Origin of the sequence: Mucilaginibacter aquariorum (assembly GCF_024498135.1) — a bacterium.
Taxonomy (GTDB): domain Bacteria; phylum Bacteroidota; class Bacteroidia; order Sphingobacteriales; family Sphingobacteriaceae; genus Mucilaginibacter; species Mucilaginibacter aquariorum.
On the sequence record NZ_JANHOH010000008.1, the window covers coordinates 1 to 57,671 of the forward strand.

The window sequence follows — 57,671 nt, forward strand, 5'->3', positions numbered from 1 at the left end:
TGCTGAACAACCTGCAATTTAAAGGCAATACTGTAATCGCGCTGACTGCGCCTTGTGATACTGTTTTCCTGTTTTTTCATATTAAGTCAACTTAGCTGTCAACTTATTTCAGGACGGGACAATAAGTACTAAAAGGCCTCTTCTAAAAAAGAGGCCTTTTTTATTATGCGCTCATTTGTATATTTGCACCATGGAATTAAAAAGTTTGCCGGTTAATTATTTGCCCATCATATTCCAGATGCTGGTAGCTATGGGTTTTGTTGTTACAACCATGTTTGTAACCCACAAAATAGGCCCTAAGCGTGTTACAAAAGATAAGCTAACCCCCTTTGAATCGGGTATCGAAGTTATTGGGAACGCACGTACCCCAATGTCTATCAAATACTTCCTGGTAGCAATACTGTTTGTTTTGTTTGATGTGGAAGTTATATTTATGTATCCATGGGCAGTTAATTTTCGTGACCTGGGTAGAGAGGGGATGATAGAGATGTTCATATTTATGGGCACACTATTAGCCGGCTTTTTCTACATCATAAAAAAGGGCGCATTAAACTGGGATTGATCCCTCAAGCCTGCCGGCAGGTTTGGGCACTAATTAAATCTTTCAGCCGGAGGAGATTGAGAGGCTGAATTAGTTTAGATTGATTCTAAATATATTTCATAACCTTCATAGTGTATTTGTTACAGCGTATTTTATTGTAAATTTGTAAATCAGTTTAATAGCTGATTTAATATTATTTGATAGGAATTTAATGAGTGATATTCAAATAGTTGAAGCCCCCGCGGGTGTTGAAGGGTCGGGGTTTTTCGCCACCAAGCTTGATCAGGCAGTGGGTTTGGCGCGCTCGCACTCCTTATGGCCATTGCCGTTTGCTACATCATGCTGTGGTATCGAGTTTATGGCCACCATGGCCTCCCATTACGATTTAAGCAGGTTTGGAGCCGAGCGTTTGAGCTTTTCGCCGCGCCAGGCCGATCTTTTAATGGTAATGGGTACGATATCAAAAAAAATGGGCCCGGTTTTACGTCAGGTTTATTTACAAATGGCCGAACCTCGTTGGGTTATGGCTGTTGGTGCCTGTGCATCAAGTGGTGGTATATTTGACACCTACTCTGTTTTGCAGGGTATTGACGAAGTTATCCCGGTAGATGTTTATGTGCCTGGTTGCCCTCCACGCCCCGAAGCTATTATTGATGGTTTTATGGCTATCCAAAAGTTGGTACAAACAGAAACTTTGCGCAGGCGCGAAGAGCCTAAGTACCAGGAGCTGCTGGCTAAATACGGAATTCAATAATGGGTAAGATAGCAAACGAAGAGCTTTTACAAAAGCTAAACGATAAGTTCCCCGGTCAGGTTGCCCAAACAGGTGCCGATTTCGGCTTGCTTACTGTAGAAACCAATAAAGAAAGCATTAACGCTGTATTAAGTTTTTTAAAAGCTGATGCCACGCTGCAATTTATCTTTTTAACAGATCTTACTGCTGTACATTACCCCGAACTGGAAAAACCTATCGGTGTAGTTTATCACCTGCACAGCCTTACTACAAATACACGCATCCGTATAAAAGTTTTCCTTTCATTGGATGACCTGCATATCCCAACTGCTTCAACCATTTGGGATGGCGCTAATTGGATGGAACGCGAGACATACGATTTTTTTGGGGTGATATTTGACGGGCACCCCGACCTGAGAAGGATACTGAATGTTGATGACATGACTGTATTCCCGATGAGGAAGGAATTCCCACTGGAAGATCCAAACCGTATTGATAAAAAAGATTACTTTTTCGGGAGATAATATAAATGCAGAATCACCCAGTATATACCGATAACGACCCGCAAACCGAGTATTCTACACTCAACCTGGGCCCAACGCACCCCGCTACGCATGGTGTGTTCCAGAATGTGTTACAGATGGATGGCGAACGCATTGTTAGCGGTGTATCAACCATAGGCTATATACATCGTGCATTTGAAAAAATTGCCGAGCATCGCCCATACTACCAGATAACACCCCTGACCGATCGTTTAAACTATTGCTCATCGCCCATAAATAATATGGGATGGCATATGACGGTTGAAAAACTGTTGAATATACAAATGCCAAAACGTGTTGATTACATGCGTGTAATTATCATGGAACTGGCACGGATAACCGATCATATTGTTTGTAATTCAATTTTAGGTGTTGATACTGGCGCATTAACGGGTTTTACTTATATGATGCAATATCGCGAAGCGGTATATGAGATATATGAGGAGATCTGCGGATCGCGCCTAACCACAAATATTGGCCGGGTGGGCGGTTTCGAGCGTAATTTTAATACAATAGCGTTTGCTAAAACACGCAAGTTTTTAAAAGATTTTACTCACGGACTAAAAGAGTTTGAAAGCTTGTTTAACCGTAACCGCATATTTATAGATCGTACAAGAGGTGTTGCAGCCGTTACTGCCGAAGCAGCTTTAAGTTATAGCTGGAGCGGCCCTATACTGCGTGCGGCAGGTGTCGATTATGATGTGAGGGCAATGGAGCCGTACTCATCATACGAAGATTTTGACTTTGAAGTACCTGTTGGCGATAATGGCGATGTTTATGCCCGCTTTTTAGTACGTAACGAAGAAATGTGGCAAAGCATGCGCATTATAGAGCAGGCTTTAACTAAAATAGAAAAAGAACCGTCGGATATATTCCACGCGAATGTACCTGCGTTTTATCTGCCTCCAAAAGAGGAAGTATATAATAACATGGAAGCTTTGATCTATCACTTTAAAATTGTGATGGGCGAAGTGGAAACCCCTAATGCCGAAGTATACCACTCGGTTGAAGGTGCAAACGGTGAATTGGGCTTTTACCTGGTTAATGACGGTGGCCGCTCGCCATACCGTTTACATTTCCGTAGGCCAAGCTTTATCAATTACCAAATGTATGCGCCAATGAGCCAGGGTATGTTATTATCTGATGCTATTATTAACATGAGTAGTTTAAACGTTATAGCCGGAGAGTTAGATGCTTAGTGTACAGGATACCAATACGCCGGTAACATTTTCGCCGGAACTGATCAGCAAATTTGCTGATGTGGTGAGCCGTTACCCCGCGGGGAAACAAAAATCGGCCTTGCTGCCTATACTGCATTTGGTACAGGCCGAATTTGGCTGGACCAGCGTACCCGCAATGGATAAAGTTGCCGAATATCTTTCTATCCAACCGATAGAAGTTTATGAGGTAGCATCGTTTTACACCATGTATTTTTTAAAGCCGCAAGGCAAGTACATGTTAGAAGTTTGCCGTACCGGCCCCTGCGAAATTGTTGGTGCAACGCCAATAATGGAGCATATAGAAAAAACGCTTGGCGTTAAAGAGGGTGATGTTACCCCCGATGGCTTATTTAGCTGGAGAGGTGTAGAGTGCCTTGCTGCATGTGGCTTTGGCCCTGTGTTGCAAATTGGCCCCGAGTATACTTTTTACGAGAATTTAACCACCGAATCTGTTGATAAACTGATTGGTGACCTAAAAGCAAAAGGTAACAATTAATATGAAAGACAAGGCCAGGTTAATTAGTTGGGATATTGCATTAGTGACGGGCATTTTGCTTTTCATGTTTCTGCAACTGCCCGGGCATTATAACCTGATAGTTGGTATAACAACTGTTCTGATACTTTCAAACTGTATAAAAAATCATATTGCAGCTTACAAACTAAGCGGTAAAATATATTAGTAATGGCACGTAAATTACTTTTAGAACATATAAACGTACCCGGCATCAATACATTTGATGTTTACCGCTCAAAAGGCGGTTACGCTGCTGTTGAAAAAGCACTGAAAACTTTATCGCCCGATGATGTGGTGGAAGAAGTTAAAAAATCGGGCTTGCGCGGCCGTGGTGGTGCAGGTTTCCCTACCGGGATGAAGTGGAGCTTTTTGGCCAAGCCGGAAGGTGTTGAGCGTTACCTTGTTTGTAACGCTGACGAATCTGAACCCGGTACATTTAAAGATCGTTATTTAATGACCTATATCCCTCACTTATTAATAGAGGGGATGATAGTTGCCAGTTATGCGCTGGGCGCAAAAACTTCATACATATACGTACGTGGCGAAATGATGCCGCAGATCCGTATACTGGAAAAAGCGATTGCCGAAGCAAAGAACAAAGGCTTTTTAGGTAAAAATATTTTAGGCTCGGGTTACGACCTGGAGCTTTACGTACAACCGGGTGGTGGTGCTTACATTTGCGGCGAAGAAACCGCTTTGTTAGAATCACTGGAAGGTAAACGTGGTAATCCAAGAATAAAACCTCCGTTCCCGGCTATTGCTGGTTTGTATGGCTGCCCTACGGTAGTAAACAACGTAGAATCTATCGCTGCGGTAGTGCCTATCATTAACGAAGGTGGCGATGAATATGCAAAAGTTGGTATTGGCCGTAGTACCGGTACTAAACTGATATCGGCAGGTGGTAACCTACGCAAACCGGGTGTTTACGAAATCGACCTGGGCTTACCGGTTGAAGAATTTTTATACAGCGACGAATATTGCGGTGGTATTGCCAATGGCAAACGTTTGAAAGCGGTTGTTGCAGGTGGTTCATCAGTGCCAATTTTGCCTGCTAACCTGTTCCTGAAAACCATTAATAACGAGCCACGCTTAATGAGCTATGAATCATTAGCTGATGGTGGTTTTGTTAGCGGTACCATGATGGGCTCGGGTGGTTTTATAGCGTACGACGAAGACCAGTGTATCGTTAGAAACACCTGGAATTTTGCACGTTTCTATCATCATGAAAGCTGTGGCCAATGTTCGCCATGCCGTGAAGGTACCGGCTGGATGGAGAAAGTTTTACACCGCCTGGAATATGGCCACGGTAAAATGAGCGATATGGACCTGTTAGTTGATGTGTCTAAAAAAATTGAAGGTAATACCATTTGTCCGCTTGGTGACGCGGCAGCATGGCCGGTGGCCAGCGCGATACGCCACTTCAGGGACGAGTTTGAATGGCATGTAACGCATCCGCATGAAGCAACAACAAGGAACTTTGGAATAGCACATTACGCAGATCCGCTTCCTAAGTTGGAAGAAGCGGCGAGTTAAAAAGTCAAAATTAAAAAGCGTTGTCAGTCTGAGCTTGTCGAAGACTAATTCGCTAATGCTTCGACAAGCTCAGCATGACAAAGTATAAGAATAATAAGCGCCTGAAGGCGACAAAAAATAAAGGACGATAAGTCAATGAAAGTTACAATAGACGGATTTCCTATTGAAGTAGAAGCCGGGACAACCATACTAAACGCCGCAAGGATGATAGGTGGCGATATTGTCCCGCCTGCTATGTGCTATTACTCCAAGCTGGAAGGCACTGGTGGTAAATGCCGTACCTGTTTGGTGCAGGTAAGCAAAGGTTCTGAAAAAGATCCGCGCCCTATGCCAAAGCTGGTAGCAAGCTGCCGTACTACAGTAATGGATGGCATGGAAGTAAAAAACATTACTTCGCCGGAGGTTATTGAAGCACGTAAGGGTGTGGTAGAGATGTTATTAATAAACCACCCGTTAGATTGCCCGGTTTGTGACCAGGCAGGCGAGTGTCATTTACAAGATCTGGGTTACGAGCACGGTGCTGCCAAAACCCGCTACGAGTTTGACCGCCGCACATTCGAAAAGATTGACATAGGCGATAAAATTCAATTACACATGACGCGTTGCATACTTTGCTACCGTTGTGTATTTGTTGCCGACCAGATAACCGATCACCGCATCCATGGGATCTTAAACCGCGGCGATCATTCAGAAATATCTACCTATATACAAAAAGCAGTTGATAACGATTTCAGTGGAAACGTAATTGATGTTTGCCCGGTAGGCGCTTTAACCGATAAAACATTCCGCTTTAAAAACCGTGTTTGGTTCACCAAACCTGTTGAAGCACATCGCGATTGCGAAAACGAAAAATGTGGTGGTAAAGTTACCCTTTGGTACAAAGGCGAGGATGTTATCCGCGTAACTGCACGTAAAGATGAATACGGCGAGGCAGAAGAGTTTATCTGCAATACCTGCCGTTTTGATAAAAAGAAAACCAGTGACTGGGTGATAGAAGGTCCGCGTAAAGTGTCGAACAAATCTGTTATCAACTCAAACCACTACGATACGCTGCACCCGCTGCCCGTTGTTAAAACCAACCCGGTATTGATAGAAGCGAATAAAGAACAATTTGAAAGGGAGACTCGCCTGTAATGGAATTAGCAGACATTGCCATAAAATTTGGCCTCATCATTATTATATTCCTGATTAGCCTGGTAGTAGCCATGTACTCTACCTATGCCGAGCGTAAAATTGCGGCATTTTTTCAGGACAGGGTTGGCCCTAACCGTGCCGGTCCGTTTGGTATTTTACAGCCCCTGGCTGATGGTGCCAAAATGTTCATGAAGGAAGAGATCATCCCTACCAACGCAACACCATTCCTGTTCATCGTTGGCCCATCATTAGCTATCCTAACTGCCTGTATTGGTTCGGCAGTTATTCCATGGGGGCAAAATTTAGTAATTGGCGGCAGGACCATCCCCCTACAGGTTACAGATATTAACGTAGGTATCCTGTATATTTTTGGTGTAGTATCACTTGGTGTATATGGTGTAATGATAGGTGGCTGGGCATCAAACAATAAATACTCTTTATTGGGCGCTATCCGTGCGGCATCACAAAATATCAGTTACGAAATTTCAATGGGGCTTTCTATCATCGCCCTATTAATGGTTACCGGTACGTTAAGCCTGGGCGAAATTGCTCAGCAACAACACGGCTGGCATTGGAATGTGCTATATCAACCGGTAGGTTTCCTACTGTTTATGATCTGCGCCTTTGCCGAAACCAACCGTACACCGTTTGATTTACCTGAGTGCGAAACCGAATTGGTTGGTGGTTATCATACCGAGTATTCGTCAATGAAACTGGGTTTTTACCTGTTTGCCGAATACATTAACATGTTTATATCATCGGCAGTAATGGCTACCTTGTATTGGGGTGGTTATAACTACCCGGGGATGGACTGGGTTACCGCTCACACAGGCCCGGCTATCGGCCCGCTGATTGGTACGGCAGTGTTTTTTGCTAAGATATTCCTGTTCATCTTCTTCTTTATGTGGGTACGTTGGACAATCCCGCGTTTCCGTTACGATCAGCTGATGGACCTGGGTTGGAAGGTATTGATACCATTGGCCATAGCAAATATTGTTGTTACCGGTATTGTTATTACTTTTTTTAGTTAAGCGAGAGGAATTAAATGGAATCATTAAGTAATAAGAAAAAGCAAATAGTAGTAAAGCCGCTCAATTTTTGGGAACGTGCTTACCTGCCTGCTATTGTGCAAGGTTTATCAATTACGATGAGCCACTTTTTCAGAAAGCCGGTTACTATACAATACCCGGAACAAAAGCGCGAGTTTTCTGAGAATTACCGCGGCCTGCACTCGCTTAAACGCGATGAGAATGGTGCGGAGCGTTGTACTGCCTGTGGCTTGTGCGCATTATCGTGCCCTGCAGAAGCTATTACCATGACAGCTGCCGAACGCCAGAAAGGTGAGGAGCACTTGTATCGCGAAGAAAAATACGCGGCCGTTTACGAAATTAATATGCTGCGTTGTATTTTCTGCGGATTATGCGAAGAGGCTTGCCCTAAAGAAGCGATATACCTGGATGGTGATATCATTCCTTCGGATTACCTGAGGAAAGATTTTATTTACGGTAAAGACAAATTAGTAGAACCACCTTTAAATCAATAACAGAAGTTTTATACCTTTGCCCCGCAGCTTTTAGCAGGGCAAAAGTATATTGTAAATATAAACATGAGTACATTTTACTTCATCGCGTTTTTATCCATATTTTTTTCAATACTGGTTATTTCTGCAAAAAACCCGGTGCATAGCATACTGTACCTAATACTTACCTTTTTTACTTTCACCATTCACTATATATTAATGAATGCCCAGTTTTTGGCTATCGTAAACTTTATTGTTTACATGGGTGCCATATTGGTATTGTTTTTATATACGCTGATGCTGATAAACCTGAATAAGGAAAGTGAACCGGTTAAACCATTTATGGTGAAGATCGCCGCAGTATTTGGTGGTGGTATTCTAGCTGTAGCGCTGGTATCGTCCCTGAAATCGTTAGGTGTATCTGACCCGGTAGTATTAAAGAACCCCGAGCTTGGCCTGGTAAAAAACCTGGGTAAAGTATTATTCAACGAATTTTTGTTACCGTTTGAAGTATCCTCGGTATTGCTGTTATCGGCAATGGTGGGCGCTGTACTGCTGGCAACAAAAGATCCTAAAGAACCTAAAGCAACCATCTGATGGAAAGTTTAACCCAAACCATTCAAGCGGTGCCGCTTAACCATTACATTTTATTAAGCGCTATTATATTTTCAATAGGGGTAATGGGTGTTTTATTACGCCGTAACGCTATTGTGATATTTATGTCGGTTGAGCTGATGCTTAACTCGGTTAACCTGTTGCTTACCGCCTTCTCGGTTTACCGTGGCGATGCATCCGGGCAAGTTTTTGTATTTTTTATTATGGCATTAGCAGCGGCAGAAGTTGCAGTAGGGCTGGCCATTATAGTAATGATATACCGCAATACCAACTCTATCGATATCAACGTATTGAACAGGTTGAAGTGGTAAACTAACAAAATTGTCATTCTGAGCGGGAGCGAAGAATCTATCGGTGAGTAGATGCTTCACGATGTTCAGCATGACAAAAAAGAAATTTAACGTATATAAATGGACAATTTGATCTGGCTTATTCCTGTACTACCCTTAGCCGGTTTTGTTATAAACGGACTTGGGCGTAATACCCTGTCAAAAAACCTTATCGGCGCTATCGGCAGTTTGCTGGTACTGGTTGCATTTGGTTTAAGTGTTGCTACATTCTTCCAGATAAAAAACTCGGGCGTACCTGTTGAGGTTACGTTGTTTGACTGGATCAGCGTTGGCAGCTTTAAAATTCCTTTTTCCTTTTTGATAGATCAGCTAAGCTCCATAATGCTACTGATTATTACCGGTGTGGGCTTCCTTATTCATTTATACTCTATCGGTTATATGCATGACGATAAAGGCTTTGGTAAGTTCTTTTCTTACCTGAACCTGTTTGTTTTCTTTATGCTGCTGCTGGTAATGGGAAGCAACTATGTGGTAATGTTTATTGGCTGGGAAGGCGTAGGTTTATGCTCATACCTGCTTATCGGTTTCTGGTATACCAATCCAAACTATGCCGAAGCTGCCAAGAAAGCCTTTGTAATGAACCGTATTGGTGACCTTGGTTTTTTGCTGGGCATCTTCCTTTTAGTAAATACATTTGGTAGTGTTGCTTACGCGGATATCTTCCCTAAAGCACCAGCCGCTGTTGCAGCGGGCGCGCCAATAGTATTAATAACCATGCTGTTATTTATAGGCGCGGTTGGTAAATCGGCACAATTGCCGTTATTTACCTGGCTGCCAGATGCAATGGCCGGCCCAACACCGGTATCGGCATTAATACACGCCGCTACCATGGTTACCGCAGGTATCTATATGACTGCCCGCTCTAACATCCTGTTCACACTGGCTCCTGATACTATGGAGGTAGTTGCCATTGTTGGTTTAGCTACCGCGGCATTTGCAGCATTGATAGCTTTAACACAAACAGATATTAAAAAGGTACTGGCCTATTCAACCGTATCGCAATTGGGCTATATGTTTTTAGGTTTAGGCGTTGGCGCTTATACCGGTGCGTTCTTCCACGTGTTAACCCATGCATTCTTTAAGGCATTATTATTCCTGGGTGCAGGTTCTGTTATCCATGCCATGGGCGGTGCGCAGGATATGCGCAAAATGGGCGGACTGAAAGGTAAGATCAAAATTACTTTCATTACCATGCTTGTGGGTACCATCGCTATCGCGGGTATCCCTCCATTCTCTGGTTTCTTTTCAAAAGACGAAATTTTGGCCGCGGCCTTTGCACATAGTACAACATTTTATGTAGTGGGTGTTATCACCGCTATGCTTACCTCATTCTACATGTTCCGTATGATGTACCTGACCTTCTGGGGTAAATTCCGTGGAACACATGAGCAGGAGCATCACTTGCATGAGTCGCCCGCCAATATGACCATACCACTTATTGTGCTGGCTATACTATCGGCTATTGCAGGTATGATAGGTGTACCGGCAGTTATGGGGGGGCACCACGAATTAGGCGCTTACCTTGCACCTGTATTTGAGGCATCAAACAAAATATTGGGCGAACATGAACTAAGCCACAATACCGAATGGATCCTGATGGGAACATCGGTGTTTTTAGCGCTGATAGCAATGGGTTACGCTTACAGCAAATATGTACTTAAGGCTGGTGTGCCTGTATCTGATGAAGATGAGCGCCCGGCATTGTCAAACCTGTCCTATAACAAATTCTATATCGATGAATTGTATGACAAGGTTATCCGTAAGCCGTTGGATGCTATATCGGTGTTCTTCTACAAAGTAATTGAACTTTCGGGTATTGATGGATTTGTGAACGGCCTGGGTAAAGGTGCTTTAGAGACAAGTAAAGGCCTGCGCCTGTTGCAAACAGGTAACGTAGGTTTCTACATATTTATGATGGTGGTAGGTATTATCGCCATTTTGGTGTACAGTTTAATTAAAATATAAGCGCTTAGCGTTTACCATATAAAATGACGGTTAGCATTTTACTTTTTTTACCGATTGTTGCAGCACTTTTAGTACTGTTGTTTAAGAATGAGACAGTGAAACACGCGGCGCTGTTCTTCGCCCTTGTGGAACTTGGCATAGCCGCTTACTTTTTAGCAGGTTTCGTTCCAGATGCATCTGTACAATATGCCATTGACGCGCCATGGATTCCAAAAATGGGTATTTACTTTAGCGCGGGTATTGATGGTATCAGCATGATAATGGTATTATTGACCACTGTACTTGTACCGCTTATCATACTTACCACGTATAAACACGAGTATAAAAACGCTAAAGCATTTTATGCGCTGATATTGTTTATGCAGGCTGGTTTGTTAACTGTATTTACAGCGCTTGATGGTTTCCTATTCTACGTTGGATGGGAAGCGGCACTAATACCGATCTATTTTATCTGCGCGTTATGGGGCGGTGAAAACCGCATCCGCATCAATATTAAATTTTTCATTTACACTTTTGCCGGTTCGTTATTTATGCTGTTGGGTATTATTTATCTATACCTGCAAACACCAGCGAAAGTGTATGATCTTAGAGGGTTTTACGATCTTAGCTTAACGCTAACGCAGCAATCGTGGGTGTTTTGGGCGTTCTTTATAGCGTTTGCTATTAAAATGCCAATATTCCCTTTCCATACCTGGCAGCCGGATACTTATACCGAAGCGCCATCAGCCGGTACTATGATGTTATCGGGTATTATGTTAAAGATGGGTATCTACGGTGTTATCCGCTGGTTGATACCAAACGCGCCTGCGGGTTTCCTGCAATGGCAAAATCTGGTTATCATATTATCAGTAATTGGTATTGTTTATGCTTCACTGATTGCCTTTAATCAAAAGGATGGTAAGCGATTGGTTGCTTATTCATCTATCGCCCACGTTGGTTTGATAGCTGCCGGTATCTTCGCGTGGACAACACAAGGTGTACAAGGCGCCATGATACAAATGCTTAGTCACGGTATAAATGTGGTAGGTATGTTCTTTATCTGGGATATCATCAGCCGCCGTTTAAACACCCGCGATATTAGCCAGATGGGTGGCATTGCCAAAGTAGCCCCGAATTTTTCTATCGCGTTTTTAATTATCCTTTTAGGCACAGTAGCCCTGCCATTAACAAACGGTTTTGTGGGCGAGTTTCTATTACTGAAAGGCGTATTTAACTACAATATTTGGTTTGCCGCAGTTGCAGGGTTAACCATCATATTTGGCGCGGTATACATGCTGCGTATGTACAAGAATGTAATGCAGGGCGAAACCAATGAACTAACAGCTATTTTTACCGATATAAGCGGTTCAGAGAAGTTGGTGCTTGGAATTATCTGCGTGTTAATCATCGGTATAGGAGTGTATCCGCAGCCTATTCTGCATATATCAGAAGCGGCGGTTACCAATTTGGTTAACACAGTAAGTGCAAAGTTTAATAATGCTCAATTTTAATACAGATATAAATAAATGACCACACTAATAATCATATCTGTTTTACCCATCGTAATATTATACCTGGGTTTATATAAAGTTCAAAAGGCCTTATTGCCGGTAACCGTTGTTGGTTTACTGGCGGCTTTAGGCGCTGCTGTAATGCAATGGGATAATAACGCCGAGCCTATTTATCACGGCATGATGCTGTTCAATAATTTCTCGGTTGCGTTTTCTGTTGTAAGTATTGTTTCTACGATATTGATATTATTACTTTCTAAAGGATATTTTGAAAGGATAAGCAATCATATTGCAGAATATTATGCTATAATCCTGTTCTCGTTGGTGGGTATTATTGTAATGGTATCTTACCATAACTTAACTATGCTGTTCATCGGTATCGAGATCATGTCGGTTAGTTTATACATCCTGGCAGGGATCCGTAAAAGCGATTTCGCGTCAAACGAAGCAGCTTTAAAATACTTTTTAATGGGAGCATTTTCAACCGGCTTCCTGCTATTCGGTATCACATTGATATATGGTTCTTCCGGTTCATTTGATCTGGATGTGATCCGTGACTGGGTAGTAACTCATCCTCGTAATATCGACCCGTTATTTTACACCGGGATAATGCTTATTATTATTGGCCTTTGCTTTAAGGTTGGTGCTGCGCCCTTTCACTTCTGGACACCGGATGTATATGAAGGTGCACCTTCGTTGATCACTTTGTTTATGTCTACCGTGGTTAAGGTGGCAGGTTTCGCGGCATTCCTGCGTTTATTCTCTGCTTGTTTTTTAACTATTGCAGGGTTCTGGACACCGGTATTATTGGTTATTACCATCATCACTTTATTTATTGGCAACATAACTGCCCTGTATCAGCAAAGCTTTAAACGTATGATGGCTTTTTCGAGCATATCACATGCGGGTTATCTGTTGTTTGCCATAGTGGCTTTAGGCGCAGGTTCTGCTAATTCAATATTTGTATATGCTACGGCCTATTCAATCGCTTCTATTATCGCCTTTGGCGCCCTTATCCTGGTAAGGCAGCAAACCGGCAGCGATAACTTTGAAGGCTTTAACGGGCTGGCAAAAAAGAATCCTTTCCTGGCGTTGGTACTTACGGTAAGCATGCTATCATTAGCAGGCATACCGCTTACCGCTGGTTTTATTGGTAAATTCTTCATGTTTAGTGGTGCATTGGCACATTATAATTTCTGGCTGGTAATTATTGCGGTAGTAAACGCTATCATCAGCATATTTTATTATTTCAGGGTTATTATTGCTATGTACTTCCGTAGTGCCGAACGTGCCGAGGTTGAAGTGCCGGCTTATTACAAATTTGTTTTAGGCTTTTCTGCTGTCGTAACTATCGTAATTGGTATCTATCCTACGTTTATATCCAGTCTTATTTAATAAGGGCGTTAACTACAATTTGATTTAATATTTGTAGTTTTACGGATATAGTTAATGGAAAATATTTGGGAATACCTTCAAAATTTAACCGACGCGCAGTCTATTCTAAGTAGCGGTGGTTTTTATCTGTTGCTTATAGTGGTATTTGCCGAAACCGGGTTGTTTTTTGGGTTCTTTTTACCGGGCGATTATTTACTGTTTCTTGCAGGCCTATTAAGTGCCGCCGGCATTATCCAGGTTCCTATATATACCTTAGTACTTTCGTTGATAGCTGCAGGGGTTTTGGGTAACTATACAGGCTACTGGTTTGGCTACCGAACGGGGCCGGTATTGTTCAATAGGAACGATTCTTTCTTTTTTAAGAAACGCTATATAGCCGTAGCCGAAGAGTTTTACGCCAAATATGGTGGTATGGCTTTGATTTTAGGCAGATTTTTCCCCATAGTTAGAACATTTGCCCCTATATTTGCAGGTGTTGTACGGGTCGACCTTAAAAAGTTTACTATTTACAATATTGTAGGCAGCGTAGCTTGGGTAACAACCTTAACCTTAACCGGTTATTTTTTAGGCAGGCGCTTCCCCGAACTAAAGGATTATCTGCAGTACATAGTACTTGGTTTGATAATTATTACATCAATTCCGCTGATTATTGCCTTTGTGAGAAAACGGTATGCAAAATCAAAAGAACAATAAAATATAACATATAAATACATGAGTACACAACATCCCTGGCATCAGGTTTCACCGGGTGATAATATTCCTGAGATAGTAAACGCGATAATTGAGATACCTAAAGGATCTAAAGCGAAATATGAGATAGACAAAGAATCGGGCTTATTAAAGCTTGATCGTGTATTGTTCTCATCAGTAATGTATCCGGCCAATTATGGTTTCATTCCGCAAACTTATTGTGATGATAATGACCCATTGGACATTCTTGTACTTTGCTCGATAGACGTTTTCCCCATGTCTATCATCGAAGCTAAAGTAGTAGGTGTAATGCATATGGTTGATAATGGCGAGCAGGATGATAAGATCATCGCGGTAGCAAAAAACGACATGTCTGTTAATTATATAAACGACCTATCTGAATTGCCTCCACATGCTATGAAAGAAATTGTACGCTTTTTTAGCGATTATAAAGTGCTTGAGGGTAAGAATGTTACCATTGAGCATTTATTAGGCGTACGTTATGCGCATAAAGTTATCCAAGAAAGTTTAGAGTTGTATAAGTCTACTTTCCCTGTTTACAAATAAAATAATTAATGGACCCCGCACATTACGAAATTAGTGTTTTCTACATTTTCGCAACCATATTCCTGGTACTGCTAAACGGTTTTTTTGTGGCAGCAGAGTTTGCCATGGTTAGGGTTAGAGGGTCACAAATTGAACTAAGGGCCAAGTCGGGCAGCGGCGTAGCCAAAGTTGCACGAGGCATACTACATAATTTAGATGGTTACCTGGCCGCTACGCAGCTGGGTATTACCATTGCTTCCCTGGCGCTTGGTGTGGTAGGCGAAGGAGTGGTTACCAATATTGTATTAAGAGGTTTTTTATCTGTAGGTATTGAGCTTACTCCCGCTTTTGTTACCACCAGCCACATTCTATCATTTGTTGTTATTACCGTATTACATATTGTATTTGGTGAGTTGGCGCCAAAATCGCTGGCAATACAAAAGTCAGCAGGAACGGTTATGGCAGTATCTGTACCGCTGCGCTTTTTCTTTGTAGTTTTTAAACCCGCCATTTGGTTACTAAACGGGTTTGCTAATTTTATATTAAAGCTTTTTGGTATTACCACTTTAGAGGGCGGTGAAACACACCATAGCTCAGAAGAATTACAATACCTGTTAGAGCAGGGAAGGGAAACCGGCGCACTCGACTCGAACGAACATGAACTGATACAGAACGTGTTTGATTTTAACGAGCGTGTAGTGAAAAACATCATGGTACCACGTACTAAAATATCAGGTATTGAGGTTAGTACAGAGAAGGAAGAGCTGTTGGAACTGCTGATAACCGAAGGTTACTCGCGTATGCCGGTTTATGATGAGGTAATTGATAAGATAATAGGTATTGTTCACGCAAAAGATATTCTGCCTTTATTAGCCCGTAACGAGCCAATTGTGTTGAGGGATATTATCCGCAAGCCATATTTTATACCCGAGACCAAAAAGATCAATGATCTGATGGCCGAGTTGCAGCAAAAGCGCATACAGATAGCTATTGTATCTGACGAGTTTGGCGGTACTGCCGGTATGGTTACCCTGGAAGATATTGTTGAAGAGCTGGTTGGGGAGATACAGGATGAGTTTGACGAGGAGAAACCTATTGTTGAGAAACTTAACGACCGTGAATTTGTGGTGAATGCCCTTGCGCCGATATACGACGTGAACGAGCATCTGCCGCATGACCTGCCCGAGGATGGCGACTTTGATACCGTATCCGGGTGGTTGGGCCATATATTTGGTAAGATACCTGACGTAGGTGAGCAGAAAGAGAGTAACGGCTATAATATTACCGTACTAAAAAAATCTGACCAGAACATCGAATCTGTAAAACTGGAGCTACTGATAAACGAAGAGGATACTGTAGATTTGCATTAGTAATTAACTACCATGCAGCTTTTTTACACACCCGACATTGACCCTTCATTATCCCAATACTTTTTAAGCGAGGAAGAAAGCAAACATGCTGTACGTGTATTGCGCCTTGCCATAAGCGATGAGGTGACTCTAATAGACGGGAAAGGCGGACTGTATAAAGCCGAAATAAAAGATGCGCACCCAAAGCGCACCATCCTGCAAATAAACCAGGTTACCACAGAGTTTAATAAACGCAACCATTACCTGCACATTGCTATAGCACCCACAAAAAATTTAGATAGGGTAGAGTGGTTTTTAGAAAAAGCCACCGAAATTGGTATTGATGAGATCTCGCTTATTATCTGCCAGCGATCTGAACGAAAAGAAGCAAAGGCTGAGCGGCTGAACAAGATCATAACATCGGCCATAAAACAATCCATAAAGGCTTATCACCCGGTTTTAAACACCCCAGTTAATTTGAGCCAGTTTTTAAAACAACCTTTTGATGGGCAAAAGTTTATTGCACATTGTGATGATGGCGAAAAAGTTGAACTTGCACAATCTATTAAAAAACAAAACCGTTATTTGATACTGATAGGCCCCGAAGGCGACTTTACCCCTGCCGAAGTGGGTACTGCTTTGCAGAACGGGTATAAAGCCATAACTTTAGGTGAAAGCCGTTTACGTACCGAAACGGCCGCCCTTGAGGCCTGCTTCGAGGTGAATTTTTTAAACCGCTAAATGTGAGAAGATCTTTTTTTGTTACCGTAGCTATTGCTCTAATGTTTTGCATTAGTAGCTTTACTGCGCCGTCATACAAAATGGGCAGGCTTAAGTATAATGGCGGCGGCGACTGGTACGGCGACCGTACCGCCCTGGTTAACCTCATCAAATTTTGTAATGAAAATTTAAAAACAAATTTCCAGCCCGAAGAAGAGGTTGTTGAGGTAGGCAGCGACCAGATCTTCAATTACCCCTTTGTGTTTATGACCGGGCATGGCAATGTGATATTCAGCGATCAGGAAGCGCGTAACCTGCGTAAGTACTTAACCGGAGGCGGCTTTTTGCATATCGATGATAATTATGGATTTGATAAGTTCATTCGGCCGCAAATGAAAAAGGTTTTCCCCGAACTGGAATTTGTGGAACTGCCAACCAACTACGCCATCTATCATCAGAAATATAATTTTCCTACAGGTTTGCCCAAAATACACGAACATGACGGCAAACGGCCGCAGGGATTCGGCCTGATATACAAAGGGCGCCTGGTGTGTTTCTACACTTATGAGTGCGATTTAGGAAATGGCTGGGAGGATTATGGCACCTATGCCGGCGATAGCCAGGAAGCACGCCTGAAAGCCTTAAGAATGGGCGCCAATCTCATTCAATATATATTTACCAAATAGGCGTAAATATTCCGCTATTTCTTAAATTCGGAAATTCAGGTTCAGAAAATATTTTATGTACAAAATAAAGGTTAATAATAAGCACGATTTTGAAGTGGACAGAAAGGGCGATACCCTGCTGGTGAATAATAAAACTATCGATGCAGATATAAAACAGCTGAACGATCTGCTATACCATGTTATTAACGAAAACAGTTCATATAATGCCGAAGTAGTGAGCTTTGATCGTGAAGCAAAAACTGCCGAAATAAAAGTGAACAATAATATTTATACACTTACCGCCAAAGATCAGTTTGATGTGCTGCTTGACAAAATGGGATTAAGCAACTTAATGGCTGCTAAGGTAAGCGAGATAAAAGCCCCTATGCCCGGCATGGTGCTTAAAGTACTTGTTGAAGAAGGCGCCGAAGTTAAGAAGGGCGAAAACCTGTTTGTGCTGGAAGCCATGAAGATGGAAAATATCATTAAATCGCCGGCGGATGTAACTGTGAAAAATATTAAAATTAAACCAGGCGATAAAGTCGAAAAAGGACAAATACTGATGATGTTTTAGGTTAACTACCTATAAATCACAATAAAAGGCATAAGAAATTATGCCTTTTATTGTTTTGTAACAATTAAATTACGAACTTGATAGTCAAATCCACTAAATACATAGACTATGAAGAAAATTTTACTTTTATTTCTGTTGTTATTTACTGTTACCGCAGCCATTTGTCAAACAAGAGTGATAACCGGCAAGGTAACAGATCAGAAAGACGGATCACCTTTGCCTGGGGTAACGGTCTCTGTTATAGAATCGCCAACTGTTGGGGGCCAAACAGATATAAGCGGTAGTTTTCGCCTATCTGTACCCGCCAATGCAAAAACATTAACGTTTAGATTTATTGGCTATAAGGAGGCCAGGGCGCAAATTGAAGGCACAGTAATTAATGCCACACTTGTAAGCGATCCGAAACAGCTTACAGAGGTTGTTGTGGTTGGATACGGTACACAAAAACGTTCAAACATCACCGGATCTATCTCTTCAATATCATCTAAAGAGATAGAAGGCACACCTGTAACATCTATTCAACAAGCTATTCAGGGTAAGTCGGCAGGTGTGCTGGTGCAGGCCAATAACGGTAAATTAGGCCAGGGTATTAAAATAAACGTACGTGGTACAGCATCAATATCGGCAGGTACGCAACCTTTAATAGTATTGGATGGTATTGTACTTAACCAAACCAATATCTCGGGTGTTATTTCTGCTGCTTCTGACCCACTAGCTGATATCAATTTCAATGATATCGAATCGGTAGAGATACTTAAAGATGCGGCAGCATCTGCGATATATGGCGCAAGGGCGTCAAACGGTGTTATGCTGCTAACCTCTAAAAAAGGTAAAGCAGGCAAATCAAAAATTAATTTTATGGCACAATGGGGTAGTAGCAAACCGTCAAGGCGTCTTAAGTTTTTAAATTCGGATCAGTATATTCAGATACTTCGCCGTGCTGCTATTGGTGCCGGTAAATTAGATTTTGCCAACCAGGATCCGGATAATCCCGACTATGCCACTGTTGATGATGCAATTGCCGAAGAGCAGGATTTTGTGACCAGTAGACTTACACGTTACTCGGCAGGCAACACAAATTTTAATGCCGTTAATACTAATTGGGAAAGTTTGGCCTACCAAAAAGCACCACAGCAACAGTATGATTTGAACATTTCCGGTGGTAATGATAAAACTACTTATTATATAGGCGGCCAGTACCTTAACCAAAAGGGTATATTAAATGGTAATGGTTTTAAAAGATACTCAGGAAGAATAAATTTAAACACCAAGGTTTATACTAACCTTGATGTGGGTATGAACCTCAATTTTACCAGCGACCTGAACAACCGTTTATCATCAGATAACCAATTCTCGACGCCATTGCAAATTGTTGCGCTATCGCCGGTAACCCCAGTTATCGACCCGCGTACAGGACTCCTGAGTGGAACTTTGCCAGGAGAAGCTAGTAATTACCCTGTTTACTATAACCCGTTAATAAGTACTGCAAATTCTTATTACAATACAACTATATACCGTACCATTGGCAACATATACGCCAACTGGCAAATTATTAAAAACCTAAGTTTTAGAAGTGAGTTTGGGGTGGATCAAACTAATCAGAATGAAGATAGCTATTATGGCAGGCTAACTTTCCGTGACACCGGCACACCAAACGGATCAGGCCAGAACACAAATAACAGTATTATACATTATACGGTAAACAACTACTTTAATTATAAAAACACTTTTGCTACAGATCATTCTTTAGACGTAACATTAGGTACCAGTTATGAGTATAGCCATTTTGTGGGTAATGATGTGACAGGGCAGCAATTCCCTTCTGATGCTTATAAACAAATTGCATCGGCCGCGGTCATATCAGCGGGTTCATCATCACAAGACGAGTATAGCTTTGTGTCGTATTTTGCTAAGGCTAACTATGCATATAAAAGTAAATATCTGTTAAGTTTAAGCGCCAGGACAGATGCTTCATCAAGGTTTGGGGCAAACAACCGTTATGGCTTTTTCCCGGCTGCATCTGCCGGATGGATACTGAGTAACGAAGATTTCCTTAAGCAATCAAATGTGGTGAGCAACTTAAAACTTAAGGCAAGCTATGGGTTAACCGGTAACGCCGAGATAGCTAACTATGCAGCTTTGGGTTTATTTTCCGGCGACGCCGGGTACAACGGCGCTGCAGGCCAGCGATATTTTCAAATAGCCAACCCTAATCTTAAATGGGAAACCACTGCCCAGGTAGATGTGGGCGTTGAATTTGGACTATTTAACAATCGTTTCTCGGGCGAGTTTGATTACTATCGCAAAAACACCCGCGACCTGTTACTTAATGTAAATATACCGGGTACTTCAGGTATTTCCACGCAAACACAAAACCTTGGAAAGTTATATAACCAGGGTGTGGAACTGACTTTATCTGCCGATGTTTTTGTAGGGAAGTTTAAATGGACCACAAGCATTAATGCCGCTTACAATAAAAATATAGTAACATTTGTAAATGGCCAGATATTGGGTACAAATGATCTTAACCGTGTCATTGAAGGGCAGCCAATAGGTGTATTCTACGGTCGCGAGTATGCAGGCGTTGACCCGGCAAATGGGGACGCCCTTTACTACGTTAATAAAAAAGACGCCGACGGCAACCTTGACAGAAGCAAAACCAATGATTTTAACGTTGCCCAAAACGTAGTACTGGGTAACCCAACGCCAAAGTACATCGGCGGCTTTACTAACACATTCTCTTACTCAGGTTTTGACTTGTCGGTTACGCTGCAGGGCGCAGCCGGTAATAAGATATTCGCCGGGGGCGGCCAGTATATGAGCGCTAGTGCAAGCAATGGTTTTGACAACCAAACTGTAGACCAGATGAGCTATTGGGATAAACCTGGTGACATTACTAATGTACCCGAACCACGCTTATTTTATGGTAATGGTACCAACGCATCAAGCCGTTATTTATCCAGCGGTAGTTACCTAAGGTGTAAAACAGTATCGTTAGGCTATAGCATACCTAAAAACGTATTGGCCAAGGTAAAGCTTGAACGGGCACGGATATTTATGAATGCCTACAACCTATTTTTAATAACTAAATATAAAGGTTGGGATCCAGAAGTTAACGCGGATTACCAGGCAAGCAATATTAACCTCGGTGTTGATTTTTATTCAGCGCCGCAACCGCGTACCATCACCTTTGGAGTTAACATCGGATTGTAATTATAAAATTATAGCAATGAAAAATTTTAAATTAACCTACATAGCGGCGTTAAGCATTTTACTTTTGCTAACAGCCTGTAACAAGCAACTAGATTTAAAGCCTCACCAGCAGATAGAGCAAAACCAAGCTATACTAACATCAACCGATGTGCAGATAACCCTCATAGGAGCTTACAACAGGGCAGGCGTTGCTGATCTGTATAGCGGCAGCATATTTCTGGAAGCTGACCTCTTGGCCACGCAATCGGTAATTACCTGGACAGGTACTTATCAGGAACTTACACAGATAGTATCACAAACCATACCCAACGACAATGTTTTTATAGCCGACTTATGGCTGGCAGGCTACCAGGTAATTAATCAAACCAATAATGTATTAGCTAACCTGGATAAAGTAGATGCCGCCGAAAAAGATAGAGTTGAGGGCGAAGCCAAGTTTTTAAGGGGTATGGTATATTTTGACCTGGTAAGACTTTTTGGGAAAGCTTATAATGATGGAACCCCGACTACAAATTTGGGCGTACCAATAGTTTTAACTCCCACAAAGGCAATAGACGCGTCATCGCAGGTGGCGCGGGCCACAGTTGAAGATACCTACAAGCAGGCCATTGCCGATTTGACAGATGCAAAAGCCAAACTGCCGGAGGATAATTCTTTTTTTGCGAATAAGTTTGCAGCATCAGCTATACTGGCAAGGCTTTATCTCCAAAAAGGCGATTACCAAAATGCCCTCACTGAAGCTAATTATGTTATTACCACTGGGCCTTTTGAACTTAACAGCAACTATCAGGACGAGTTTCCCAATCCGGCCCAGGTGCATGTTGATAATACTCCTGAAGATATTTTTGCCATACAGGTCACCCCTCAGCAGGGAACTAATAGCCTTAATACTTATTATGCCTCGTCTGATAACAGCGGTCGTGGGGATGTGGTGATAAGGCAGGCTTTTTTAAACAGCTTTGAAGCAGGCGACGAGCGTTTAAATATGTATTATTTAGATGGGGAGGATAACCGCACAAGTAAATTTGATAATCCGTATGGCAACGTACACGTGGTTAGGCTTGCCGAAATGTACCTGATACGTGCCGAGGGTAATCTGCGCAGATCATCATCAATAGGTGCCTCGCCTGCAAGTGATATTAATACCATAAGAGAACGTGCCGGCCTTGATCCGTTAAACACCGTTGACCTGGCAGCAATAATTGCAGAGCGGCGCCATGAACTTGCTTTTGAAGGTGGGTTTTTCCTGCATGATGCAAAGCGTTTAGCACAAAACGTTGGTGCATTGCCGTATAGTTCGCCTAAGCTGGTATTCCCTATACCATTGCGCGAAATAAACGCCAATCCTAATTTAAAGCAAAACGAAGGTTATTGAACATAATTTTAAAAGCCCGGGACGTAATATCCCGGGCTTTTATGATTATTAAAAAGTAAGGTTTATAATTCGTCCAGCTTCATCAGCGCATAAAACAGCCCGGTGCAATGCAGCGCCTGGGCTATTTTATTATCAGCCAATAGTTGTTTTACTTCGGCAATAGTATACTCTTCTACTATAAGCTCCTCATGCTCGTCAAGAGACTGCTCCTGTACTTTTTTGCCGCCTTTGGCCAAGTAGCAATATGTTTTATTATTTGCTGTAGATGGGTTAGCGTAAATGGTGCTTATTAGTTCGATATTATCAAACTCGTACCCGGTCTCTTCCAGTAACTCGCGGAGCATGCCCGCTTCCGGGTCTTCGCCATCTTCAATTACACCGCCGGGTATTTCAAGCGATACAATGTTGGCAGCATGCCTGTACTGGCGTACCATTATTACTTTATTGTCTTCGGTTAAGGCTACGGCATTTGCCCAGTTGGGGTATTCCAGTACATAGTATTGTTCAACAATGCGGCCATCGGGCATTTCGCATTTGTCGCTGCGTAGGGTCGCCCAGGGGCCTTTATGTATATAAGTGGATGAACAGGTTTTCCAGTTAAGTTCGGTCATGTGTGTTCTTAAAGTAATTATAGATGGTGTTTCTTTTGGTGATATTATCAAAAGATTCGTAATGATGCTGCGTTTCCAGCAGGTTAAATATTATAAGGACTTTGTCAAGTATACCAGCGGTTTTGTCATCATTATTAAAGGGCTCGGCAAATACATAAAACATCTGGCCCAGGGCATTCAGTTTCTCAGATGTGTAGCCTGCATCAATAAGGTGTTTTTTGAAACCTTCTTCGTCCAGTTTTAACAGTCCTTCCAATTCGGCATTGTACTCCTCGTCCAAAACCTCATTAAAGTATTTTAAATACTCTTCGTATTCACCTTCGGCCTTCAGGCCTAAAAGTTTAGCAAGCATCAGGGCGAATTTACGCGCCTCGTTCATTATAAAATCACGCTGAAACATGGGTTTAGAGATTAGTGGTTTGTGATTAGAAGTTAGGCCGTGCGACTATCTTTTGTCTTTAATCTTCCCGTCCTTTATCTAAGCTTTTACCAGCTGCCGCTACTTCCGCCACCGCCGCCGCTTCCGCCGCCAAAGCCGCCGAAACCACCACCGCCGCCTCCGCCAAAACCTCCGCCACCACCAGAGAAACCTCCCCAGTCGTTGCCGCTGCTACGGCCTCCGCCACCAAGCATACTGCCTGCCAGGAACCACCAGAATGGGCTTGCGCCGCCACGGCTGCCAATAATACGGCCTCCGCCACCACCGCCGCCACGCTTACGGAATATAATGATGAGTATAACCACTACAATAATAACAATGAAACCTACAGGGCCACCGTTATTATTACCTTTAGCTTTTTTTGCCTCGGCTTTGTACTCGCCCTTCATGGCTTTAATAATATTGTCAGTTGCAGCATCCAATCCGCCATAGTAGTCGTTTGCTCTAAAATGCGGCTTCATGTCATTTTGAATGATCTGCTGGGTGGTAATATCGGGTAAAGCACCTTCGGCACCATAGCCCGTTTGGATAGACATTTTGCGGTCTTTAATAGCAACCAGCACCAAAATGCCGTTGTTTTTCTCCTTACTGCCAATCCCCCATTTTCTTAATAGCTCAGCACCGTACTGATTTATATCATAATCGCCGGTTGACGGGATAATAACCACTGCTACCTGTGTAGAAGTAGAATCGTTGTACGCTGTCAGTTTATCTTCAAGTTTTATCTTATCAGATGCAGATAGTGTATTTGTATAATCGGTAACCAGGGTGCCGGATTTTTCAGGAATATCCTGCGAGAAGGCGGTACTTATGCAGAGCATCAGTACCAGCCATAATATCGTTTTCTTTAACATCATTTGTTGTTAATTGCCATCCATAAAGGCGATGTCGTCGGGAAGTTCGTTCTTATCGTTTGCTGCGTACGGGAAATACTTTTTCAATTGCTCGCCGGCTTCTGTAACGCCGGTAACAATACCCTCTACCAGGTTGCCATATTTAAAATGGTTCAGCATGTTTTCTTTGGTCGCGTCCCAAAAATCAGCAGGAACAACGCTATTAATACCTGCATCGCCAATTATGGCAAACTTACGGTCAACTGTGGCCACATAAATAAGTACGCCGTTGCGTAGTTTAGTTTTATGCATTTCCAGCTGTGTGAAATATTTTACAGCACGGTCCAGCGGGTCATCGCTGCAGGTTTTTTCCATACAAACGCGCACTTCGCCCGATGTGTTCTTTTCGGCGTCGGCCACGGCTTTTTGTATCCGCTGCTGTTCCTCTTCGGTAAATACTGCCATCTGGGTAATTAGTAATTTAATGAATTGTAGATTTAGTGATTTAAAAGATGAGTTAGCGAAAAGCAATTCTTAAATCACTAATTCGCTAACTCAATAATTCACTAATTAGAATTGCACTTTCGGTGCTTTCTCAGAACCGGCCTCACCCTGGAAGTATCCTTTTTCTGCAAAGCCAAATATTTTTGCGGTAATATTAGCCGGGAACGAACGGATCTTGCTGTTATATGTTTGCACCGATTCGTTAAAATCGCGACGGGCTACAGAGATGCGGTTCTCAGTACCTTCCAATTGTACCTGTAGGTTCCTGAAAGCATCGTTAGCCCTAAGGGTAGGGTAGTGTTCTGATGCTACAAGCAATCTGCTAAGCGCGGTGCTTAACTGGCCTTGTGCCTGTTGATATTGTTGTATGCTCTCTGGTGTAAGCTTAGTTGGGTCAACCTGTATAGATGTAGCCCTTGCGCGTGCGTTGGTTACTTCGGTAAGTGTACCTTTTTCAAAGTTGGCTTCGCCTTTTACGGTTGATACCAGGTTAGGTATAAGGTCGCTACGGCGTTGGTACTGTGTTTGCACCTGGCCCCATTTGCCTTTAACGTTCTCGTCAGATTTTACCATGCCATTGTAACTGCAACCGCCCATTAAGGCTAATACTACTACAACAGCTATTACGATCAATAAATTTTTCATTGTGTGTTTTTATGTTATTTATGGTGATGTGAATTTACAAATTAGATTACAAAACCCATACCGATGTTACAAAACGTAACAATTACGCCATAATGGCAATAATTGGCTGTGTAAATGTAATTAAATACGGCTAACAAGCTATATGATTTTATATTTGCCAACGTTAACGCATTACTGATCACGCAATATCACTACTTTAATAAATGAAGAAAATATTTTCCGCTCTTTTAATTTGCGCAGGCTTGCATGCTGCCGCTCAAAACACGCACGAAAATTTAGTTCAATACGTAAAGCCTATTATTGGCACACAACGGATGGGCCACACCTACCCGGGCGCAACAGTACCGTTTGGTATGGTGCAGCTTAGCCCGGAAACCGATACCGCCAGTTACGAACTTAACGGCAAATACAACCCCAAGGTTTATGAATACTGCGCCGGCTACCAGTACGAAGATAAAACCATTGTAGGTTTTAGTCACACCCACTTTAGCGGTACAGGTCACTCGGACCTGGGCGATTTTTTAATTATGCCAACTGTTGGCCAGTTAAAATTAAACCCTGGCGTGGCTGATAAACCGGGCAGCGGTTACCGCTCGGCCTTTTCGCATGCTAACGAAGTAAGCGCGGCTAATTACTACAAAGTAAAGCTGGATGCTTCAAACATTACTGCCGAAATGACCACCAGCGCACGTGTTGGTTTCCATCAATACACCTTCCCAAAGTCAGATCAATCGCATATTATATTGGATCTTATGGCTGGGATCTATAACTATCCCGACAAAACCGTTTGGACTTACGTGAAACTGCTAAACGATAGTACGCTGGTAGGTTACCGCCAAACAAATGGCTGGGCACGTACCCGTACCTTGTACTTTGCTATGGCCTTTAACAAAAAGTTTGTTCAGCATGGGTTTAAGAAATACGATAAACGCGAAGTATACGGTGGTTTCTGGGGTAAATTCAATCAATCAAAAAACTTCCCCGAGATAGCTGGTAAACAGATTCGCGCTTACTTTGATTTTAAAACCGAAGAAGGCGAGAAGATAAAGATAAAATTTGCGCTGTCGCCGGTGAGCATGGACGGCGCCCTGGCTAATATGCAAGCCGAAGTACCGGGCTGGGATTTTGAAAAAGTAAAAGCCGACGGACAAAAACTTTGGGAAACCGAATTGGAGAAAATTACCGTTAATGCCAGTACCGAGCGTAAACAAGACTTTTACACCGCCATGTATCATACCATGATAAACCCAACCATTTATATGGATGTTGACGGGCAGTACAAAGGCCTTGACCAAAATATACACAAGGCAGATGGCTTTACCAACTATACAACCTTCTCGTTATGGGATACTTATCGCGCCTTGCATCCACTGTTTAATATTATACAGCCGCAGCGTAATGCCGATATGGTAAAATCAATGATGGTACATTTTGACCAAAGCCCCGAAAAGATGCTGCCGGTGTGGAGTAACTCGGCTAACGAAAACTGGTGTATGAGCGGTTACCACAGTGTGGCCGTAATTGCCGATGCCGTTGTTAAAGGAAATGCCCCTTTTGATGCTGAGAAAGCATTGGATGCCTGTGTAACCACAGCACGCCATCGTAGTTATGAGGGTATTGGCGAGTATATGGATAAAGGGTACATCCCTGACGAAAAAACAGGCGTATCGGTATCTAATACTTTAGAGTATGCTTATGACGATTGGGCTATAGCACAAATGGCTAAAAAGCTGGGTAAAACAGATATCTACAATGAGTTTATTAAACGCAGCGAAAATTATAAAAATGTATATGATGCTAAATCGGGCTTTATGAGGCCGCGACTGGCAGACGGTACATTCCGCGTTAAGTTTGACCCTTTAAGCACAATTAACGAGGGTTTTATTGAAGGTAATGCCTGGAATTATACTTTATTTGCTCCGCAAGACCCATCCGGTTTAATAAAACTGATGGGCGGCAATAAACGTTTTGTAGGTTACCTTGATTCGTTGTTTACGATGAACCTGCCCGATAAATACTTTGCCGAAACAGAAGATATTACCCGCGATGGTATAATTGGTAACTATGTGCATGGTAACGAGCCATCACATCACGTAGCATATCTATACAACTGGACAGATAAGCCATGGAAAACACAGGAACGCATCCGTATGATATTACCACGTATGTACAAACCAACGCCAGATGGTTTAGGTGGGAATGATGATACTGGCCAAATGAGCGCCTGGTACATATTCAGCTCGATGGGTTTTTATCCTGTAGCACCGGGTTCTGTTGATTATTCTCTTGGCAGCCCGTCTGTTAACAACGCGGTTATACAAGTTGGCAATGGTAAAACGTTTAACATCACCGTTAAAAACCAAAGCGAAAAAAATGTTTATGTGCAGAAGATGATGCTTAACGGCAAACCATATAACAAGTTATCAATAACCCACCAGGATATTATGAATGGCGGCGAAATGGTATTTTACATGAGCAATAAGCACAAGTAAAAGCTGGTTATTAAAGAATAGAGAGTGGTTGATTGGTTATCCGGTCGACCACTTTTTTGTTTTAGGGGATTGTTGTGGCAGTGGAGGGGTGAGATTTCACCGGTTGATTTATTGATTAACCTGACGGGCTTGTCAGTAGGTAATCAATAAATCATGTGGAGTTAGGTTGGTATTAGTTAACCTTAAAATCAAAGGCTATTCTGTGAATTCTTAAATTCAAGAAAATTCTGATTCAGAAATTATCCTGCCATGCAGTGGCTTTCTCTTAAAGCCAGTTCATTTAGCTTGTTTTTAAGCAATGTGCGGGCACGATATAATGTAGTACGCGATAATAATTCGGTCATACCCAATTTGCTGCTTATTTCCTGGTGAGAAAATCCTTCAATAGCGTACATGTTAAAAACAGAACGATAAGTTGATGGCAGTTCCTGCACCATGTTCATCAGATCGCGGGCCTCTAAGCCATTATCATTGTAACTATTGCTTACAGGGATGTTTTGCTCAGCAAAATCATCAACCAATACAGTGCTTTTAGCTTTACGGTAACGTGATATTGCACTGTGTACCATAATACGGCGAATCCAGCCTTCAAGACTTCCTTCGCCTCGGTAGTTGTTCATGTTTTTAAACATTTTAATAAAGCCTTCCTGTAATATGTCTTGGGCTTCATCTTTATCTTTAGCATAACGCATGCAAACCGCAAGCATTTTTGGCGCTAACATCTTATATAACATTTCTTGTTGTTTGCGATCGTTACGCATACAGCCCTCCCAGAGTGTTTGTAAGCGGTTATCAACGGTAGTCATCATCTTTTTACTATTTAATTCTATTTCGACATGTGCCAAAACTCAGCCGTAATCATAACTTATTGATTGTCAGTTGAATTGATTTTAAAACGAATTGTGTAAGTGTTCGCTATCGTACAGTTACCGTTCTTTACCGTACGGAAGGATTAAAGGTGGGTTTAGGAATGTGATAGACCTCCTGTGGTTAAAATAAGAATGCAACCTACCAACTAAATACTGCTAACTGAAAATAGTATCTTTGCCCCATCCGGGATAAAAACCCGGCATTGTAACATGACAAAAGAAGTAGAAATTGTTTGCCCCCCGGGGCAACAGGAAGATGAAGCGGTTTTAATCGCACTGGCATCCGCCGCCATAAATATCCCACAACAAAGAATTAACGGAATCAAAATACTGAAACGTTCTATCGACGCGCGTGGCCGTAAGGTGCTTTATAGGATGCAGGTGCGGGTGTTTATAGACGAACCCGTACAAACCGAGATCTACCATCCCGAATATAAAAATGTAAAGGATGCCAAACGGGTTATTATAGTAGGTGCCGGCCCTGCGGGGATCTTTGCCGCTTTGCAATGTATCGGGCAGGGGCTTAAACCTGTTATACTGGAACGTGGCAAGGATGTTAAACAACGCCGCCGCGATCTGGCTAATATTAATAAACAAGGCCTGGTAAATCCGGAATCCAATTATTGCTTTGGCGAGGGTGGGGCAGGAACCTACTCTGATGGTAAGCTTTACACCCGTAGTACCAAACGTGGCGACGTTAATGGCGTGTTAAAAACCTTTGTAGCCCATGGCGCAACCGAAGATATTTTGGTAGACGCCCGCCCGCATATTGGCACCAACAAGCTACCGCAAATAATAACCGCCATGCGCGAAAGTATTATGGAGGCCGGTGGCGAAGTTTTGTTTGATACCAAAGTTGCCGCTTTACTGGTTGAGTTTGGTAAAATAAAAGGGGTACAACTGGTAAATGGCGAAAAACTTTTGGCCGATGCGGTAATACTGGCAACCGGCCACTCGGCGCATGATGTTTTCAGGATGCTGCACAGCCAGGATATATTAATAGAGGCCAAACCTTTTGCCCTGGGTGTACGCATTGAACATCCGCAGGAGATTATTGACCGTGCCCAGTACCACTGCGAGTACCGCGGCCCCGATCTGCCACCGTCATACTATAACCTTGTTGAGCAGGTTGAAGACCGTGGCGTGTTCTCCTTTTGCATGTGCCCCGGTGGTATCATAGCTCCGTGTGCAACCGCGCAGGACGAGATAGTGGTGAACGGCTGGAGCCCATCAAAACGAAACAATCCTTTTGCCAACTCGGGTACGGTGGTGCAAATAAATATGGATGATGTAAAGGGTGATATGAACGACCCCTTCCGGATGCTGAACTTTCAGCAGCAGGTAGAGCACCTGGCTTTTAAAGCGGGCGGCGGTAACCTCGTAGCCCCGGCTCAGCGCATGGTTGATTTTGTGGAAGGCCGTGGATCTATTGATCTGCCCGAAAACTCTTACCTGCCCGGCTGTAAAAGTGTCGACCTGAAAGAAGTACTGCCCGATTGGATCCATAGCCGTCTGCGTAAGGCGTTGCCGGCATTCGGCCGCAAAATGAAGGGCTATTATACTAACGAGGCGATACTGGTAGGGGTAGAGTCGCGCACATCATCTCCCATAAAAATTCCCCGTGACCGCGAAACTTTTCAGCACCCGCAGGTTGCAGGGTTGTTTCCATGCGGGGAAGGCGCGGGCTATGCAGGCGGTATAATCTCGGCCGCAATTGATGGCGTTAATTGTGCCGATGGGGTAGTGAAATATTTTAGTTAAAGACATTTCCTTCGATGCGTTAGTTGCAAAGAATAATTCACTTTGCAACCGCTCTCTTAATCACGCTGATAACTGTAATTAACTAATCGCAAAAACCATTTGTAAATTAGACAAATAGGCGTATCTTTGCAGTCCCGTAATTACGGGGTAAAGTATACGTTTAATAAATTTAATTTAAAGCAAGTGAATACGTTAAGTTACAAAACTGTCTCAGCCAACAAGAAAACCGTTAATAAAGAATGGGTTGTTGTTGATGCAAACAATGAGATTTTGGGGCGCTTGTGTACTAAGATCGCGATGATGATCAGAGGTAAACACAAGCCAGGGTTCACCCCACACGTAGACTGCGGAGATAATGTAATTGTTATCAATGCAGACAAGGTTAAACTGACCGGAAACAAATTCAGCGAAAAGCAGTATGTTTCTTATACTGGTTATCCAGGTGGTCAGCGTTTCATTTCTCCGAAAGAGTTAATGGCAAAGCATCCTGAGCGTGTGATTGAAAAAGCTGTACGTGGTATGTTACCTAAAAATCGTTTAGGTCGTGCTATCTATGGTAACCTGCATGTTTACGCAGGTGCAGAGCATCCTCATGCCGCTCAAAATCCAACAACCATTTAATTTTAATTCAAAGGAGAAAAGAAAATGCCAACAACTAACACTTCAGGCAGAAGAAAAACAGCTGTTGCCCGTATCTATTTGAACGATGGCACAGGTGTTATTACCGTTAACGGTAAAGATTACAAAGAGTATTTCCCAACTCTACCATTACAGTACATTGTTATGCAATCAACAGAAGTTTCTGGCTCTGCCGGTAAATTTGATGTTAAAGTAAATGTAGCTGGTGGTGGTGTAAAAGGACAGGCAGAAGCCGTACGTTTAGCTATTGCGAAAGCTATTGTTGAACTGGATCCGGAAAAGAAACCAGCATTACGCGCTAAAGGTTTAATGACACGTGATGACCGTATGGTTGAGCGTAAGAAACCAGGACGTAAGAAAGCACGTAAGAAATTCCAATTCAGTAAACGATAATTTAAGGAGGACACAAACAATGGCAAGAACAACATATCAGGATTTACTGGATGCAGGTGTACACTTTGGTCACCTTACCCGTAAATGGGATCCGAAAATGTCACAGTACATTTTCATGGAGCGTAATGGTATCCACATTATAGATTTAAACAAAACCTTATCAAAGGTTGAAGAAGCTGCTGCAGCAATAAAACAAATTGTAAAATCAGGTCGTAAAGTATTATTCGTAGCTACAAAGAAACAAGCGAAAGATATCGTAGCTGAATATGCAAAAGGCGTAAACATGCCTTATATCACCGAGCGTTGGTTAGGTGGTATGTTAACCAACTTTGCTACCGTACGTAAGTCAATCAAAAAGATGTCTAACATCGATAAATTGACTAAAGACGGTACTTACAGCAACCTTTCTAAAAAAGAGCGTTTGATGATACAGCGTGAGCGTATCAAATTAGAAACATTGTTAGGTGGTATCGCGGATCTTAACCGTTTACCTGCTGCATTGTTCCTTATCGACGTTAAGAAAGAGCACATCGCGGTATCTGAAGCTTTAAAGCTTAACATACCAACATTTGCAATGGTTGATACAAACTCTGATCCTTCAAACATCGATTTCCCTATTCCGGCGAATGACGATGCTACCAAATCAATTTCATTGATCACCGGCATTATCATCAAAGCTATTGAAGAAGGTTTAGATGAGCGTAAACGCGAGAAAGAAGACGAAACTGAGAAAGAAGCTGCTGCTGCTAAAGCAAAAGCTGATGCACCAGAAGTAGCTGACCGCTCTGAAGGTGGCAAAAGAAAAAGGACTGCAGAAGTAACAGCTGAGGCTGCTGAAACTGAAGCCCCTGCTGCTGATTCAACAGAAGAATAATATTAGGTTGTAAGGGTTGTAGAAGTTATAGGCATGAGCCTTGTAACTTTTGCAACCCTTGTAACATCTACAACTTTTTAAAACTAAAAAACATGTCTACAGTACAAATATCTGCATCAGATGTAAACAAACTGCGCCAGCAAACAGGTGCGGGCATGATGGATTGCAAGAAAGCTTTAACAGAAACCAATGGCGATTTTGAAGCTGCCATTGATTTTTTAAGAAAAAAAGGCGCTAAAGTTGCCGCCAGCCGCCAGGATCGCGAATCAAACGAAGGTGTTGTTATAGCACGTACTTCTGAAGATTTTAAACGTGGTGTTGTTATCGAGCTTAACTGCGAAACAGATTTCGTAGCTAAAAATGCCGAGTTTGTTGCTTTTGGTAACGCTATTGCAAACATAGCGGTTGAAAACAAGCCTGCTACTATCGAAGAACTTTACAACCTTGAGATCGACATCGAAAACTCACGTGTTAAAATTGGTGATGCTATCATCGACAAAACAGGTAAGATCGGCGAAAAAATTGGTGTATCTAAATACGAAGTTATTGAAGGCGATAAAGTTGTTGCTTACATACACGGTAACTACCGTTTAGGTGTATTGGTTGGTTTAAGCAAAGCTGTTGCCGGTGCTGATGAAGCAGGTAAAGATGTTGCAATGCAAATTGCTGCTATGAACCCTGTAGCAATTGATAAAGACGGTGTTGACGCTACTACTATTGAGCGCGAAACCGAAATTGCTAAAGAGCAGATTCGTGCTGAAGGTAAACCAGAAGAAATGGTTGAAAAGATCGCTGCTGGTAAGCTTAACAAATTCTACAAAGATTCTACTTTATTAAACCAGGAGTTTGTTAAAGACTCTTCTAAAACTGTTGCACAGTTCTTAGATACGGTTGATAAAGGCCTAACCGTTACCGCGTTTAAGCGAGTTGCTTTAGGAGCTTAATTATATTATCCCCCTCGTATTAACGAGGGGGATTTTTTTTGCCCTTTTGTTTAGAAGGGTTTGCAGAGGCGTAATCTTCACGTCTTTTTTGCTTGAACAAAGCAGTCAATGCTCTGTTCATACGATGGGTTAACAATCATATTTGGACACTATGATAAAAGCACTTCATAATCTTCAGCTAATATCGGACGGCAGCATCGCCAAAGGCAAAGCCGTTTTAATTGATGGCAGCAAAATCAAAGCTATTATTGATGATACAGCTTTCCCTGCGGATGCTGAAAAGAAAGACCTTAATGGCGCCTATCTTGCACCGGGATTTATAGATCTGCAGATCTATGGCAGCGGAGGTAAACTGTTTGCCGGTAAACCCGAAGTTGCTGCGCTGCAACGCATGGAAGACGACCTGCTAAATCAGGGAACAATAGGTTTCTTTGCTACCATAGGTACCAATACAAATGACATAGTTGAAGCGGGTATAATAGCTGCTAAAGAGTACCGCTCAAAAGCCAGGGGTAACTTTTGGGGTATCCACCTGGAAGGGCCATATTTAAACCCAGCCAAAAGAGGCGCGCATCCCGAAAAATATATAAAGAAAGCAACCCTGGCCGAAGTTAAAGGTTGGGTAGAGCAGGCTGACGGTGTTATTGCGATGATAACCATAGCGCCCGAACTGCAGGACCAGGAAGTGATAGACTATCTGCATGCGCAGGGCATCATCATCTCATCGGGCCATAGCAACGCGAGTTATGAACAGGGGAAAGGTTTTTTAAATAAACCTATACCGGCGGTAACGCATTTGTTTAATGCCATGCCGCAAATGCATCACCGCGAACCGGGTTATATCCCCGCTATATTTGAGGAAAAACCATATGCCAGCATTGTGGCCGATGGCAACCATGTGGATTGGGCGATGATCCGTTTGGCTAAGCGCGAATTGGGCGATAAGTTATACCTAATCACTGATGCGGTTACCGCAGCAACAGAGGGTACTTACCAGCACCAGTTGGTTGGCAATAAATATGTAATGCCCGATGGCACATTATCCGGCTCTAGTTTAACTATGCTGAAAGCCGTGCAGAATTGCGTTGAATATGTAGGTATAGATCTGGCCGAGGCTGTTAATATGGCATCGTTATACCCTGCACAACTGGCTTCTAAAAAAACAAGAGGTAGGGTTGACGCCGGCTACGACGCCGATCTGATCGTATTTAACGACAAATATGAAACCATTGCAACTATATTGCGGGGGAATTATTTAACGCCTACTACATAAAATTTTAACAATACTATTTATTATCTATTTTTGATAAATCTTCCTTATAAATGAAATATAAAAGAGTTCTACTAAAGCTTAGCGGCGAATCCCTGATGGGCGAACGCCAGTATGGCATTGATAACAACCAGGTATTACAATACGCTCACGATATAAAAAGCGTGAAAGAACAAGGCATAGAAATAGCCATTGTTGTTGGTGGCGGTAATATATTTAGAGGACTTAGTGCCGAAAAAAGTGGAATGGAACGTGCACAGGCCGATTATATGGGTATGCTGGCAACAGTTATTAACTGTATGGCACTGCAAAACGCGCTGGAAAGTATCGGCGTAGAAACCCGTCTGCAGTCGGCAATTAAAATGGAGCAGATCTGCGAGCCTTATATCCGTCGCCGTGCTATGCATCATTTAGAAGTTGGTAAAATTGTGATATTTGGCGCCGGTACCGGTAACCCATATTTTACAACAGATACCGCAGCATCATTACGTGCCATAGAGATAAAAGCGGACGTTGTACTGAAAGGAACCCGTGTAGATGGTATCTATACTGCCGACCCCGAGAAAGACCCCACAGCAACCCGTTATGACGAAATCAGCTTCCAGGAGGTTTACGACAAAGGCCTAAATGTAATGGACATGACCGCCATTACCCTTTGCCAGGAAAACAAATTACCTATCATCGTTTTTGATATGAACAAAGAAGGTAACTTCATGAAAATTGCAAATGGCGAGCCTATTGGTACGCTGGTAAAATAATAATACAAGTCATGCTGAACTTGTTTCAGCATCCCACAAGCTAAGTAAACAAGAAAGCCCTGCTGATTCAGCTGGGCTTTCTTGTTTTTAATATCTGTCATTTCGAACGATAGTGAGAAATCTTGTTTAGAATAACAGGCGGCGACTTTGCATGACGAACAAGATTTCTCCTCGCTACGCTCGTTCGAAATGACAGGGCGGATTTACGAGCGGGGTGGGCTGGCGTTTACTTACGCATCCACCGTATGTTTCTCGCCAATTTGTTGCCTCCACATGGCATAGTATAGGCCTTTCTGATCTATCAGGTCGAAGTGCTTGCCCGATTCTATAATATGGCCTTTCTCCAGCACATAGATACAATCAGCATGCATAATGGTTGATAACCTGTGAGCTATAAGGATGGTGATATGATCATTTAATACAGATACATCACGGATAGTATCGGTTATTTCTTCTTCGGTTATAGAATCCAGTGACGACGTTGCTTCGTCAAATACAAGAATATCCGGTTTACGTAATAAAGCACGCGCTATAGAAAGACGTTGTTTTTCACCACCAGATACTTTTACACCACCTTCGCCAATTACAGTATCTAAACCATTATCGGCACGGGCAAGCAAGGTTTGGCAAGCCGCGCGCTGTAGTACGTTCATACATTCCTCGTCAGTCGCGGTTGGGTTAACAAACAGCAGATTCTCGCGAATGGTACCCGAAAATAACTGCGTATCCTGCGTTACAAAGCCAATTTTCTCGCGGAGCTGGTCAAGGTCAATGTCTTTACTTAAAATATTGTTGTAAAGGATATCGCCTTCTAAAGGCTGGTACAAACCAACCAATAATTTCACCAAAGTAGTTTTACCTGAGCCCGATGGCCCAACAAAAGCGATAGTTTCACCGCTGTTAGTTTTAAAGCTAATGTGATTAAGCGCGTTGCGGTTTGCTGTTAAGTGTTTAAAACTAACATCGCTAAAAGTAAGGGTGTCTACTTTCTCTAATAATACGGGTTTATCAGGCTTGGCATCAATTGGGATACTCAGTATTTTTTTGAAGTTACCTAAAGAAACCTCGGCTTCGCGCCAGCTTAATATAACGTTACCAAGTTCCTGTAATGGATTAAACAGGAAAAAGGAATAAAATAAAAAGCTAAAGTATTGGCCCGGCGAAATGGTTTCTTTAAATATTAGCAGTAATAAAACTACAACCATTACACTACGTACAAAATTGACCGTTGTGCCCTGTACAAAACTCATGCTGCGCACATATTTTACCTTCTTCAATTCTAAATCGAGGATCTTGTAGGTAGTAGTGTTTAGGCGTTTTATTTCCTGTTTGGCTAAGCCGAGGCTTTTTATCAGTTCGATGTTTCTTAACGATTCGGTAGTTGAGCCGGCAAGCGCTGTAGTTTCTGATACAATATTTTTTTGGATGCGTTTTATCTTACGGCTCATGGCCATACTTACGAATGTAATAACAGGGATAGCCGCAAAATAAACCAACGTTACCTGGTAGCTTACAGTTGCCGAGTACACAATAACGAACACCATACCAATCAAACTCACAAATAGTATGCTGATGAACGACGTGATAAACTTCTCGCAATCTAAACGCACCTTTTGCAATATGCCTAAAGTTTCGCCACTACGCTGATCTTCAAATACCTGGTAGGGAAGTTCAAGAGAGTGCTTCAACCCGTCGGCATACATTTCGGCGCCAACTTTTTGGGTAATGATATTAGTAAAATAATCCTGAAAGTTTTTGGCTATACGCGATACCATGGCAACACCAATAGCCATGCCTACAAGCTTAAGCACGCCGTAAAGGTATTCGTCATGGCTTAGTACTTTATATTTTTCGATAAAGTTATCTACAATACGGCCGGTGATATATGGGTCAAGCAAAGAGAACCCAATGTTCATACCTGCTAAGAACAGCGCCAGAACAACCACCCAGCGGTGCTTTGATAAATAGGAGAGTAATATTTTCATGTTATAACACAAAAATAAAAAAAGGGAATGGCTAAGCTACTCATTCCCTTTAATTTGACAATACGGTTATTTGTTAACCACAGAGAAAAAGGAGATTCTCACAGAGAAGCACTGGGTATAAATAGTTTATTAATGAGATTAGTATAAGATATGTCATGGGGAGCTTGTGGTACCATTAGCAAAGTATTCAGGTCTTCGACAAGCTCGCCATGGTAATTATTAGTAAATGGCATGAGAAGTGTTCACGTTCACGGCCGTGAACACCACTTATAACACATAAACGACTGATAATAAGCTTATTTAAAAATAAGCTACTGACAAAATAACGTCACCATTAAATCCAAACCTGGCGCAAGGAAACATGCGCTATAATATAGTCGGTCACGCTGCACTACCCCGCAAAGATCTGCCATTGCACCTTCAAAGCCACGGGATTTGATAACACAGACTGACAGATCTCCTACAGCTCCAATATCATTTGAATATTGCAGCGCTCGTATGGCGATGGCATCCCGGTAACTTTTTTAAAGCCAAGTTTATGGTACAGGTTTATAGCCGGCTTTAATATGGTATTGCTTTCCAGATAGATCTTTTTAGCGCCTAACTCTTTTGCTTTAGCAATGCTTGCATTCCCTAATATAAAACCGATGCCTTTGCCCTTTGTCTTTGGCGACACCGCCATTTTGGCCAGCTCGTACATATCATTATCCATTTTGATAAGCGCGCAGGCACCAACAGGTTCATTATTATATAAAGCGATGAGGATATGCCCGCCTTTACTAAGTATATACTCATCCGGATGGTCAAGAGATTTATAATCTGTTGCTTCCATCTTAAAGTATTGGGTTATCCACTCTTCATTGAGTTGTTTAAAGGCCGGTTGATATTCTGGTTTGTAATCTACTACCTGTACATCCTTGCTTTCGCGGATTTTCTTTTCATCCTTTACACGATTGAGCAGGCTTTTCTGCTCCAGTAAAAACTCCCATTCTTCAATCGCTTTCCAGATATTGTATTGGGTTTCGTTCAGCGCATTTTCAACGGCCGAGTTTACATCAGCATATTGTACCTGGATGCGTTGGTTTATTTCGCGGCCCTTATCTGTTAACCCGATGTAGTTTTTGCGAGCATCGGCTTTGTTGGCCACTTCCTGCGCAACGCCATGCTTCACCATTTCTTTTGCTATAGTACTTACTGATGGGTGCGAATGGCTTATCTCCTGTGCAATTTGCATAATTGATTTATCCTCACCCTCGGCCAACGCATAAAACACCGGGAACCATTTCGGGTTCATGTTGATATCATATACTCTATATACCTCGGCAGCCTCATCGGTTAATTTTTCACTTAGCCTGCGCAGCCTGCTGCCCAATGCCATCTTGCCAACCTTATTATAAAACTCCATAGCGCGATATTAATTACGTAATCAATTACGCAAATATATAAAGTGTTTATTTATCTGCAAAATAATTATTTTGAAACTGTAGGAAGACGAAGAAATAGGGAAGATGTCATGGTGAGCCTGTCGAACCATAGCCAAGCGTACACGTCTACACAGGCTCAGACTGACGGATGCGGTTATTGCAGATACATTAAACAGAGATATCTCAGCAGCTTTAAGTTTATAAGAAATCACTCATTAACTGTATGAGCTTCAACTATCTCAAATTTGAGTACCCGGGAATTGGAGCTGCTATCAACGTCTAAGTTGATCGTTTCTTGTGGTGCAACAACATGTTTCTCTGTTTTTTCTAATATTACGTCACCATCGCCTTTCAGGTATGCTTTGCAAACAAAATCTATATGATGATTAGTAGACTTATTAGTAAGATGATATAGCCGTGCTATAAGCGTTATTGGTCGAACTATATTATTACTCGTGTCAATTGTGGGAATCTCATTAATTTCACTTGATATTACACCATAATTTTTAAGATCAGGCGCCGAATTGCAAGAAACACCAATTACTATTGATATGCAAAAGAGATGAATATGTTTCATCTTAGCTGAAAAAGGTGCTGATGCCATAGAACTAAAGCTAATTAAATTAAACTTAGTAATTATGCAGTAATACCAAAAAAAGGGATGAACCTTTCGGCCATCCCTTTTCATATTAGCAGTTTAAAAACTTAAACCGTCATGATATCTTTTTCTTTTGCTTCTGATAGCTGATCCACCTTAATGATGTAAGCATCAGTCAGTTTTTGCACTTCGGCCTCACCAACTTTAATTTCATCTTCAGATACACCTTCAGTTTTTAATTTTTTGATTTTTTCGTTAGCATCTTTACGGATATTACGTATAGCAATTTTACCGGTTTCAGCTTCACCTTTCGCTTTTTTAACCAGGTCGCGACGACGCTCTTCGGTTAATGGCGGAACATTAATGCGGATAATAACGCCATCATTTTGTGGGTTAACACCCAGGTTGGCTTCTTTAATAGCTTTTTCTATAGCAGGTAATAATGATTTTTCCCATGGCTGTACAATAATAGTACGTGCATCCGGAGTGTTTACGCTACCTACCTGGCTCAACGGAGTAGGGGTGCCGTAGTAATCAACATTAACATCATCCAACATTGATGGGTTGGCTTTACCTGCACGTATTTTGGTTAATTCGCTATCTGCATGGGCAATTGCTTTGTCCATTAAAGCTTTTGCATCATTTACTTGTTTCTTAATGAGTTCGCTCATTGGTTATGGTTTTTGACAAAAATAATAAAAAGTATCAAAGCCCCTTAAAATCTTATCTATCCAAACAAGAATTTATTTGCCCCATTAACAAAATGCCGGGCACACGGGTTAATTAGCTATATCACAGAAAAATAGCGGGTAAAATATTATTAATATAGCAAGCATTATCCTTAAAAAAAGGCAATAAAAAGCACGCTAACAAAATTATGAGAGCGTGTTTCAAAATAAATTAAAGCAAAACACCGCAAATATTAACAGTGTTCTGCTTTTAATCTGTACAGATTATTACCAACGGCTACCGCCGCCGCCGCCTCTGCTATCTTTTGAGTAGCCGCCACCGCCGCCACCTCTGTTGTTGTCTCTTGAGTAGCCACCGCCACCGCCGCCGCGGTTGCCACCACCAAAACCACCGCCACCGCTTCTGCGATCACCTGGTTTTTTGTCTTCTGCCTGGCTAACGGCAATTGAGCGGCCACTAACTTCAGAACCATTTAAGCCTGAAATTGCTTTTTGTGCTGCTTCGTCATCAGACATTTCAACAAATCCAAAACCTTTGCTTCTGCCGGATTCTCTGTCAATAATAATTTTCACGGTGGTTACTTCACCATAAGCTTCGAAAAGCTCTTGTAAATCTGCTTCCTCTAATGAGTACGGAAGGCTTCCTACGAATATGTTCATCAAAAAATAGTTTAGTAATGATCAGTTTATGAGCTGTCATTTATTTGTTTACACCAAATATAGAATAGAAATCAATCAATTGTACAATAATTTGTTAAACTATATTTTTTATTTTATAAATAAGCACAATTTATAGGCCGGAAAATTAAATAATTGACTGTATTTGATAAGTTTTATCATTTAAAATAAATTCTTCGCCCGCTTTTTTATCTTTCAGTTTAAAGCCAATTGGCGATGCGGGTGATACCGCGAAAAAGTTTTTGCCATCTAAAAGCAACGTCCCCGCACTAATAGCCAGGTAAAAATTGCCATTATTGGTAAATATCACACTGCCGGTTTCTGCTTTTTGCGATGTGCCGTTATACGAGATCTGGTTTAAGGCTACCATTAGCTTGTTGGCCTCGTTCAGTTGAGCAAGGTTACGATTGGTCTCTTGCTGCGCCATTTCGCGGCCGGTTTCATATTTATCACCGGCGCTGCTCTTAGTATCATCATTTTGAGATTGTTGCGCCTCGGCAATTGCCTGTTCGGCGGCTTTCATGCGGGTTTGTACGTAAGCAACGCACAACGCATGCAGCTTTGCTTTTATATCATTCATTATATTATAATATATATCAATATGGAACGAAGATGTATAAAATGGGCGGGATTACTTAAGGCTATAAAAAATAAAAGCCCCAGGCACTCGCTGCCCGGGGACTTTCAACCTAAACCTTATCACAATGTAAATGCGAGGCACTTACGATATTATTAACGTAATACATTGCAAAATCATACATCCACCCTTAAGTAAATTACATATTTATGATATATATCAGTTATTATAAGCAAATAAGCATAAGCAAACAAAGCGATGTGATAGTGGTTAATGAATAGTTGTTTACACATAACTAATTATAAAACATGAACTTAAAACGTACTTTCGGAGCCATACTTACCGTATTGGGAATTGTTGGCTTAATTTATACCGGTGTCCAAATTATTCAGCACACCGGTGCAGCAACTACATTAATTGTTGTAGGTTTAATTTCAATAATCTTCTTTTTTACGGGGATAAGCCTTGTGCGCAACACAAAGGACGAAGCTTAATTTGTAACCAAAGGGGTAATTGCTCCCGAATCGGAAATACTTAAACCGGGCTGAATAAAATCGGCCTCGGTTAAAGTTTTTATGCGAAACGCCGTGCGGTTTAAAGCATCGGGCCTTAAACCTGTTTGGTGGTTTTGTATGTAGGATATTAACCGCCCATCTAAAAATTCGCCTTTTTTATTAATGCGAAGCTTTAATAAAGGCGCCAGGCCGCAAACGCCACTTACGCTTACACCTTTATAGGTAACAAAGTTACCCAGGCTGTAAGCTATTAACCTGTTTTTGTATAGTTCCATTGCGCGGCTAACATGAGGGCCGTGACCAAATATTACATCAGCGCCGGCATCAACTGCCGCATGGGTAAATGCGCGCAGGTTACCGCGGTTTTCTCCTTTAAATATTTCTGTATCCGCAGGCACATGTTCATATTCGGTACCTTCACCACCGCCGTGGAAAGAAACGATCACAATATCACTATTAGCTTTTAACTGCTGAATTAGATTCTTCGCAGCCGCTATCTCCAATAAAGATACAGTTTGCCCGTTTGGCGAAAACGCGCAAAAGCCATATCTAACGCCATTTAAAGTGAATTTTTTTGAGGGATGGCTTTTAAAGCCGGCCGTGTTTATACCCAGGCTATCCAAAATTTTGATAGTGCTTTTTCGCCCGGGCCGGTCAAAATCATTAGAGTGGTTATTGCCAACACTTAGTACATCAAACCCTGCATCTTTAAAAATACCGCCATAGTTTGTTGGCATCCTAAACAAATAGCCTTTGTTTTTAAACCGTAGCTTATAACCAACAGGTGCGCCGGTATCCAGCAATACCCCTTCCAGGTTGCCAAAAGTAAGGTCGGCTTTGCGCAGATCTTCCAGTGCATATTTAAAGCTGTTTCTGGCGCTATCGGGTGGTAAAAAAGTACTGTCAGGGTATGAAGATCCCAGCATAATATCGCCCACGGCTGCAATATTTATAGTATCTGATATTGGTTTAATAACAGGTTTCGCTGTTTCTGTAACCGGGTTTTCTGCGATGGCTTTCTTTTCGGGCAGGTTACGGCATCCGGTAATTACTATAAAAGCAGAAAGAAATAATATTAACCGGGTTTTCATGCGGGGCAAAAAAAAATCCTTTCAGAGTTAGTGAAAGGATTAAGATATAATTTAGGTTTACTTAGTTAGCTGGTTCATCGTCGTCAGTTGATGACGCCGAAAGTTCACTTTTAAATGATTCTAATAAACGGCCGCCTTTATAAAAATAGCGGCTATAGTACGCATCGTCTAAGCTGCTTATTGCAACACCTTTTGATGATGCATGCGCAAACCTGTTGTTACCCAGGTAAATGCCAACGTGTGATATGCTGCGGCTGTGAATTTTAAAGAAAACTAAATCACCCTCTTTCAGATCGTCTTTACTAACAGGGTTAACCATGCTGAAAATATCGCGTGAACTACGGCGGATAGTTAAATTGAATACATCACTATATAACTGCTTTGTAAATGCCGAGCAATCAATGCCTCTTCTTGAGCTACCTCCAAAACGGTAAGGTGTGCCTATCCAATCGTATACAAAATGGAAAAGTTTCATATTTGAGGTTGCAGATACCGCAACACCCATTATTTGTGATAAATAATCTTTTGCTAAACTCTCTTGTTCGGCCGATTCGGCTGCTGGAGTAGGAGCGTTTTTTGTTTGAGCATGAGCTGCTAAAACGCTCATAAATAATGCAATAGCAATTATTGTTTTCTTCATTTAATCCCTTTAATTGCTGAATTAGGACAGCAAATGTATATTAAATCGGACGTTGTGTCTATTGTTGGATACAAAACTATCCAATAATTTTTAATTACCAAATTAATCGTAAGGTTTTTTTCCTATAACGATTTAAGCAATGTTTTTAATTGGTAGTAATAATTATATCGTTAAAGTATTGATCGTTTCCATTTTTTGAAATTGTCGTTGAGTTATCGGAGGGTCCTTGATTCGGGCTGTGCAAAAACAGGGCATGTAAATTCAGCCCATAGATGACTACTTAGAAAAGCCTAAAAAGGGTTTTAAAACGTCCAAATTCGCCCCTTAAAAGTATTGGTTCGATTGCATTTGATAAGATTTTTTTTGAAAAGAAAATTGTGGAAAATGCAGTTTTCGCGCTCGTACAAAGCGTACATTTTACACCACTTCCAAATGTTATTTCGCTTTTTATAAAAATGCTATGCATGCATTGGAATGGCGCTTTAAAAATTTAATCAAATCATGCTAACAAATTCGTTCCAGTTTCGGTTATTTGCAGGATATAATTAGATTTGCACTTTCTCATAGAAACTTTATTTAATAAATGAGTTCAATCGAAATAACTAAAGACACCTACCTGATGTGGTATGAGTCTATGCTACTGATGCGTAAGTTTGAAGAAAAAACCGGTCAATTATACGGTCAGCAAAAAATACGCGGATTTTGCCACTTGTACATAGGCCAGGAAGCTGTATTAGCAGGCGCCATGTCTGTTATACGCCACGAAGACAGTTTGATAACCGCATACCGCGATCACGCTCACGCTTTGGCAAAAGGCACAAGCCCTAACGCTATCATGGCCGAAATGTACGGTAAAGCAACCGGATGCTCAAAAGGCAAAGGCGGCTCGATGCACATGTTCGACAAGGAAAACCATTTTTATGGCGGGCATGGTATTGTAGGCGGCCAGATCCCGATGGGTGCAGGTATCGCATTTGCAGAACAGTACAAAGGGACCGATAACGTAAACATTGCCTACATGGGCGATGGTGCCGTGCGCCAGGGTGCACTAACCGAAACCTTTAATATGGCCGCGTTATGGAAGCTACCTGTAATTTTTGTTTGCGAAAACAATGGTTACGCCATGGGTACTTCGGTAGAGCGTACTACCATACAAACAGATATTTACAAATTAGGCTTGCCTTACGGTATCCCGTCATCACCGGTTGATGGTATGGACCCGGTTGCAGTACACAATGCAATGGACGAAGCTGTATCACGCGCACGCCGCGGCGAAGGCCCAACCTTTTTAGAAATGCGTACATACCGTTTCAAAGGCCACTCGATGAGCGATCCGCAGAAATACCGTACCAAGGAAGAGCTGGAAAGCTACAAAACAAAAGACCCTATTGAAACAGTAAAACTAACTATACAAAAAGAAGGTTATGCTGATGATAAATGGTTTGAAGAGATAGATGCTAAAATTAAGGCACAGGTTGAAGAGGCAGTTAAATTTGCCGAAGAATCGCCTTGGCCTGATGCATCAGAACTTTATACTGATGTTTATGTACAACAGGATTATCCTTACATCCGCGACTAATATCTTATATTTATAAATATTAACAATATTCATCACAGTATATGGCTGAAGTAGTTAAAATGCCTAAAATGAGCGATACCATGACCGAAGGGGTATTGGCGAAATGGCATAAAAAAGTTGGCGACAAGGTAAAATCGGGCGATGTTTTGGCCGAGATAGAAACCGATAAAGCCACTATGGATTTTGAATCGTACCAGGATGGCACCCTGCTTTATGTAGGTGTTGAAGAAGGCAGCGCCGTTCCGGTTGATGCTGTTATTGCCGTTTTAGGTAAAGAGGGTGAAGATTATAAATCTGTTTTAGAAAGCGCTGCTGCACCTGCAAAAACAGAAGAAAAACCTGCCGAAGAAGCTAAACCTGCCGTTGCTGAAGATAAAAAGGCTGCTGCACCGGCTGCTGCTGCAAAACCAAAAGTAGACTTATCAAGCATACCGGCAGCGGTTATCCGTATGCCATTGCTTAGCGATACCATGACCGAGGGTACTATTGAAAAATGGTACTTTAAAGTTGGCGATAAAGTAAAAGCAGATGATTCACTTGCTGATGTAGCAACCGATAAGGCTACTATGGAGGTTGTGGGTTACGAAGAAGGCACACTATTATATGTTGGCCTTAAAGAAGGCGAAGCTGCAAAGGTAAATGACATTATTGCCATTGTAGGTAAAGAAGGTACCGATATCACCCCGTTATTACAGAATGATGCCGGAGCTGAAGCACCTGCAGAAGCTGCCGCTGAAGAATCAAAAGAAGCCGCCGCACCAGCTGCAACGTCTGACGCTGCGCCAACTGCTACTGCAGCGGGTTCAACAGAAGATGACAGCCGTGTTAAGGCGTCTCCGTTAGCACGTAAAATAGCTAAAGATAAAGGCATTAATTTAAATGATGTAAAAGGCAGTGCCGATGGCGGCCGTATCATCAAAAAAGATATAGAAGGCTTTACACCATCTGCAAAACCTGCAGAAACCGCTAAACCGCAAGAAGGCGCACCAGCTGCTTCCCCTGCAGAAAAAGCACCGGTTGTATTGCCAACTTACACAGGCGAAGAGAAATTTACCGAAAGAAACGTTACGCAGATGCGTAAGGCTATCAGCAGAAGGTTATCTGAAAGCTTGTTCACCGCGCCGCACTTCTACGTTACCATGTCGATAGATATGGACCAGGCAATTGCTGCCCGTAACAAAATGAACGAGGTTGCACCGGTTAAAATATCATTTAACGATTTTGTATTAAAAGCTTGCGCGGTTGCCTTAAAACAACACCCTGCTATTAATTCATCGTTCCTGGGCGATAAGATCCGCACCAACGAGCATGTGCACATTGGTGTAGCTGTAGCGGTTGACGAAGGTTTGCTGGTGCCGGTTATAAAGTATGCCGATGGTAAATCGTTAAGCCACATCTCGCAAGAGGTAAAAGAGTTTGCCGGTAAAGCGAAATCTAAAAAATTACAACCTGCCGAAATGGAAGGTTCAACTTTCACCATATCAAACCTTGGTATGTTTGGTGTTGATGAGTTTACCGCTATTATTAATACACCAAATGCTTGTATCCTTGCCGTTAGTGGTATAGCGCAAGTGCCGGTTGTTAAAAATGGCGCGGTAGTACCCGGCAATGTAATGAAGGTTACCCTAAGCTGTGATCACCGTGTGGTTGATGGTGCAACAGGTGCCGCGTTCCTGCAAACATTAAAATCATTACTGGAAGAGCCGGTAAGGATGATGATATAAGTCGGAAGTCCGTAGTCGGAAAGTCCGAAAGATTTAAAAAAGCGATGGGTTTACTCATCGTTTTTTTTGTTTGTACGCACTCCCCACCACGTCATCGCGAGGTACGAAGCAATCTCTTCACATGCAAAGCGGCCTGCCAAGTTCGGAGATTGCTTCGTACCTCGCAATGACGGTTATTTAATTGTTACGCCGCGCAAAACTCGGGCATCGGTTCATTGATGAACAAATTATTCTATTTACCTTTAGCAAGTTATAAGGTTGAAATGCTATATTTCGGCCTGTGCTGAAGCCTAAACCGCCGGCATTATGTAAAACTTATCACTCATAAAAGCTTAGACAGTAAGATGCCTAATTGTAAAAATTGCAATACCGAAGTAAATCAAAACTATTGTTCAAATTGCGGACAAGCGTCAGTCCTTAAAAGAATTGACAGCCATTACATCGTTCACGAAATTGAACACATCTTACACGTCGAACGGGGGATATTATACACCGTTAAGGAGCTTTTAATACGACCGGGGGAATGTGTGAGGCATTTTATTTCTGAAAATAGGAGCCGGCTTGTAAAGCCCATTATTTTTATCATCATAACTTCTTTGATCTATTCACTCGTAAATCACTTTTTTCATATCGAGGACGGTTATGTGAAATATGAAGACTCAAAAAAAACGACTACAGCGCTGATCTTTCAATGGATAAGCGGGCATTATGGCTACGCGAATATCATGATGGGGATGTTTATCGCGTTATGGACTAAACTATTTTTCAAAAAGCACGACTACAATTTTTTTGAAATTCTGATCCTCCTGTGTTTTACTATGGGGATGGGGATGCTGATCTTCACTGTTTTTGCAATTGTTACCGGCATAACACATTATAATTTGCTGGAATTTGGCGGCTATGTGGGAGTAATTTACTCTGCCTGGGCAATAGGTCAATTTTTTAACAAGAGTAAGGCAAGCTCCTATTTTAAGGCACTTGCCTCTTACATGTTGGGGATGATCACATTTTTCCTTTTGGCAATGGCAATAGGGGCAGTAACCGACTTGGTTATTAAACACTAATAGTTAGTGGTGCCTGCCGCCGCGAGCTTTCAGCTCGTGTTATTGCATGGCACAGTGCCGTTACGAGATACGCTACGCTAACTCGCGGCAGCGTCGAAGGGGTTACCCATCGTTATTTTTGTTTGTACTAATGTGGGTCATCCTGAGCCTGTCGAAGGACGCGCGGAGGGTATAGCCCGCTAATGGTTCGACAAGCTCACCATGACATTCTGCTTTTATTACATCGCTGCCGCAATACAGCAATGACGGTTATTTATTAACTTGCCTCCTTACTATACCACCATGCTATATTTCATCATCGCGCTCGTTATTATTATTGCTATATACTTTGCTAAACGCGATATAAAGCCAATGGTACAATGGCCTATATCGCAATTAAAGGCATTGCTTACGGAGCATGTAGATTATTATAACAAGCTGAGCGATGCAGATAAAACGATATTTGAGCAAAAGATACAAACGTTTTTGAATACTGTGCGGATAGAAGGTGTAGGTCTAATGATAACCGATACCGACCGCATAATGGTGGCATCAAGCGCGGTGATACCCATTTTCGCTTTTAAGGACTGGACTTACCGTAACGTAACCAACGTGCTTTTATACCCCGATACCTTTGATAAAGTTTTTCAGTATGAAGGGAACGAAGGCGAAGGCCGGAGTATTATGGGCATGGTAGGCAGCGGGTTTATGAACGGGCAAATGATATTATCGCGCAACGCGCTCATAAAAGGCTTTTCCAAAAATGGAGGTATGGAAAATACCGGCATCCACGAATTTGTGCACCTGCTGGATAAAGCCGATGGCGCTACAGATGGCATCCCCGAGGGGTTCCTGCCACACGAGTACATTGAGCCCTGGGTGCGGATGATGCACCAGGAGATCCACAAGATAGAAGAAGGGCATTCGGATATTGACATGTATGCCACAACAAACGAAGCGGAGTTTTTTGCCGTGGTATCCGAATACTTTTTTGAAAAACCCGACCAGTTCCAGACCAAACACCCCGGGCTTTATGATATGCTGAGTAAAGTGTTTGGGCAAGATCCTGCAAAAGAATAACGATTATGACATTCGCAGATAGAGTAATCGATTTTAACCGGCAACTGGAATATGCCGGCCCGCCATTGCCCAATGGTATCCGCATCATGAACCCTTACAGAGAGGAGGAAAATGCCTTGCGGATCTCATCAGAATTTTATCGTAAGTACTATAACGACGATAATAAACGCCACCTTATTCTTGGTATTAACCCCGGCAGGTTTGGCGGCGGATTAACGGGCGTTCCGTTTACCGATCCCAAACGCATGATAGCTGAATGCGGCATTGCTTATGAGGGTAAGCTAACCCACGAACCATCATCTGTTTATGTTTACGAAATGATAAACGCTTATGGTGGTGTAGAAGCATTTTATAATAAGCTTTATATCAATTCGCTTTGTCCGCTGGGTTTTACATCAATTGACAACAAACGCCGGGAAAAGAATTACAACTATTACGATAGCCGGGAACTTTGTACTACGGTAACCCCTTTTATGATCGATAACATAAAAAAACAAATTGCTTTGGGCTGCCATACCGATGTAGCATTCTGTTTTGGCACCGGGCAAAACGAGAAGTTTTTGAAGAAGCTGAACGACGGACACGGGTTTTTCAAAAGGATAGTAGCGCTGGAGCACCCCCGGTTTATAATGCAGTATAAAAGTAAAACCAAGCAGGCCTATATTGATAAATATCTGGAAGCGTTTAGCGGGGTGTAAAATTAATCGTCATTGCGAGGTACGAAGCAATCTCTTTAGGATAGTTGTACACCTTGCATGAAGGATTTGCTTAAAGAGATTGCTTCGTACCTCGCAATGACGCGTGGTGGGGACGTCATCCTGTGGTGGGGGCGTCAACCTGTGGGGGGTCATGGTGAGCCTGTCGACCATTAATCCTTCGACAGGCTCAGGATGACATGTCATTTTATTATTTACTTACTCATCATCACTCACCTTAGCCAATTCAGTGCCTTTGCTTAACAGTTTCGCACTCTCGGCCAGGCGGATAAACTCCGAACGGTAACCTTCACTATCATCACCTTTGCCGGCACGGGCAGTAGCAATGGCATGGGCAAAGCTGGCTTTTTGCTTAAATTTAGAATCGCGCAGCAGCATACCCACTTCCGCCACTGCCGATGCAAATTTGAAATCGGTTGAGGTAAGTTTAAAGTCTACAGGCTTATCGTAAACAACTGCCTGGCTCATCTTACTTACGGATGAAACCGGCTCTTTGTACCTGAATTTTATGGTCATCATTTCTGATGAGCCCGAAGCAGCAACTTTAACTTCATTCTTCTGATACTTCAACGGATCAACACTAACCATATAATCATCTTTTATCCCGGCAGGTACAATCTCATAAAAGGCGGTAACGGTATGGCCGCTGCCCATATCGCCGGCATCTTTTTTATCATCATTAAAATCTTCCTTGTTTAAAATGCGGTTCTCGTAACCCAGCAGGCGATAGGCCTGTACTTTGGCCGGGTTAAACTCTATCTGCAGTTTTACATCTTTAGCAACAGTGAACAAAGTGCCGCCAAATTCGCTCACCAACGTTTTGCGGGCCTCGGTAATATTATCAATGTAGGCATAGTTACCATTGCCCTTATCGGCCAGGGTTTCCATTTTACTGTCTTTATAATTACCCATACCATAACCCAAAACAGAAAGGAAAATGCCGCTTTCGCGTTTCTTTTCGATCAGTTTTTCCATATCATCATCGCTTGATGCACCAACGTTAAAGTCGCCGTCGGTAGCCAGTATAATGCGGTTGTTTCCGGTTTTTATAAAGTTTGCTGTCGCGATTTTATAGGCCAGTTTAATGCCCTCTCCTCCCGCGGTAGATCCACCGGCACTTAGGTTATCTATAGCGTTTTTAATAGTTTCTTTTTTGTCGCCACCGGTTGATGGCAGCACCACTCCCGCAGCACCGGCATAAACTACGAGGGCAACTTTATCTTGCGGGCGCAGCTGGTCCACCAGCATTTTTAGGGACGATTGTACCAGCGGCAATTTATTAGCACTGCTCATTGAACCCGATACATCTATCAAAAACACCAGGTTTGATGCCGGCAAATTTTTGGTAGCAATGGTTTTTGCCTTTAGGCCGATGCGCAGCAGGCGGTGTTTGGTATTCCACGGCGCAGATGAAAGCTCGGTATGGATGGCAACCGGACTGTTATCAGTAGGGCCTGCCAGGTTGTAAATAAAGTAGTTGATCATTTCCTCCACACGCACGGCATCTGCAGGCGGCAATTGTCCGTTATTGATAAAACGCCTTACATTACTGTAGGAGGCTGCATCAACATCGACAGAAAAGGTTGAAAGCGGGGTGGACGCCGCATTGGTAAAGCTATTTTCGGTAATGCCTTTGTAACTTTCGTTATCTTCTGCAGGGGCAGGGGCTAAATATCCATAGCTGCTTATTCCCCGTATCTTCACTTCGCGGGCGGCCCCGGGTGCTCCGTTAACGGCAACTCCCGATACCAGGCCCCGGATCATTTGAGAACTTTTTACCTGGGCAACGCTGCCGGTTACATCTTTTCTTCTCTGTATCCCATACGCGGTTACTACTACTTCGTTTAACGCACTTGATGCTGCTTTTAAGTATACATCAATTTTAGTTTTACTGCCGATGTTGATATACTGTGGTTGAAAACCAATAAAGTTAAAGATGAGCGTTGCGCTACCATCGGGTACGGTTATAGAATAGGAGCCTTTAGCATTTGTTTGGGTGCCGGTACTTGTACCTTTTAATAAAACGGTTACGCCGGGTATTGGCAATTTGTCATCGGCAGAATATACGGTTCCGCTAATGGTGTGTGTTGTGCCACGTTTAAATCCGGTAAGTGCGGCAAACATCATAATGATCACTAAAAACTTTTTCATAATCTGTTACGTTTTATTACAGGATGCATTGCAGATAAGATTTCCATAAGCGGTTAAAAAAAATTATTTTGCACTCCGCTTCATGAAGTTTTTTACCAGACCAATTAAACCAGAAGATACCGCAGACGAAGCTTTGCTTAACAGTTACCATAAAAATCGCGATTTAGCGGTTTTGGGTAAGCTGTATGAAAAGTATATGCCGCTTGTTTATGGTGTTGGCCTAAAGTATTTAAAAGATGAAGAAGCGGCGCAGGATGCCGTGATGGCCATATTTGAAGAATTGGCACAAAAGGTACATCAGCACGAAATAAAACAGTTCAGGAGTTGGTTATATGTATTAAGTCGTAACTATTGCCTGATGCAATTGCGGGCCGGTAAAAAAATGGAAACCGTAACCTTAGATGAGTTTATGGAATTTACGCCGGTTTTGCATCCTGATACTGAGAACCGCGAAGAAGCCATGCAGGCGCTGGAGCGGTGTATGGATAAGTTAACGTCGGCACAAAAAGAGAGCGTAAAGTTATTTTACCTTGACGAGAAGTGTTATAAAGAGGTGGCCGATATAACCGGCTTTACCATGAACGAGGTGAAAAGTTATATACAAAACGGAAAGCGCAACCTTAAAATTTGCCTGGAGAAGAACAGTGAATAAACGGGATTACATATCGCAAATACAGAAGTATCTTAACGGAGAGCTTGATGCCCGTGCTATGCATAAATTAGAACGCGAAGCACAGAGCGATCCGTTTTTAATGGATGCTATGGAGGGATACGGTACGGTGGGTAACCAGCAGGATAACCTGATTGCCTTGCAGCAGCGCTTACAAGCCCGTACAGCTACTAAAAACCGCCGCATAATACCTTGGACGATAATATCTATCGCTGCCAGTGTAATAGGCTTTGCAGTAGTTGCTGGTATACTTTACCAGGGCGACGAAAAGCCCGGGGGTCCTAAGGTAGCCCTGAACCAGCCGCTAAAAAGCCAGCAAACAGATACAACACGGGTTTTAAAGGAAGAAAAGATAGAAGCCGTTGTTTCACAGCCGGAAGCCAAAGGGTTTGCAACGGCAAAAGGATCGACAGATAAAAACAAAGTGCCTGTTTTAGCTGGTAAGTTATCAAATCCATTTCCGGCTGCGGAAGCAGAGGTAAATATTGGGTCGATGGATGTTGCGAAGAAATTGCCGGATAGCTCACGTGTGGAGGATATGATAGTAGATTACATGGCTAACCAAAAGCAGGATACCGTTTTAGGCGGCGGTTATGTGGCCGTAAATAAAGATAAGTCATCATCATTATCTGTACTAAAAAGTAAGGCCGACGGCGTTGCCGCGACAATGCAGCCCCGTAAGCAGAGCGATAATAACCCATCCGCCTTAATAAGCGCGGGTGTGCCGCTTAACCTGGTATCAGGCGTGGTATTAAACCGTATAGATGGTTCGCCGTTGCCGGGCGTATCTGTAAAGGTAGTAGGGAAACCTGCCGCCACACAAACGGACGCGAACGGTAAGTTTACCTTACCCAACGTTAAAAAAGATGAAACACTGGCGTTTGGATATATAGGTTATAACAGCAAAACATTAAATGTAAAAGGCGCGGACAGCTTAAAAGTTGAATTGGATGCAAATTCAAACTCCCTTAGTGAAGTGGTGGTTACGCATGCTAATAGCACAAAACAAGTAAGTGCCCACCCCAAAACCGGCTGGGACAGTTTTAAAAAATACTTAAGATTTAACGCCATCACCCCGGATAATAAGGAAGGGACAGTGGAACTTAAATTCACGGTTAACCCTAATGGTAGTATCACCAATATTACCGTAACAAAAAGCCTTAACTCCGTTGCAAATAATAAAGCGATTGGCTTAATAGAGGACGGGCCAGACTGGGCCGGCAACACCAATGGCAAACCCGAAGTTGTAAAAATTAAGGTAGAGTTTCATAAGTAAGTGGATAGGCACCGGATGGGCAGCATCCATTGGTATCGGTCTTTAATGCCATGGTGAGCTTGTAGAATCATTAGCGAATCAGCTCGCGTATAATCCTTCGACAAGCTAAGGATGACATTAACGCAAAAATGCGACAGGTTTCAAAACCTATCGCATTTTATATATCAGAGATCGACGTATTATTTTTTATTTTTATCGTAGTAGCCGAACACCTTTTGCAACAACGGTGTGGTGCGGGCGCCCAGGTTTTGGCGAATGTTTAGTTCTTCCTTTGCTATCTCTACAAATAAACCGTCAATTGCTTTTTGGGTAACGTAGTCGCTAATATCTGTATTAACCTTAGTTACAAAGGGTACTTTGTTATAGGCAGTGGCGGCATCGGTATAGTATTTTGTAGCCCCTACCTTATTTAAGCTGGTTTGTACCACAGGCTTAAATTTAGCCGATAGTTGCAGGGTAGTAGTACGTTTAAAGTATTGCGTGGCAGCATCCTGGTTGCCCAATAAAATATTGGTTACATCGGTAAGCGTCATTTGCTTAATGGCGCTTACAAAAATGGGTTTGGCTTGTGCAGCGGCATCTTCTGCGGCGCGGTTAAGCGATAATATTACGTTATCGGCTAATTTACCAAGGCCTATGCTGCGTAATGTTTTTTCAACTTTTTGCGCCTCGGGCGGGAATAATATTTTTACGGCTGCATTGCCAAAAAAGCCATTAACGGTCGACAACTGGTCAGAGCTTTTGCCGGTGGCCAGTTCAAGCGCTTGTTTTAAACCATTATTAATATCGAGCGTAGTGGGGTTGCCGTTTTGCTGTATGGTAGTTTGTGCTACCTGGTTAAGCGTGTCGCAGCTGGAAAATAAAACAAACAGGAACGGGATAAGTATAAGTATTTTTTTCATGCAACGAGGTAAGCAAATATACTGCCAGTAAACATTGGGATTACCAATGCCTAACCAGCATGAACATTAAACCGGCAATAAGGGCCGAAATAGGAATGGTAATTACCCATGCCCATAAAAGGTTTACGGTTACGCCCCAGCGCACCGCCGATACACGTTTTGTTAAACCAACCCCAATAATAGAACCGGTAATAGTGTGTGTAGTTGAAACCGGGATAGCAAAATGCTCGGTAATAAACAGGGTAACGGCACCTGCAGTTTCGGCTGCTACACCCTCAAGCGGGGTGATTTTGGTAATTTTTGACCCCATTGTTTTTACGATCTTCCACCCGCCAGACATGGTACCTAACGCGATTGCGGTATAACATGCCAGTGGGATCCACTCGGGCATTGCCGCGCCGCTATTAATAACTTTTGCCGCTACTAAACTTACGTATAAAATACCCATTACCTTTTGCGCATCGTTAGTGCCGTGTGCAAAGCTTAACGCCGCTGCCGATACCAGTTGTAGCCTTTTAAACCAGCGCTCGGCAGTAGCGGGTTTGGCCCGCTTACAAATATGGAGGATGAGAATGGTTATAAAGTAGGCTATAAATAAACCTATGAACGGCGCCAGTACAATGTAGGCGATGATTTTAAAGATATAGGCCGAGTTAATGGCTGCAAATGCATGCTGGCCCATAAACAAAGCGTTTGTAATACCTGCCCCTGCAAAACCACCAATAAGGGTGTGCGATGAGCTGGAAGGGATGCCAAACCACCAGGTGGTTAAGTTCCAGGTGATGGCGGCGATAAGGCCGGCCAATACCACATGCAGCGTAATAAATTCTTCGTGAACAGTTTTAGCCACCGTGTTGGCTACTTTATGGTCTTTAATAAAAAAGTAAGCGGCAAAATTAAATACAGCGGCAAGCAATACCGCCTGAAAAGGCGTTAATACCTTGGTTGATACAATGGTGGCTATAGAGTTGGCGGCATCATGGAAGCCATTGGTGTAATCAAAAATAAGCGCCAGGGCAACTACAGCAACAAGTAGGGTGGTAACCATTTAAATGATTTAAGATTATGCTTAGGCGTTTTTAACTAATATTGATTCCATTACATTGGCTGCATCTTCGCACATATCTGTAGCGGTTTCAAGGGCAGCTAATATCTCTTTGTATTTTATCAGGCGTATAGCATCAGTTTCGTACAGAAAAAGATCGGCAACGGCACGGTCAAAAACGTAATCGGCTTGGTTTTCAACGCTGTTGATGCGGATACATGAATCGGCAATGGCACGTACGTTTCTTAAGTCTTTTAACTCGCGTACAGCTTTTTCCAGATCAGTGCCGGCTTGTAGTATCAATTCAGATAATTTGCGGATATGCTCATTAAAATCGTCGATCCTATAAAGGAGCATACGATTAGCTGCACCGTGTATATAATCGGCAACGTCATCAATCGCGGTAGCTAACGCGTGGATATCTTCACGGTCGAAAGGAGTGATGAAGTTTTTACCAAGTTCAAGATATATCTGGTGGGTAAGTTCGTCACCTTTATTCTCCAATTTATCTATCTGTCTGAAAAGTTCTTCGCGTGTAGCCGGGTTAACCGAGTTAACCGCCTCAACCAGAATGGTAGCCATGCTTACAACGTTACTTGCAGCCTGCTCAAAAAGCGGGAAAAAGGTCTTCTTATCTTTAGGAACAAAGTACTGGAATATACTGTTTAGTGACATCTGCTATGAAATTTCGGTAAAGGTACGGTTGCAATGTTAAGTTAATGTTAATTTTTTAACACAGGTATATTCGGAAATGGTAAACTTTGTTTGGCAATTTGCAGGGTAAAGCCAAAGGTAGAGCCTAAGCCTTCGGTGCTGCGCACGTTAATGGTTTGCTGGTGTGCTTCTATAATATGCTTCACAATGGCCAGCCCCAAACCCGAGCCGCCAATTTGCCTCGACCGGCTGGTATCTGTGCGGTAAAAACGCTCAAATAAGCGTGGAAGGAACTTTTCTTCGATACCTATACCATCGTCAGTAACTTCAATAAGCACCTGTTCGTGCAGGGTAAATATGCTTACAGATGTGCTGCCGCCATCTTTGCCATACTTAAAAGAGTTATCGATAAGGTTAACCAGCACCTGCCTTATTTTTTCGCGGTCGGCGTTAACAAAAATGCCATCATCGTATTTTTGTTTAAACGTTAACTTAATATTGTGCTGTTTGCTTTTTAGTTCCATCGATTCAAAAACCTCTTTTATCAGATCGTTTATTTTGAATTTAGTGTAATTAATAGGGATCTCGCCCGATTCCAGCTTCGATATTTCATCCAGATCATGGATCAGGTAGCTTAAGCGATCGACATTTTTTGATGCTTTTTCCAGGAATTGCTTAGCCAGCTCTTTATCTTCGAAGCTATCATCCTGCAGGGCCTCTATATAACCCTGTATAGCAAAAAGCGGTGTTTTAAACTCGTGCGATATGTTCGACAAAAAATCCCTTCGGAATTTTTCCTGTTTCTTTAGCTCATCAATCTCGCTCTTTTTTTGCCTGGCCCATTCCTGTACCTCGTGCTCTACGTCGTTAATAGGGTCGGCGCTTACATGTTCGCCCAGGGCATCCCTAAGGTCGCGGC

General features: G+C 42.4%; 58 protein-coding genes (1 of these 58 running past the window's edge). 39 read left to right on the plus strand and 19 right to left on the minus strand.

What is annotated here, in order from left to right:
* Positions 1-190: 190 nt before the first annotated feature.
* From NPE20_RS20965 to NPE20_RS21075, 23 genes are all read left to right on the plus strand, one after another.
* The gene (locus NPE20_RS20965) at positions 191-562 is read left to right on the plus strand and encodes an NADH-quinone oxidoreductase subunit A (RefSeq protein WP_256540665.1); all 372 of its coding nucleotides are present in this window, start codon (positions 191-193) and stop codon (positions 560-562) included.
* Positions 563-752: 190 nt separating this feature from the next.
* Complete coding sequence (locus NPE20_RS20970) at positions 753-1,295, plus strand: NADH-quinone oxidoreductase subunit B (protein WP_256540666.1); 543 nt, start codon at positions 753-755, stop codon at positions 1,293-1,295.
* The gene (locus NPE20_RS20975; protein ID WP_256540667.1) at positions 1,295-1,798 is read left to right on the plus strand and encodes an NADH-quinone oxidoreductase subunit C; all 504 of its coding nucleotides are present in this window, start codon (positions 1,295-1,297) and stop codon (positions 1,796-1,798) included. The genes NPE20_RS20970 and NPE20_RS20975 overlap by 1 nt, the downstream gene beginning before the upstream one ends.
* A gap of 5 nt (positions 1,799-1,803) precedes the next feature.
* Positions 1,804-3,015 (plus strand): NADH-quinone oxidoreductase subunit D, encoded by a 1,212-nt coding sequence (locus NPE20_RS20980; protein WP_256540668.1) that lies wholly within the window; start codon positions 1,804-1,806, stop codon positions 3,013-3,015.
* Complete coding sequence (locus NPE20_RS20985) at positions 3,008-3,532, plus strand: NADH-quinone oxidoreductase subunit NuoE family protein (RefSeq protein WP_256540669.1); 525 nt, start codon at positions 3,008-3,010, stop codon at positions 3,530-3,532. The genes NPE20_RS20980 and NPE20_RS20985 overlap by 8 nt, the downstream gene beginning before the upstream one ends.
* Before the next feature lies 1 nt (position 3,533).
* Positions 3,534-3,716 (plus strand): hypothetical protein, encoded by a 183-nt coding sequence (locus NPE20_RS20990; protein ID WP_256540670.1) that lies wholly within the window; start codon positions 3,534-3,536, stop codon positions 3,714-3,716.
* 2 nt (positions 3,717-3,718) lie between these two features.
* A complete protein-coding gene (nuoF, locus tag NPE20_RS20995; RefSeq protein WP_256540671.1) occupies positions 3,719-5,083 on the plus strand; it encodes an NADH-quinone oxidoreductase subunit NuoF in 1,365 nt (454 codons plus the stop codon).
* Between the two features lie 135 nt (positions 5,084-5,218).
* Positions 5,219-6,217 (plus strand): NADH-quinone oxidoreductase subunit G, encoded by a 999-nt coding sequence (locus NPE20_RS21000; RefSeq protein ID WP_256540672.1) that lies wholly within the window; start codon positions 5,219-5,221, stop codon positions 6,215-6,217.
* Positions 6,217-7,248, plus strand: coding sequence for an NADH-quinone oxidoreductase subunit NuoH (gene nuoH / locus NPE20_RS21005; protein ID WP_256540673.1), 1,032 nt, complete (start codon positions 6,217-6,219; stop codon positions 7,246-7,248). Before NPE20_RS21000 ends, nuoH begins: the two co-directional genes overlap by 1 nt.
* Before the next feature lie 14 nt (positions 7,249-7,262).
* Positions 7,263-7,760 carry a NuoI/complex I 23 kDa subunit family protein gene (locus NPE20_RS21010; RefSeq protein ID WP_256540674.1) on the plus strand — a complete coding sequence of 166 codons (498 nt, stop codon included), beginning with the start codon at positions 7,263-7,265 and terminating at the stop codon, positions 7,758-7,760.
* 63 nt (positions 7,761-7,823) lie between these two features.
* Positions 7,824-8,333, plus strand: coding sequence for an NADH-quinone oxidoreductase subunit J family protein (locus NPE20_RS21015; protein WP_256540675.1), 510 nt, complete (start codon positions 7,824-7,826; stop codon positions 8,331-8,333).
* The gene (gene nuoK, locus NPE20_RS21020) at positions 8,333-8,662 is read left to right on the plus strand and encodes an NADH-quinone oxidoreductase subunit NuoK (protein ID WP_134336312.1); all 330 of its coding nucleotides are present in this window, start codon (positions 8,333-8,335) and stop codon (positions 8,660-8,662) included. The genes NPE20_RS21015 and nuoK overlap by 1 nt, the downstream gene beginning before the upstream one ends.
* A gap of 99 nt (positions 8,663-8,761) precedes the next feature.
* Entirely contained in the window at positions 8,762-10,666 is a 1,905-nt protein-coding gene (nuoL, locus tag NPE20_RS21025) for an NADH-quinone oxidoreductase subunit L (protein ID WP_256540676.1), read from the plus strand.
* Positions 10,667-10,689: 23 nt separating this feature from the next.
* Entirely contained in the window at positions 10,690-12,156 is a 1,467-nt protein-coding gene (locus tag NPE20_RS21030) for a complex I subunit 4 family protein (RefSeq protein WP_256540677.1), read from the plus strand.
* Between the two features lie 15 nt (positions 12,157-12,171).
* Positions 12,172-13,551, plus strand: a complete 1,380-nt coding sequence (locus NPE20_RS21035) for an NADH-quinone oxidoreductase subunit N (RefSeq protein WP_256540678.1) — start codon at positions 12,172-12,174, stop codon at positions 13,549-13,551.
* Between the two features lie 54 nt (positions 13,552-13,605).
* Positions 13,606-14,244 carry a DedA family protein gene (locus tag NPE20_RS21040; RefSeq protein WP_256540679.1) on the plus strand — a complete coding sequence of 213 codons (639 nt, stop codon included), beginning with the start codon at positions 13,606-13,608 and terminating at the stop codon, positions 14,242-14,244.
* A gap of 18 nt (positions 14,245-14,262) precedes the next feature.
* Positions 14,263-14,808 carry an inorganic diphosphatase gene (locus NPE20_RS21045; RefSeq protein ID WP_256540680.1) on the plus strand — a complete coding sequence of 182 codons (546 nt, stop codon included), beginning with the start codon at positions 14,263-14,265 and terminating at the stop codon, positions 14,806-14,808.
* A gap of 8 nt (positions 14,809-14,816) precedes the next feature.
* Complete coding sequence (locus tag NPE20_RS21050; RefSeq protein ID WP_256540681.1) at positions 14,817-16,157, plus strand: hemolysin family protein; 1,341 nt, start codon at positions 14,817-14,819, stop codon at positions 16,155-16,157.
* A 12-nt stretch (positions 16,158-16,169) separates the two neighbouring features.
* Positions 16,170-16,877, plus strand: a complete 708-nt coding sequence (locus NPE20_RS21055; RefSeq protein ID WP_256540682.1) for a 16S rRNA (uracil(1498)-N(3))-methyltransferase — start codon at positions 16,170-16,172, stop codon at positions 16,875-16,877.
* Positions 16,878-16,918: 41 nt separating this feature from the next.
* Positions 16,919-17,542, plus strand: a complete 624-nt coding sequence (locus NPE20_RS21060) for a DUF4159 domain-containing protein (protein ID WP_256540836.1) — start codon at positions 16,919-16,921, stop codon at positions 17,540-17,542.
* A gap of 55 nt (positions 17,543-17,597) precedes the next feature.
* Positions 17,598-18,095: an acyl-CoA carboxylase biotin carboxyl carrier protein subunit gene (locus tag NPE20_RS21065; protein WP_256540683.1), complete on the plus strand. Its 498-nt coding sequence runs from the start codon at positions 17,598-17,600 to the stop codon at positions 18,093-18,095.
* Positions 18,096-18,203: 108 nt separating this feature from the next.
* The gene (locus NPE20_RS21070) at positions 18,204-21,308 is read left to right on the plus strand and encodes a SusC/RagA family TonB-linked outer membrane protein (protein ID WP_256540684.1); all 3,105 of its coding nucleotides are present in this window, start codon (positions 18,204-18,206) and stop codon (positions 21,306-21,308) included.
* A 16-nt stretch (positions 21,309-21,324) separates the two neighbouring features.
* Positions 21,325-22,683 (plus strand): RagB/SusD family nutrient uptake outer membrane protein, encoded by a 1,359-nt coding sequence (locus NPE20_RS21075; protein WP_256540685.1) that lies wholly within the window; start codon positions 21,325-21,327, stop codon positions 22,681-22,683.
* Between the two features lie 62 nt (positions 22,684-22,745).
* Here the strand turns inward: NPE20_RS21075 and NPE20_RS21080 are convergent, their stop codons facing one another.
* The 5 genes from NPE20_RS21080 to NPE20_RS21100 all read right to left on the minus strand — a co-directional run bounded on the left by NPE20_RS21080 (position 22,746) and on the right by NPE20_RS21100 (position 25,715).
* Positions 22,746-23,294: an NUDIX hydrolase gene (locus NPE20_RS21080; RefSeq protein WP_256540686.1), complete on the minus strand. Its 549-nt coding sequence runs from the start codon at positions 23,292-23,294 to the stop codon at positions 22,746-22,748.
* Positions 23,281-23,694, minus strand: a complete 414-nt coding sequence (locus NPE20_RS21085) for a hypothetical protein (protein ID WP_256540687.1) — start codon at positions 23,692-23,694, stop codon at positions 23,281-23,283. The genes NPE20_RS21080 and NPE20_RS21085 overlap by 14 nt, the downstream gene beginning before the upstream one ends.
* Before the next feature lie 86 nt (positions 23,695-23,780).
* Complete coding sequence (locus NPE20_RS21090) at positions 23,781-24,590, minus strand: TPM domain-containing protein (protein WP_354003283.1); 810 nt, start codon at positions 24,588-24,590, stop codon at positions 23,781-23,783.
* Positions 24,591-24,596: 6 nt separating this feature from the next.
* Complete coding sequence (locus NPE20_RS21095; protein ID WP_256540688.1) at positions 24,597-25,031, minus strand: TPM domain-containing protein; 435 nt, start codon at positions 25,029-25,031, stop codon at positions 24,597-24,599.
* Positions 25,032-25,136: 105 nt separating this feature from the next.
* Positions 25,137-25,715, minus strand: coding sequence for a LemA family protein (locus NPE20_RS21100; RefSeq protein WP_256540689.1), 579 nt, complete (start codon positions 25,713-25,715; stop codon positions 25,137-25,139).
* Between the two features lie 203 nt (positions 25,716-25,918).
* On the opposite strand from NPE20_RS21100, the gene NPE20_RS21105 reads away from it, so the two are divergent.
* Positions 25,919-28,207: a GH92 family glycosyl hydrolase gene (locus NPE20_RS21105; protein ID WP_256540690.1), complete on the plus strand. Its 2,289-nt coding sequence runs from the start codon at positions 25,919-25,921 to the stop codon at positions 28,205-28,207.
* A gap of 239 nt (positions 28,208-28,446) precedes the next feature.
* Here the strand turns inward: NPE20_RS21105 and NPE20_RS21110 are convergent, their stop codons facing one another.
* Positions 28,447-29,016 (minus strand): RNA polymerase sigma factor, encoded by a 570-nt coding sequence (locus NPE20_RS21110; RefSeq protein ID WP_256540691.1) that lies wholly within the window; start codon positions 29,014-29,016, stop codon positions 28,447-28,449.
* Between the two features lie 270 nt (positions 29,017-29,286).
* Between NPE20_RS21110 and NPE20_RS21115 the strand changes: the two genes are divergently transcribed.
* The 7 genes from NPE20_RS21115 to pyrH all read left to right on the plus strand — a co-directional run bounded on the left by NPE20_RS21115 (position 29,287) and on the right by pyrH (position 35,715).
* On the plus strand, positions 29,287-30,837 hold the full coding sequence (locus tag NPE20_RS21115) for an NAD(P)/FAD-dependent oxidoreductase (protein WP_256540692.1): 1,551 nt from the start codon (positions 29,287-29,289) through the stop codon (positions 30,835-30,837).
* A 183-nt stretch (positions 30,838-31,020) separates the two neighbouring features.
* Positions 31,021-31,458, plus strand: a complete 438-nt coding sequence (gene rplM / locus NPE20_RS21120) for a 50S ribosomal protein L13 (protein ID WP_067062091.1) — start codon at positions 31,021-31,023, stop codon at positions 31,456-31,458.
* Between the two features lie 24 nt (positions 31,459-31,482).
* On the plus strand, positions 31,483-31,869 hold the full coding sequence (gene rpsI / locus NPE20_RS21125) for a 30S ribosomal protein S9 (RefSeq protein WP_067062088.1): 387 nt from the start codon (positions 31,483-31,485) through the stop codon (positions 31,867-31,869).
* Between the two features lie 19 nt (positions 31,870-31,888).
* Complete coding sequence (gene rpsB / locus NPE20_RS21130) at positions 31,889-32,743, plus strand: 30S ribosomal protein S2 (protein WP_256540693.1); 855 nt, start codon at positions 31,889-31,891, stop codon at positions 32,741-32,743.
* A 92-nt stretch (positions 32,744-32,835) separates the two neighbouring features.
* Positions 32,836-33,687 (plus strand): translation elongation factor Ts, encoded by an 852-nt coding sequence (tsf, locus tag NPE20_RS21135; protein ID WP_256540694.1) that lies wholly within the window; start codon positions 32,836-32,838, stop codon positions 33,685-33,687.
* A gap of 151 nt (positions 33,688-33,838) precedes the next feature.
* Entirely contained in the window at positions 33,839-34,960 is a 1,122-nt protein-coding gene (gene nagA, locus NPE20_RS21140) for an N-acetylglucosamine-6-phosphate deacetylase (RefSeq protein ID WP_256540695.1), read from the plus strand.
* Between the two features lie 50 nt (positions 34,961-35,010).
* On the plus strand, positions 35,011-35,715 hold the full coding sequence (gene pyrH, locus NPE20_RS21145) for a UMP kinase (protein WP_256540696.1): 705 nt from the start codon (positions 35,011-35,013) through the stop codon (positions 35,713-35,715).
* A 230-nt stretch (positions 35,716-35,945) separates the two neighbouring features.
* On the opposite strand, the gene NPE20_RS21150 is transcribed toward pyrH, so the two are convergent.
* From NPE20_RS21150 to NPE20_RS21175, 6 genes are all read right to left on the minus strand, one after another.
* Positions 35,946-37,700: an ABC transporter ATP-binding protein gene (locus tag NPE20_RS21150; RefSeq protein ID WP_256540697.1), complete on the minus strand. Its 1,755-nt coding sequence runs from the start codon at positions 37,698-37,700 to the stop codon at positions 35,946-35,948.
* 460 nt (positions 37,701-38,160) lie between these two features.
* Entirely contained in the window at positions 38,161-39,105 is a 945-nt protein-coding gene (locus NPE20_RS21155; protein ID WP_256540698.1) for a bifunctional helix-turn-helix transcriptional regulator/GNAT family N-acetyltransferase, read from the minus strand.
* Between the two features lie 227 nt (positions 39,106-39,332).
* The gene (locus NPE20_RS21160) at positions 39,333-39,812 is read right to left on the minus strand and encodes a hypothetical protein (protein ID WP_256540699.1); all 480 of its coding nucleotides are present in this window, start codon (positions 39,810-39,812) and stop codon (positions 39,333-39,335) included.
* Between the two features lie 17 nt (positions 39,813-39,829).
* Positions 39,830-40,393: a ribosome recycling factor gene (frr, locus tag NPE20_RS21165; protein WP_256540700.1), complete on the minus strand. Its 564-nt coding sequence runs from the start codon at positions 40,391-40,393 to the stop codon at positions 39,830-39,832.
* A 285-nt stretch (positions 40,394-40,678) separates the two neighbouring features.
* The gene (gene rbp, locus NPE20_RS21170) at positions 40,679-41,071 is read right to left on the minus strand and encodes an RNA-binding regulator (RefSeq protein WP_256540701.1); all 393 of its coding nucleotides are present in this window, start codon (positions 41,069-41,071) and stop codon (positions 40,679-40,681) included.
* Positions 41,072-41,216: 145 nt separating this feature from the next.
* Complete coding sequence (locus NPE20_RS21175) at positions 41,217-41,669, minus strand: 3-oxoacyl-ACP synthase (protein WP_256540702.1); 453 nt, start codon at positions 41,667-41,669, stop codon at positions 41,217-41,219.
* Positions 41,670-41,974: 305 nt separating this feature from the next.
* On the opposite strand from NPE20_RS21175, the gene NPE20_RS21180 reads away from it, so the two are divergent.
* Positions 41,975-42,160, plus strand: coding sequence for a hypothetical protein (locus NPE20_RS21180; protein WP_256540703.1), 186 nt, complete (start codon positions 41,975-41,977; stop codon positions 42,158-42,160).
* Here NPE20_RS21180 and NPE20_RS21185 read toward each other — a convergent pair.
* Together NPE20_RS21185 and NPE20_RS21190 are read right to left on the minus strand one after the other, a co-directional pair.
* Entirely contained in the window at positions 42,157-43,272 is a 1,116-nt protein-coding gene (locus NPE20_RS21185; RefSeq protein ID WP_256540705.1) for a CapA family protein, read from the minus strand. The genes NPE20_RS21180 and NPE20_RS21185 overlap by 4 nt on opposite strands.
* A gap of 61 nt (positions 43,273-43,333) precedes the next feature.
* The gene (locus tag NPE20_RS21190; protein ID WP_256540706.1) at positions 43,334-43,912 is read right to left on the minus strand and encodes a C40 family peptidase; all 579 of its coding nucleotides are present in this window, start codon (positions 43,910-43,912) and stop codon (positions 43,334-43,336) included.
* A 583-nt stretch (positions 43,913-44,495) separates the two neighbouring features.
* Between NPE20_RS21190 and pdhA the strand changes: the two genes are divergently transcribed.
* From pdhA to NPE20_RS21220, 5 genes are all read left to right on the plus strand, one after another.
* Positions 44,496-45,491 carry a pyruvate dehydrogenase (acetyl-transferring) E1 component subunit alpha gene (gene pdhA / locus NPE20_RS21195; protein ID WP_256540707.1) on the plus strand — a complete coding sequence of 332 codons (996 nt, stop codon included), beginning with the start codon at positions 44,496-44,498 and terminating at the stop codon, positions 45,489-45,491.
* 41 nt (positions 45,492-45,532) lie between these two features.
* Positions 45,533-47,215, plus strand: coding sequence for a dihydrolipoamide acetyltransferase family protein (locus tag NPE20_RS21200; RefSeq protein ID WP_256540708.1), 1,683 nt, complete (start codon positions 45,533-45,535; stop codon positions 47,213-47,215).
* A 344-nt stretch (positions 47,216-47,559) separates the two neighbouring features.
* Complete coding sequence (locus tag NPE20_RS21210) at positions 47,560-48,279, plus strand: DUF3667 domain-containing protein (protein ID WP_354003284.1); 720 nt, start codon at positions 47,560-47,562, stop codon at positions 48,277-48,279.
* A gap of 282 nt (positions 48,280-48,561) precedes the next feature.
* Positions 48,562-49,338 (plus strand): M90 family metallopeptidase, encoded by a 777-nt coding sequence (locus NPE20_RS21215; RefSeq protein ID WP_256540709.1) that lies wholly within the window; start codon positions 48,562-48,564, stop codon positions 49,336-49,338.
* 5 nt (positions 49,339-49,343) lie between these two features.
* A complete protein-coding gene (locus NPE20_RS21220) occupies positions 49,344-50,036 on the plus strand; it encodes a uracil-DNA glycosylase family protein (protein WP_256540710.1) in 693 nt (230 codons plus the stop codon).
* Positions 50,037-50,252: 216 nt separating this feature from the next.
* Here NPE20_RS21220 and NPE20_RS21225 read toward each other — a convergent pair whose 3' ends face one another.
* Complete coding sequence (locus NPE20_RS21225; RefSeq protein ID WP_256540711.1) at positions 50,253-52,205, minus strand: vWA domain-containing protein; 1,953 nt, start codon at positions 52,203-52,205, stop codon at positions 50,253-50,255.
* A gap of 82 nt (positions 52,206-52,287) precedes the next feature.
* Here NPE20_RS21225 and NPE20_RS21230 point away from each other — a divergent pair, with 82 nt between their 5' ends.
* Positions 52,288-52,857, plus strand: coding sequence for an RNA polymerase sigma factor (locus NPE20_RS21230; RefSeq protein ID WP_256540712.1), 570 nt, complete (start codon positions 52,288-52,290; stop codon positions 52,855-52,857).
* Complete coding sequence (locus tag NPE20_RS27000) at positions 52,850-54,151, plus strand: carboxypeptidase-like regulatory domain-containing protein (protein WP_256540713.1); 1,302 nt, start codon at positions 52,850-52,852, stop codon at positions 54,149-54,151. The genes NPE20_RS21230 and NPE20_RS27000 overlap by 8 nt, the downstream gene beginning before the upstream one ends.
* 179 nt (positions 54,152-54,330) lie before the next feature.
* Here the strand turns inward: NPE20_RS27000 and NPE20_RS21240 are convergent, their stop codons facing one another.
* The 4 genes in view from NPE20_RS21240 to NPE20_RS21255 are tightly spaced (at most 47 nt apart) and all read right to left on the minus strand, a layout consistent with a single transcriptional unit that may run on beyond the window.
* Positions 54,331-55,053: a DUF4197 domain-containing protein gene (locus tag NPE20_RS21240; protein ID WP_256540714.1), complete on the minus strand. Its 723-nt coding sequence runs from the start codon at positions 55,051-55,053 to the stop codon at positions 54,331-54,333.
* A gap of 40 nt (positions 55,054-55,093) precedes the next feature.
* Positions 55,094-56,101 carry an inorganic phosphate transporter gene (locus NPE20_RS21245; RefSeq protein WP_256540715.1) on the minus strand — a complete coding sequence of 336 codons (1,008 nt, stop codon included), beginning with the start codon at positions 56,099-56,101 and terminating at the stop codon, positions 55,094-55,096.
* A gap of 21 nt (positions 56,102-56,122) precedes the next feature.
* Positions 56,123-56,773: a DUF47 domain-containing protein gene (locus NPE20_RS21250; protein WP_256540716.1), complete on the minus strand. Its 651-nt coding sequence runs from the start codon at positions 56,771-56,773 to the stop codon at positions 56,123-56,125.
* Positions 56,774-56,820: 47 nt separating this feature from the next.
* On the minus strand, positions 56,821-57,671 hold the 3' portion of the coding sequence (locus tag NPE20_RS21255; RefSeq protein WP_256540717.1) for a sensor histidine kinase. It continues 214 nt past the right edge of the window; the window shows 851 of its 1,065 coding nt (coding positions 215-1,065); its start codon lies off the right edge, out of view; its stop codon occupies positions 56,821-56,823.

Bases quoted from the DNA above. Each gene is read 5' to 3' on its own strand.
- NPE20_RS20965 (WP_256540665.1), top strand. From the start codon at position 191: ATGGAATTAAAAAGTTTGCCGGTTAATTATTTGCCCATCATATTCCAG.
- NPE20_RS20970 (WP_256540666.1), top strand. From the start codon at position 753: ATGAGTGATATTCAAATAGTTGAAGCCCCCGCGGGTGTTGAAGGGTCG.
- NPE20_RS20975 (WP_256540667.1), top strand. From the start codon at position 1,295: ATGGGTAAGATAGCAAACGAAGAGCTTTTACAAAAGCTAAACGATAAG.
- NPE20_RS20980 (WP_256540668.1), top strand. From the start codon at position 1,804: ATGCAGAATCACCCAGTATATACCGATAACGACCCGCAAACCGAGTAT.
- NPE20_RS20985 (WP_256540669.1), top strand. From the start codon at position 3,008: ATGCTTAGTGTACAGGATACCAATACGCCGGTAACATTTTCGCCGGAA.
- NPE20_RS20990 (WP_256540670.1), top strand. From the start codon at position 3,534: ATGAAAGACAAGGCCAGGTTAATTAGTTGGGATATTGCATTAGTGACG.
- nuoF (WP_256540671.1), top strand. From the start codon at position 3,719: ATGGCACGTAAATTACTTTTAGAACATATAAACGTACCCGGCATCAAT.
- NPE20_RS21000 (WP_256540672.1), top strand. From the start codon at position 5,219: ATGAAAGTTACAATAGACGGATTTCCTATTGAAGTAGAAGCCGGGACA.
- nuoH (WP_256540673.1), top strand. From the start codon at position 6,217: ATGGAATTAGCAGACATTGCCATAAAATTTGGCCTCATCATTATTATA.
- NPE20_RS21010 (WP_256540674.1), top strand. From the start codon at position 7,263: ATGGAATCATTAAGTAATAAGAAAAAGCAAATAGTAGTAAAGCCGCTC.
- NPE20_RS21015 (WP_256540675.1), top strand. From the start codon at position 7,824: ATGAGTACATTTTACTTCATCGCGTTTTTATCCATATTTTTTTCAATA.
- nuoK (WP_134336312.1), top strand. From the start codon at position 8,333: ATGGAAAGTTTAACCCAAACCATTCAAGCGGTGCCGCTTAACCATTAC.
- nuoL (WP_256540676.1), top strand. From the start codon at position 8,762: ATGGACAATTTGATCTGGCTTATTCCTGTACTACCCTTAGCCGGTTTT.
- NPE20_RS21030 (WP_256540677.1), top strand. From the start codon at position 10,690: ATGACGGTTAGCATTTTACTTTTTTTACCGATTGTTGCAGCACTTTTA.
- NPE20_RS21035 (WP_256540678.1), top strand. From the start codon at position 12,172: ATGACCACACTAATAATCATATCTGTTTTACCCATCGTAATATTATAC.
- NPE20_RS21040 (WP_256540679.1), top strand. From the start codon at position 13,606: ATGGAAAATATTTGGGAATACCTTCAAAATTTAACCGACGCGCAGTCT.
- NPE20_RS21045 (WP_256540680.1), top strand. From the start codon at position 14,263: ATGAGTACACAACATCCCTGGCATCAGGTTTCACCGGGTGATAATATT.
- NPE20_RS21050 (WP_256540681.1), top strand. From the start codon at position 14,817: ATGGACCCCGCACATTACGAAATTAGTGTTTTCTACATTTTCGCAACC.
- NPE20_RS21055 (WP_256540682.1), top strand. From the start codon at position 16,170: ATGCAGCTTTTTTACACACCCGACATTGACCCTTCATTATCCCAATAC.
- NPE20_RS21060 (WP_256540836.1), top strand. From the start codon at position 16,919: ATGTTTTGCATTAGTAGCTTTACTGCGCCGTCATACAAAATGGGCAGG.
- NPE20_RS21065 (WP_256540683.1), top strand. From the start codon at position 17,598: ATGTACAAAATAAAGGTTAATAATAAGCACGATTTTGAAGTGGACAGA.
- NPE20_RS21070 (WP_256540684.1), top strand. From the start codon at position 18,204: ATGAAGAAAATTTTACTTTTATTTCTGTTGTTATTTACTGTTACCGCA.
- NPE20_RS21075 (WP_256540685.1), top strand. From the start codon at position 21,325: ATGAAAAATTTTAAATTAACCTACATAGCGGCGTTAAGCATTTTACTT.
- NPE20_RS21080 (WP_256540686.1), bottom strand. From the start codon at position 23,294: ATGACCGAACTTAACTGGAAAACCTGTTCATCCACTTATATACATAAA.
- NPE20_RS21085 (WP_256540687.1), bottom strand. From the start codon at position 23,694: ATGTTTCAGCGTGATTTTATAATGAACGAGGCGCGTAAATTCGCCCTG.
- NPE20_RS21090 (WP_354003283.1), bottom strand. From the start codon at position 24,590: ATGATGTTAAAGAAAACGATATTATGGCTGGTACTGATGCTCTGCATA.
- NPE20_RS21095 (WP_256540688.1), bottom strand. From the start codon at position 25,031: ATGGCAGTATTTACCGAAGAGGAACAGCAGCGGATACAAAAAGCCGTG.
- NPE20_RS21100 (WP_256540689.1), bottom strand. From the start codon at position 25,715: ATGAAAAATTTATTGATCGTAATAGCTGTTGTAGTAGTATTAGCCTTA.
- NPE20_RS21105 (WP_256540690.1), top strand. From the start codon at position 25,919: ATGAAGAAAATATTTTCCGCTCTTTTAATTTGCGCAGGCTTGCATGCT.
- NPE20_RS21110 (WP_256540691.1), bottom strand. From the start codon at position 29,016: ATGATGACTACCGTTGATAACCGCTTACAAACACTCTGGGAGGGCTGT.
- NPE20_RS21115 (WP_256540692.1), top strand. From the start codon at position 29,287: ATGACAAAAGAAGTAGAAATTGTTTGCCCCCCGGGGCAACAGGAAGAT.
- rpsI (WP_067062088.1), top strand. From the start codon at position 31,483: ATGCCAACAACTAACACTTCAGGCAGAAGAAAAACAGCTGTTGCCCGT.
- rpsB (WP_256540693.1), top strand. From the start codon at position 31,889: ATGGCAAGAACAACATATCAGGATTTACTGGATGCAGGTGTACACTTT.
- tsf (WP_256540694.1), top strand. From the start codon at position 32,836: ATGTCTACAGTACAAATATCTGCATCAGATGTAAACAAACTGCGCCAG.
- nagA (WP_256540695.1), top strand. From the start codon at position 33,839: ATGATAAAAGCACTTCATAATCTTCAGCTAATATCGGACGGCAGCATC.
- pyrH (WP_256540696.1), top strand. From the start codon at position 35,011: ATGAAATATAAAAGAGTTCTACTAAAGCTTAGCGGCGAATCCCTGATG.
- NPE20_RS21150 (WP_256540697.1), bottom strand. From the start codon at position 37,700: ATGAAAATATTACTCTCCTATTTATCAAAGCACCGCTGGGTGGTTGTT.
- NPE20_RS21155 (WP_256540698.1), bottom strand. From the start codon at position 39,105: ATGGAGTTTTATAATAAGGTTGGCAAGATGGCATTGGGCAGCAGGCTG.
- NPE20_RS21160 (WP_256540699.1), bottom strand. From the start codon at position 39,812: ATGAAAAGGGATGGCCGAAAGGTTCATCCCTTTTTTTGGTATTACTGC.
- frr (WP_256540700.1), bottom strand. From the start codon at position 40,393: ATGAGCGAACTCATTAAGAAACAAGTAAATGATGCAAAAGCTTTAATG.
- rbp (WP_256540701.1), bottom strand. From the start codon at position 41,071: ATGAACATATTCGTAGGAAGCCTTCCGTACTCATTAGAGGAAGCAGAT.
- NPE20_RS21175 (WP_256540702.1), bottom strand. From the start codon at position 41,669: ATGAATGATATAAAAGCAAAGCTGCATGCGTTGTGCGTTGCTTACGTA.
- NPE20_RS21180 (WP_256540703.1), top strand. From the start codon at position 41,975: ATGAACTTAAAACGTACTTTCGGAGCCATACTTACCGTATTGGGAATT.
- NPE20_RS21185 (WP_256540705.1), bottom strand. From the start codon at position 43,272: ATGAAAACCCGGTTAATATTATTTCTTTCTGCTTTTATAGTAATTACC.
- NPE20_RS21190 (WP_256540706.1), bottom strand. From the start codon at position 43,912: ATGAAGAAAACAATAATTGCTATTGCATTATTTATGAGCGTTTTAGCA.
- pdhA (WP_256540707.1), top strand. From the start codon at position 44,496: ATGAGTTCAATCGAAATAACTAAAGACACCTACCTGATGTGGTATGAG.
- NPE20_RS21200 (WP_256540708.1), top strand. From the start codon at position 45,533: ATGGCTGAAGTAGTTAAAATGCCTAAAATGAGCGATACCATGACCGAA.
- NPE20_RS21210 (WP_354003284.1), top strand. From the start codon at position 47,560: ATGCCTAATTGTAAAAATTGCAATACCGAAGTAAATCAAAACTATTGT.
- NPE20_RS21215 (WP_256540709.1), top strand. From the start codon at position 48,562: ATGCTATATTTCATCATCGCGCTCGTTATTATTATTGCTATATACTTT.
- NPE20_RS21220 (WP_256540710.1), top strand. From the start codon at position 49,344: ATGACATTCGCAGATAGAGTAATCGATTTTAACCGGCAACTGGAATAT.
- NPE20_RS21225 (WP_256540711.1), bottom strand. From the start codon at position 52,205: ATGAAAAAGTTTTTAGTGATCATTATGATGTTTGCCGCACTTACCGGA.
- NPE20_RS21230 (WP_256540712.1), top strand. From the start codon at position 52,288: ATGAAGTTTTTTACCAGACCAATTAAACCAGAAGATACCGCAGACGAA.
- NPE20_RS21240 (WP_256540714.1), bottom strand. From the start codon at position 55,053: ATGAAAAAAATACTTATACTTATCCCGTTCCTGTTTGTTTTATTTTCC.
- NPE20_RS21245 (WP_256540715.1), bottom strand. From the start codon at position 56,101: ATGGTTACCACCCTACTTGTTGCTGTAGTTGCCCTGGCGCTTATTTTT.
- NPE20_RS21250 (WP_256540716.1), bottom strand. From the start codon at position 56,773: ATGTCACTAAACAGTATATTCCAGTACTTTGTTCCTAAAGATAAGAAG.